The organism is Paenibacillus sp. 7541, from assembly GCF_002276395.1.
Lineage (GTDB): Bacteria > Bacillota > Bacilli > Paenibacillales > Paenibacillaceae > Paenibacillus_AQ > Paenibacillus_AQ campinasensis.
This window is the reverse complement of the sequence record NZ_NQLZ01000020.1, coordinates 1-49,479: the sequence shown is the minus strand read 5'-3', so window position 1 is coordinate 49,479 and position 49,479 is coordinate 1. Positions and strand designations below refer to the sequence as shown.

Annotated in this window: 44 protein-coding genes; 13 read left to right on the top strand and 31 right to left on the bottom strand. The window is 54.7% G+C overall.

Annotated elements, in window-relative coordinates; genetic code table 11:
* Positions 1 to 540: 540 nt before the first annotated feature.
* The 6 genes from CHH75_RS12890 to cls all read right to left on the bottom strand — a co-directional run bounded on the left by CHH75_RS12890 (position 541) and on the right by cls (position 8,544).
* Positions 541 to 1,740: an FtsW/RodA/SpoVE family cell cycle protein gene (locus CHH75_RS12890; protein WP_095398364.1), complete on the bottom strand. Its 1,200-nt coding sequence runs from the start codon at positions 1,738 to 1,740 to the stop codon at positions 541 to 543.
* A 403-nt stretch (positions 1,741 to 2,143) separates the two neighbouring features.
* Positions 2,144 to 3,013, bottom strand: a complete 870-nt coding sequence (prmC, locus tag CHH75_RS12885) for a peptide chain release factor N(5)-glutamine methyltransferase (RefSeq protein WP_176475556.1) — start codon at positions 3,011 to 3,013, stop codon at positions 2,144 to 2,146.
* 25 nt (positions 3,014 to 3,038) lie between these two features.
* A complete protein-coding gene (gene prfA, locus CHH75_RS12880) occupies positions 3,039 to 4,106 on the bottom strand; it encodes a peptide chain release factor 1 (protein ID WP_095264950.1) in 1,068 nt (355 codons plus the stop codon).
* A 267-nt stretch (positions 4,107 to 4,373) separates the two neighbouring features.
* The gene (gene ychF, locus CHH75_RS12875) at positions 4,374 to 5,474 is read right to left on the bottom strand and encodes a redox-regulated ATPase YchF (protein ID WP_095264951.1); all 1,101 of its coding nucleotides are present in this window, start codon (positions 5,472 to 5,474) and stop codon (positions 4,374 to 4,376) included.
* Positions 5,475 to 5,766: 292 nt separating this feature from the next.
* Positions 5,767 to 6,888 (bottom strand): type 2 isopentenyl-diphosphate Delta-isomerase, encoded by a 1,122-nt coding sequence (gene fni / locus CHH75_RS12870; RefSeq protein WP_095398362.1) that lies wholly within the window; start codon positions 6,886 to 6,888, stop codon positions 5,767 to 5,769.
* Between the two features lie 153 nt (positions 6,889 to 7,041).
* Entirely contained in the window at positions 7,042 to 8,544 is a 1,503-nt protein-coding gene (cls, locus tag CHH75_RS12865) for a cardiolipin synthase (protein WP_095398361.1), read from the bottom strand.
* A 383-nt stretch (positions 8,545 to 8,927) separates the two neighbouring features.
* Between cls and CHH75_RS12860 the strand changes: the two genes are divergently transcribed.
* The 5 genes from CHH75_RS12860 (at position 8,928) to CHH75_RS12840 (ending at position 14,525) form a co-directional block, all read left to right on the top strand.
* Positions 8,928 to 9,509, top strand: a complete 582-nt coding sequence (locus CHH75_RS12860; RefSeq protein WP_095264954.1) for a TetR/AcrR family transcriptional regulator — start codon at positions 8,928 to 8,930, stop codon at positions 9,507 to 9,509.
* A gap of 25 nt (positions 9,510 to 9,534) precedes the next feature.
* Positions 9,535 to 9,882 carry a DMT family transporter gene (locus tag CHH75_RS12855; RefSeq protein WP_095264955.1) on the top strand — a complete coding sequence of 116 codons (348 nt, stop codon included), beginning with the start codon at positions 9,535 to 9,537 and terminating at the stop codon, positions 9,880 to 9,882.
* Position 9,883: 1 nt separating this feature from the next.
* Positions 9,884 to 10,198 (top strand): DMT family transporter, encoded by a 315-nt coding sequence (locus tag CHH75_RS12850; protein ID WP_095264956.1) that lies wholly within the window; start codon positions 9,884 to 9,886, stop codon positions 10,196 to 10,198.
* A gap of 166 nt (positions 10,199 to 10,364) precedes the next feature.
* Positions 10,365 to 11,300, top strand: coding sequence for a TetR/AcrR family transcriptional regulator (locus CHH75_RS12845; RefSeq protein WP_230875764.1), 936 nt, complete (start codon positions 10,365 to 10,367; stop codon positions 11,298 to 11,300).
* A gap of 42 nt (positions 11,301 to 11,342) precedes the next feature.
* Positions 11,343 to 14,525 (top strand): efflux RND transporter permease subunit, encoded by a 3,183-nt coding sequence (locus tag CHH75_RS12840; protein WP_095398360.1) that lies wholly within the window; start codon positions 11,343 to 11,345, stop codon positions 14,523 to 14,525.
* Positions 14,526 to 14,627: 102 nt separating this feature from the next.
* On the opposite strand, the gene CHH75_RS12835 is transcribed toward CHH75_RS12840, so the two are convergent.
* Positions 14,628 to 15,305, bottom strand: coding sequence for a TorD/DmsD family molecular chaperone (locus tag CHH75_RS12835; RefSeq protein WP_095264959.1), 678 nt, complete (start codon positions 15,303 to 15,305; stop codon positions 14,628 to 14,630).
* A 344-nt stretch (positions 15,306 to 15,649) separates the two neighbouring features.
* Between CHH75_RS12835 and moaA the strand changes: the two genes are divergently transcribed.
* Positions 15,650 to 16,654: a GTP 3',8-cyclase MoaA gene (gene moaA / locus CHH75_RS12825; protein WP_095264961.1), complete on the top strand. Its 1,005-nt coding sequence runs from the start codon at positions 15,650 to 15,652 to the stop codon at positions 16,652 to 16,654.
* Positions 16,655 to 16,722: 68 nt separating this feature from the next.
* Here the strand turns inward: moaA and mobA are convergent, their stop codons facing one another.
* A complete protein-coding gene (mobA, locus tag CHH75_RS12820) occupies positions 16,723 to 17,397 on the bottom strand; it encodes a molybdenum cofactor guanylyltransferase (RefSeq protein ID WP_095398358.1) in 675 nt (224 codons plus the stop codon).
* Between the two features lie 175 nt (positions 17,398 to 17,572).
* Here mobA and CHH75_RS12815 point away from each other — a divergent pair, with 175 nt between their 5' ends.
* Positions 17,573 to 18,817, top strand: a complete 1,245-nt coding sequence (locus CHH75_RS12815) for an MFS transporter (RefSeq protein ID WP_095398357.1) — start codon at positions 17,573 to 17,575, stop codon at positions 18,815 to 18,817.
* 90 nt (positions 18,818 to 18,907) lie between these two features.
* Here CHH75_RS12815 and CHH75_RS12810 read toward each other — a convergent pair whose 3' ends face one another.
* Positions 18,908 to 20,647 carry a glutamine--tRNA ligase/YqeY domain fusion protein gene (locus tag CHH75_RS12810; protein ID WP_095398356.1) on the bottom strand — a complete coding sequence of 580 codons (1,740 nt, stop codon included), beginning with the start codon at positions 20,645 to 20,647 and terminating at the stop codon, positions 18,908 to 18,910.
* A gap of 95 nt (positions 20,648 to 20,742) precedes the next feature.
* Between CHH75_RS12810 and CHH75_RS24875 the strand changes: the two genes are divergently transcribed.
* The 3 genes from CHH75_RS24875 to CHH75_RS12800 are packed head-to-tail and all read left to right on the top strand — an operon-like array spanning position 20,743 to position 21,756.
* Complete coding sequence (locus CHH75_RS24875; RefSeq protein ID WP_176475554.1) at positions 20,743 to 20,880, top strand: hypothetical protein; 138 nt, start codon at positions 20,743 to 20,745, stop codon at positions 20,878 to 20,880.
* Between the two features lie 34 nt (positions 20,881 to 20,914).
* Entirely contained in the window at positions 20,915 to 21,169 is a 255-nt protein-coding gene (locus CHH75_RS12805) for a DUF2164 domain-containing protein (protein WP_095264965.1), read from the top strand.
* A 41-nt stretch (positions 21,170 to 21,210) separates the two neighbouring features.
* Positions 21,211 to 21,756, top strand: a complete 546-nt coding sequence (locus tag CHH75_RS12800) for a GNAT family N-acetyltransferase (protein WP_095264966.1) — start codon at positions 21,211 to 21,213, stop codon at positions 21,754 to 21,756.
* 18 nt (positions 21,757 to 21,774) lie between these two features.
* Here CHH75_RS12800 and CHH75_RS12795 read toward each other — a convergent pair whose 3' ends face one another.
* Positions 21,775 to 22,434: an MOSC domain-containing protein gene (locus CHH75_RS12795; RefSeq protein ID WP_095398355.1), complete on the bottom strand. Its 660-nt coding sequence runs from the start codon at positions 22,432 to 22,434 to the stop codon at positions 21,775 to 21,777.
* A 161-nt stretch (positions 22,435 to 22,595) separates the two neighbouring features.
* Positions 22,596 to 23,090 carry a GNAT family N-acetyltransferase gene (locus CHH75_RS12790; RefSeq protein WP_095398354.1) on the bottom strand — a complete coding sequence of 165 codons (495 nt, stop codon included), beginning with the start codon at positions 23,088 to 23,090 and terminating at the stop codon, positions 22,596 to 22,598.
* Between the two features lie 15 nt (positions 23,091 to 23,105).
* Between CHH75_RS12790 and CHH75_RS24870 the strand changes: the two genes are divergently transcribed.
* Complete coding sequence (locus tag CHH75_RS24870) at positions 23,106 to 23,273, top strand: hypothetical protein (RefSeq protein WP_176475553.1); 168 nt, start codon at positions 23,106 to 23,108, stop codon at positions 23,271 to 23,273.
* 44 nt (positions 23,274 to 23,317) lie between these two features.
* Here the strand turns inward: CHH75_RS24870 and CHH75_RS12785 are convergent, their stop codons facing one another.
* The 7 genes from CHH75_RS12785 to CHH75_RS12755 all read right to left on the bottom strand — a co-directional run bounded on the left by CHH75_RS12785 (position 23,318) and on the right by CHH75_RS12755 (position 32,928).
* The gene (locus tag CHH75_RS12785) at positions 23,318 to 24,601 is read right to left on the bottom strand and encodes an MFS transporter (RefSeq protein WP_095264969.1); all 1,284 of its coding nucleotides are present in this window, start codon (positions 24,599 to 24,601) and stop codon (positions 23,318 to 23,320) included.
* Between the two features lie 331 nt (positions 24,602 to 24,932).
* Complete coding sequence (locus CHH75_RS12780; protein WP_095264970.1) at positions 24,933 to 26,198, bottom strand: MFS transporter; 1,266 nt, start codon at positions 26,196 to 26,198, stop codon at positions 24,933 to 24,935.
* A gap of 104 nt (positions 26,199 to 26,302) precedes the next feature.
* Positions 26,303 to 26,884 (bottom strand): TetR/AcrR family transcriptional regulator, encoded by a 582-nt coding sequence (locus CHH75_RS12775; protein WP_095398353.1) that lies wholly within the window; start codon positions 26,882 to 26,884, stop codon positions 26,303 to 26,305.
* 238 nt (positions 26,885 to 27,122) lie between these two features.
* Positions 27,123 to 29,189: a molybdopterin-containing oxidoreductase family protein gene (locus CHH75_RS12770; RefSeq protein ID WP_095398352.1), complete on the bottom strand. Its 2,067-nt coding sequence runs from the start codon at positions 29,187 to 29,189 to the stop codon at positions 27,123 to 27,125.
* A gap of 368 nt (positions 29,190 to 29,557) precedes the next feature.
* A complete protein-coding gene (locus CHH75_RS12765) occupies positions 29,558 to 30,385 on the bottom strand; it encodes a formate/nitrite transporter family protein (protein ID WP_095398351.1) in 828 nt (275 codons plus the stop codon).
* Between the two features lie 218 nt (positions 30,386 to 30,603).
* Complete coding sequence (locus tag CHH75_RS12760) at positions 30,604 to 31,965, bottom strand: FAD-dependent oxidoreductase (protein ID WP_095398350.1); 1,362 nt, start codon at positions 31,963 to 31,965, stop codon at positions 30,604 to 30,606.
* 483 nt (positions 31,966 to 32,448) lie between these two features.
* Positions 32,449 to 32,928 (bottom strand): glutathione peroxidase, encoded by a 480-nt coding sequence (locus CHH75_RS12755; protein WP_095264975.1) that lies wholly within the window; start codon positions 32,926 to 32,928, stop codon positions 32,449 to 32,451.
* 182 nt (positions 32,929 to 33,110) lie between these two features.
* Between CHH75_RS12755 and CHH75_RS12750 the strand changes: the two genes are divergently transcribed.
* On the top strand, positions 33,111 to 33,644 hold the full coding sequence (locus CHH75_RS12750; protein ID WP_095264976.1) for a hypothetical protein: 534 nt from the start codon (positions 33,111 to 33,113) through the stop codon (positions 33,642 to 33,644).
* A 71-nt stretch (positions 33,645 to 33,715) separates the two neighbouring features.
* On the opposite strand, the gene CHH75_RS12745 is transcribed toward CHH75_RS12750, so the two are convergent.
* The 3 genes from CHH75_RS12745 to CHH75_RS12735 all read right to left on the bottom strand — a co-directional run bounded on the left by CHH75_RS12745 (position 33,716) and on the right by CHH75_RS12735 (position 37,136).
* Positions 33,716 to 34,894, bottom strand: coding sequence for a cell envelope integrity TolA family protein (locus CHH75_RS12745; protein WP_095398349.1), 1,179 nt, complete (start codon positions 34,892 to 34,894; stop codon positions 33,716 to 33,718).
* A gap of 158 nt (positions 34,895 to 35,052) precedes the next feature.
* Positions 35,053 to 35,403, bottom strand: coding sequence for a DUF3243 domain-containing protein (locus CHH75_RS12740; RefSeq protein WP_095264978.1), 351 nt, complete (start codon positions 35,401 to 35,403; stop codon positions 35,053 to 35,055).
* Positions 35,404 to 35,591: 188 nt separating this feature from the next.
* Entirely contained in the window at positions 35,592 to 37,136 is a 1,545-nt protein-coding gene (locus CHH75_RS12735) for a DEAD/DEAH box helicase (protein ID WP_095264979.1), read from the bottom strand.
* 103 nt (positions 37,137 to 37,239) lie between these two features.
* Here CHH75_RS12735 and CHH75_RS12730 point away from each other — a divergent pair, with 103 nt between their 5' ends.
* On the top strand, positions 37,240 to 37,794 hold the full coding sequence (locus CHH75_RS12730) for a hypothetical protein (protein ID WP_095264980.1): 555 nt from the start codon (positions 37,240 to 37,242) through the stop codon (positions 37,792 to 37,794).
* Between the two features lie 10 nt (positions 37,795 to 37,804).
* On the opposite strand, the gene CHH75_RS12725 is transcribed toward CHH75_RS12730, so the two are convergent.
* The 10 genes from CHH75_RS12725 to CHH75_RS12680 all read right to left on the bottom strand — a co-directional run bounded on the left by CHH75_RS12725 (position 37,805) and on the right by CHH75_RS12680 (position 49,298).
* Positions 37,805 to 39,475, bottom strand: coding sequence for an ABC1 kinase family protein (locus CHH75_RS12725; RefSeq protein ID WP_095264981.1), 1,671 nt, complete (start codon positions 39,473 to 39,475; stop codon positions 37,805 to 37,807).
* Between the two features lies 1 nt (position 39,476).
* Positions 39,477 to 39,794, bottom strand: a complete 318-nt coding sequence (locus CHH75_RS12720) for a phasin family protein (RefSeq protein WP_095264982.1) — start codon at positions 39,792 to 39,794, stop codon at positions 39,477 to 39,479.
* A 184-nt stretch (positions 39,795 to 39,978) separates the two neighbouring features.
* Positions 39,979 to 40,677 (bottom strand): PepSY domain-containing protein, encoded by a 699-nt coding sequence (locus tag CHH75_RS12715; protein WP_095398348.1) that lies wholly within the window; start codon positions 40,675 to 40,677, stop codon positions 39,979 to 39,981.
* Between the two features lie 117 nt (positions 40,678 to 40,794).
* On the bottom strand, positions 40,795 to 41,481 hold the full coding sequence (locus CHH75_RS12710; RefSeq protein ID WP_095264984.1) for a PepSY domain-containing protein: 687 nt from the start codon (positions 41,479 to 41,481) through the stop codon (positions 40,795 to 40,797).
* Positions 41,482 to 41,556: 75 nt separating this feature from the next.
* Positions 41,557 to 42,909 (bottom strand): sensor histidine kinase, encoded by a 1,353-nt coding sequence (locus CHH75_RS12705; protein WP_095264985.1) that lies wholly within the window; start codon positions 42,907 to 42,909, stop codon positions 41,557 to 41,559.
* A complete protein-coding gene (locus tag CHH75_RS12700) occupies positions 42,906 to 43,604 on the bottom strand; it encodes a response regulator transcription factor (protein WP_095264986.1) in 699 nt (232 codons plus the stop codon). Before CHH75_RS12700 ends, CHH75_RS12705 begins: the two co-directional genes overlap by 4 nt.
* Positions 43,605 to 43,629: 25 nt before the next feature.
* Positions 43,630 to 44,268: a ThuA domain-containing protein gene (locus tag CHH75_RS12695; protein ID WP_095398347.1), complete on the bottom strand. Its 639-nt coding sequence runs from the start codon at positions 44,266 to 44,268 to the stop codon at positions 43,630 to 43,632.
* Positions 44,269 to 44,405: 137 nt separating this feature from the next.
* Positions 44,406 to 45,236 carry a uroporphyrinogen-III synthase gene (locus CHH75_RS12690; RefSeq protein WP_095398346.1) on the bottom strand — a complete coding sequence of 277 codons (831 nt, stop codon included), beginning with the start codon at positions 45,234 to 45,236 and terminating at the stop codon, positions 44,406 to 44,408.
* A 371-nt stretch (positions 45,237 to 45,607) separates the two neighbouring features.
* Entirely contained in the window at positions 45,608 to 47,599 is a 1,992-nt protein-coding gene (locus tag CHH75_RS12685) for a methyl-accepting chemotaxis protein (protein ID WP_095398345.1), read from the bottom strand.
* A gap of 244 nt (positions 47,600 to 47,843) precedes the next feature.
* Positions 47,844 to 49,298 (bottom strand): catalase, encoded by a 1,455-nt coding sequence (locus tag CHH75_RS12680; protein WP_095265111.1) that lies wholly within the window; start codon positions 49,296 to 49,298, stop codon positions 47,844 to 47,846.
* Between the last annotated feature and the right edge of the window lie 181 nt (positions 49,299 to 49,479).

Below are 49,479 nucleotides of genomic sequence, written 5' to 3'. Positions count from 1 at the left end.
TCTGTATCTGATTCGTCTACTGTATTTGATTGGTATACGATTTCATTTTTTGTATATTTTATCTATTCTGTAAGCTTTGTCTGTTTTGCAAGCTATTTTATCTATTTATCTAACCTTAGCTTTCTTCTACTCTGCTTGCTTTGTCCACTCTACTTGCTTTGTTTACTCCGCTCCTTTGTCTGATCTACTTGCTCTCTGCTCTGCTTCTTTGTCTGATCTACTTGCTCTGCTGATCTACTTGCTCTGCTACTCTGCTTCCTTGTCTAATTGCTTAGTCTGTTTTGTTTGTTTCTTCCCTGCTGCCTGATCGAACGGGATAATCATGCAAAGCCAACGGAACACGAATATGGATCTGCCGCCCCGTGTTGAAAGTACAGGCCATGCTGTGGACGTCACCTGCTCGATTCGAGACAAAAAAAGAATCGCCCAAGGGATCTACCTTGGACGACTCTGAATAACCGCACACGCCCTCCGGCGTTTCACAACTCTCCGCCGAACCGACGCGGTGGCCATGCACAAAGCTGTTTGATCGATGCTATGCTATGCCTCTCTCGTCCGGGTAGCGGCGGGCCGCACCGCATGCGGGTCCGGCATATCCTCTTCCACCTCTTGGCCGTGGAGCTTCACGCTCATCGCCACGCCAATACTCGCCATATTAATCAACAACGACGTACCGCCATAGCTGATGAACGGGAGGGTAATCCCGGTCAGCGGCATCAGACCGATAAACATGCCGATGTTCTCGAAGATTTGGTATATGAACATGGCAATGATCCCGACAATAAGGTAGGGGCCAGCTCTGTTCTTGCATTCGAGCGCAATCAGAATCATGCGATGAATCAGAATGAAATAGAGCAGGAGCAGCACAGAGGAGCCGATAAATCCGTACTCCTCGGCGATCTGAACAAAGATCGAATCCGAATACGCATACGGTATGAAATTCCTCTGTACATAACCGCCTTCCATATAGCCCGCTCCACTCAGCCCGCCGGATGAAATCGCCAGCTTGGCATTGCGGGTATGGTAGACGGTATCCGACGGCGCTTCCTCAGGGAGCAGCCAGGAATCCAGCCGAGCCATCCAGTGCGATTTCAACAGTTTAGATTCCACCAGCTCATCATGGAAGTGGATATACGCCTGCGTACCGCCGAAGGCGCCGCCGAGCAGCACCACGGCCCCGATGAGAGCGTGGGTGTATTTAATATTGCCAATCCACAACAGCCCTACCAGGATTACAAAATAACTCAGCGCATTCCCGAGGTCATTCTGAACCATCACCAGCGCAAACGGTAAGAAGGCAATCATGCCGATCGGGACGACATCGCTCCAGAACTTGAGATGCGGCTTCTTTCTTTTGTGATAAAGCACAAAGGACAAGAAAATAATGAGCACCAGCTTAAACAACTCCGCAGGCTGCACACTTAATGTCCCGATGTAGATCCAGCCCTGGGCACCGTTAAGGTCCTTCCCGATAAAAATAACTAATACGAGCGTAATCAGCCCGCCGATATAGATATACCATGCATATTTAATAAGCAGCCGGAAATCGATCAGACTCATGCCAAAAAAAGCAATGAAGCCGATAATATAAAATTGAATCATCGAGATGTGAGATCCATCAAATCTCGTGTCTTTGGTGACACTGTAGATTGATGTAATACTGACAACCATCAGGATGAGCAGCACAAACACGATTAAATAATCGATTTTCTTTATTTTTTCCCAAAAGTAATTCAACATGACCTCGGTCCTCCCGTACCGGAGCTGTGCCCCCGCTGTGCCTTACAGTTCATAAACTATGCGCACGGCCAAAAAGTTTGCCCTCTGCGATTGCGCCCATCACAAACAGGAGCTTGTATCGCCCAATCTAAAGCTCGCAAGAAACACGGCGACTGTTCAGGCGGGCGATTATCTGCAGAAACTGCGCATTTCATCCATCTCAAAAAGGCTGTACCCGAAGTCTTCGCTTCCCGAGTTCATCACTTGCAGTTATATGAACAGATCAGATATCACGCCAGACCTATGCGTATTGCGCACCTCTGAGGCTGCGGCCGGGATTCGTTCTTCCCGCCCATCGCTCCGCGCATGTCTGCACGTGAAACCCACCGTCATTTATTTTAAAAGAAAAACCCCCTGAATACAATTAACGGGCGATTCCCAGAACATGCCTGTCGATCCCGGCCAAGTCCGGTACGGTCACAATTTCATCCCAATGACCGGCGCGGCGCAGCAGCTTAGCTACATCGGCGGCCTGGCCCATGCCAAGCTCGAACGCAATCAGCCGCGGCGGCGCTGCCAGCAGCGGAAGCTGCGCCATCATAATCCGATACGGCGCCAGGCCGTCCGGGCCGCCATCGAGGGCCGTTCGCGGTTCGAAGTCCCGCACCTCCGGCTGAAGCCCATGTATATCCTCTGCCGGAATATACGGCGGGTTGGACACGACGATATCCGGCGCCATGCCCGTAAATGGCTCCAGCAGGTTACCCTGCCGAAATTCCACGGCCGCGTTAAGCTGTTGGGCATTCCGGGCCGCCACCCGGAGCGCCTCAGGCGATATATCGCTGGCCAGCACCTGCCATTCCGGTGCCTCAAGCGTCAGCGTCACCGCAATCGCCCCGCTGCCTGTGCCGATGTCCGCCGCGAGAAGGCGCTCGCCATCGCGGGGAGCAAGGCTCGCCCCGTGCTGCAGCACCGCTTCGACCAGCAGCTCCGTCTCCGGCCTCGGAATGAGCACGGCCGGCGTCACTTGAAACGCCCGCCCGTAGAACTCCTGCTCCCCCATAATATATTGGGCGGGCTCTCCGCTGCCCTTGCGGGAGACCACTTCCTCCCACAGCTCGCGGCGCTCAGCCGGAAATGGCTCTGTCAGCGCCATATAGTAGCTTGAACCGGAGAGGCCAAGCACATATTCCAGGAGCAGCTGGGCATTGCGCTGGGGCTCCTGCACACCGCAGCTGTCTAAAAAAGAAGAAGCCTCCACAAAGGCTTCCCTTATGCTGCGCTCCGGCGTCATAACAAATGATATCCGCTCCAAAGCGTTATACTCCTTTTTCCATCGATTCCGCCTGTTCCGCAAGCGTCAGGGCCGAAACGATTTCTTCGATTTCGCCGTTCATCACTTGATCCAGCTTGTGCAGCGTGAGTCCAATCCGGTGGTCCGTGACCCGGCTTTGCGGGAAATTGTAGGTACGAATGCGCTCGCTTCGGTCCCCGGTACCCACCTTGCTCTTGCGCTCGCCGGCATACTTCGCTTCTTCCTCCTGGCGCATCATGTCGTAGATGCGGGCGCGCAATACCTGAAGCGCCTTCTCCTTGTTGGAGTTCTGCGACTTGCCATCCTGGCACGTCGCCACGATGCCTGTCGGAATATGTGTAACGCGCACCGCCGACTTGGTAGTGTTGACGGACTGTCCGCCCGCTCCGCTGGAGCAGAACGTATCCACGCGAATATCTTTATCCAGAATTTCGATGTCCACTTCCTCCGCTTCCGGCATGACAGCTACCGTGGAGGTGGAGGTATGAATACGGCCGCCCGATTCCGTTGTAGGAATGCGCTGCACGCGATGGGCACCGCTCTCGAATTTCATTTTGCTATAGGCGCCGCGGCCATTAATCATGAAGATGACTTCCTTGAACCCGCCGAGGTCGTTCATGCTGGCATCTAGCACTTCAACCTTCCAGCCCTGCGAATCCGCATAGCGTGTGTACATCCGGTATAGGTCGGAAGCGAACAGAGCCGCTTCATCACCGCCAGCGGCACCGCGAATCTCCACAATGACGTTTTTATCATCGTTTGGATCCTTCGGCAGCAGCAGAACCCGGATTTTCTCTTCCAGAGACTGCTGGCGGGAGGTGAGTTCCTCAATTTCCATCTTGACCATGTCACGCATTTCATCGTCCAGCTTCTCGCCAAGCATCATCTTGGCGGCATCCAGCTCTTCGATAACATTCTTATATTCAACATAAGCCTCATAAGCAGGCTGCAGATCAGATTGTTCTTTGGAATAGTCCCTCAGCTTCTTTGCATCGCTTGCAACATCAGGGTCACACAGCAGCTCGCTCAGCTTCTCGTAACGATCCGCCAGGGATTGCAATCGGTCCAGCACAGGAATTCACCTCACTACGTAATATTCCTCAATTATTAGTAAACTTCCACACTTGTAAACAACATGCCGCCACTTTATCTCCTTTACAGGTTGGTACAGTGGCAGACGACTTTTTATTATAACAAGGAAACAGCGCTTTGACTAGATAGGTCTGCCCACTTATAAGACGCAGGCCACACTAGGAGAAGGCAGATAATGAGCATAGAAGAAGACCACGGCTCATGCACACGAAGGTACAGAGAGCTGTGGCCTGCGGCTTTACATGATCTACACATTAAAGCGGAAGTGCATGACATCTCCATCATTTACTACATATTCCTTACCCTCGAGACGAAGCTGGCCGCGTTCCTTCGCAGCGTTCATCGAACCGGCGGCAACCAGGTCCTCATAGGATACAACTTCGGCCCGGATAAATCCGCGCTCAAAGTCACTGTGAATGACGCCCGCTGCCTGCGGCGCTTTCGTGCCTTTGCGGATCGTCCACGCGCGAACCTCCTGCACCCCAGCTGTAAAGTAGGTGTACAGGCCAAGCAGGCTGTACGCTGCCTTGATCAGGCGGTTCAGGCCGGATTCTTCAAGCCCCAGCTCCTCGAGGAACATCGCTTTGTCTTCGCCTTCGAGCTCGGCGATCTCGGCTTCAACCTTGGCGCTGATCGGGACGACAGCCGCGTTCTCAGCTGCTGCGAATTCCCTCACCTGCTGCACATATGGGTTGTTGTCGGCATCATTAACGCCGTCCTCACTTAAGTTTGCCGCATACAGCACCGGCTTCAGCGTCAGCAAATGAAGATCGCGCACCACCAGCTTCTCCTCATCGGTCAGCTCCACGCTGCGAGCCGGCTGGTCGTTGTACAAGGCTTCCTTCAGCCGCTCAAGCAGCTCCAGCTCCTGGGCAAACTGCTTGTTGCCGCCCTTCATGTTCTTCTTCGTCCGGTCAATCCGTTTCTCGACACTGTCCAGATCTGCGAGAATCAGTTCCAGATTGATCGTCTGGATGTCACTGACCGGGTTCACCTTGCCGTCAACATGCGTAATGTTCTCGTCCTCGAAACATCTTACAACATGGACGATCGCATCCACTTCACGAATGTGGGCAAGAAATTTGTTCCCGAGCCCTTCGCCTTTGCTTGCGCCGCGGACGAGGCCGGCAATATCGACAAATTCAAAAGCGGTCGGTACGGTTTTGTTCGGTTGAACAAGCTCTGTCAGCTTATCCAGACGCTCATCCGGAACCTCAACCACCCCAACGTTCGGGTCAATGGTACAGAACGGATAGTTCGCCGACTCGGCACCCGCTTGCGTAATAGCGTTAAACAATGTGGATTTGCCGACGTTCGGCAAACCAACGATCCCAGCTTTCAAAGCCATTTATGTGACAACTCCTTATCGGTTATACTCTGAACCATCCGATCCCATGGCCATAATGATCGGGGCGGCGGAATCAGATGCTACGGTATTTCGAATCTCTAATCCTGCGCTATTCACGCCGAATGGATTAACGTTCACTCATAATCTCACTCATTATAGCAGATCGTTCATAGAGTTCAAACCATAATATCCCCGCACCCGCAGGGTTGCTTCAAGTCCGTTCTGCCCTAGGGCAGATCCCGTTCCATCTCGGGAAGACCTCCGTTCTATCTTAGGCGGATCTCTGTTCCATCTATATCCTAATCAGGCGCGTCGTCGCCTGGAGCTCAGCAATGGAAGCTGCCCCGATGCCAAACATGGCCGTTCGCAGCTCCAGCTCGACCTGGGCGAGCCGCTCATCCAGCGCCGCCTCGGACGATACCGCGGCTCCCAGCAGCCCGCGGCCAAAGCCCGCCAGATCGGCGCCAAGCGCGATGGCTTTGGCCGCGTCCACGCCGCTGCCAACCCCGCCGCTGCCGATAAGAGGGCAGTCCGGTGCTGCGACCTTCACTTCCCGGATGCATTCGGCGGTCGGGTTGCCCCAATCCGCGAAGGCCTCGGCCGCTGCGCGCCGGACCGGATCATGGCTGCGGAACTTCTCGACCTGGCTCCAGGAAGTTCCGCCTGCTCCGGCTACGTCGATGAACGCCGCGCCCGCATCCAGCAGCAGCCGGGCCGTCTCGCCATCGATCCCCCAGCCGACTTCCTTGAAGCCGACCGGGACGTCCAGCTTCCGGCACAGCTCCTCGATCCGAACCAGCAAATTGCCAAAGCGGGTGTTGCCTTCCGGCTGGAACACCTCCTGCAGCCCGTTCAGATGGAGCACCAGCAAGTCGGCGCCCGCAATGTCCACCGCGCGGCGGCAGTCCTCCACACCGAAGCCGTAATTGAGCTGCACAGCACCCAGGTTGGCGAAGACAGGCACGCTCGGCGCGCGATCCCTGACGCGGAAGGTAGCAGCGAGCTCCTTCTTCTCCACCGCGGCGCGCACCGAGCCGACGCCGAGCGCCCATCCCCGACGCTCGGCTGCTTCGGCCAGCCGCATATTGATCTCCCCTGTGGCTGCGCTGCCTCCGGTCATGGAACTGATCAAGAACGGAACGCGAACGGCATATCCAAGAAACCAGGTGCCGAGATCGATATCGTCAAAATCCACTTCAGGCAAGGCGGCATGGCGGAAGCGGTACCGTTCAAAGCCGGGCGTAACGCCCCGGGAGCCGACCTCTTCTTCCAGGCACAAGCGCACGTGCTCGATCTTTCGTTCACCGGTCGGGACCTCCGGCAGCAAAGGGCCGGTTCTTTTCTCAGGTACAGCTGTCGAGTCATGATGATTCAGGCTATCGCCTGCCTCGTTCCTTTTCCGTTCCAATTCCATTCCGTACCTCCTAATAAGTTAAAAATGTATCGTATCAAGCCGAAAGCTTGTCTCCTCGCAAAATTCCAGCGCCATCATTATACATTGTCAACCGGACGCCCTTCATTGATGCAGATTTGGATTTGAACCTCCCGTCCTCCCTCGAAGGCGAATCTACAGCAGCGGTGACATCAGCCGGGCAGCAGATTCGAGAAGGCGGGTCACGATCCGTTTTTGCTTGGACTTGGTCCGGTCAATCAGGCTGGCATGCTCCAGGTCCTCAATATAGTCATCCACGATCTTCTGCACACTGTCCGTTTGAACGAGCAGCGCATTGACTTCAAAGTTCAAATGAAAACTGCGCATGTCCATATTGGCCGTGCCGATGGTGGCCACTTCGCCGTCTACGATCAGGAGCTTGGAATGCATAAAGCCTCGCTCATAGGCATATACGCGCACGCCCGCGCTGAGCAGTGACGGAAAGTAGGAATGGGATGCCAGATACGGCAGCCATTTATCCGGTTTGGACGGAAACAGAATGCGCACATCCAGTCCGGACAACGCAGCTACCCGTAGCGCGGTTAGAATGTCATCGTCCGGTATAAAATACGGTGTAGCCAGCCACACCGATTTGCGTGCAGATACGATCATGGAGAAAAATATGTTCTTCAGCGCCCGGCGCTCGTTGTCCGGCCCGCTGGCGATAATCTGGACGGCCCCTCGGCCGTTCTCCGTCAGTTCGGGGGAGAAATAAGCCTGGTCTGACAGCTGCTCGCCCGTCTCGTAATGCCAGTCCTGCAAAAATACGACCTGCAGCGTCCGCACCGCCTCGCCGCGTACGAGCAGATGGGTATCGCGCCAGAAACCAAACGTTTTGCTGCGGCTCAAATATTCATCGCCAACGTTAAGTCCGCCGATAAAGCCGACACTGCCGTCAATCACGACGATTTTGCGGTGATTTCGGTAATTCACCCTGCTGGTGAAAAAGATCCATTTCGGGCTTCCGAAGACAGCGACTTGTACGCCGGCCTCCTTGAGCTCATTCAGGAAAGAGGGCGGCAGCTGCAAGCTGCCGACGGCATCAACCATGAAGCGGACAGCCACGCCAGCTCGTGCCTTGCGGATTAACAGCTGCTGAATCTGGGTGCCGATGGCGTCGGAACGATAAATGTAATATTCCATATGAATGTGATGCTTTGCTTGTTCAAGCTCCCGTAACAGCGTATTAAACGTTTCTTCGCCGTTGGTCAGAACTCGGGTATCACTAGCGAAAGACACCGGCGTGCGGGCAAGCCTTCTGGACAGCTGAAGGAGCTGATGATATTTCGGTTTAAAGGCAGGATGGTCAGGGGCCTGTCTGCGGGAAGCCTGACTTTCGTAAGCCAGGATGTCTCGTTGTGCTTTTTTATCATACTTTCTCCGTTTGAAGTAGTTTTGGCCAAACAGAAAATAGAACACGAGTCCGACAAGCGGCATGAGCGCCAGCAGCAGGATCCAAGCCATCGTGCTGGTCGGATGCCGATTCTCCATGAAGATCATGAAACCGATCGACACAACCGTCAGCGTGGAGAATATCCCGATCACGGTCCCGGTTGTTTTACCAAAAGCGTTGACCCCGAAATAATAGAACGCAAACAAAATGACGGATATTAAAACGGCCAGTATTCCCTTTCTCATCGTAAGATCCCCTTGTTTTTTTCTTTATCAGGATGATGTGTTCTTCATTCATTGCCTCAGTGGTTGAAATCCGGGACAAAGGCGAACGCTTGGCTTCGCCAGTCTCTCCCTTCCCCTTCGCTTCTGACCGTTATGATGTCTAGCACGGAGAATTGGGTTAAGCCAACTTTCTTATATCAAATATCGTCAAATCGAAATCCGCATGACAAATCATTATGATGCTTGTCACCCATATTCTACATGATCAGGTGCAGGAACTAAAGGACAGGCCGCTCGGCCTCGCTGTCAAATATGAAGAACAGAAACGTTCTCGTCCTTCATTGACAAATCTAACATACCCTGTTATAACTTGAACTAACGACCGTTAGTTAGGGGGCTTCGCCATGAGTGCAGACAATATTAAACAAGCAGCGCTTGTCCATTTTGCCCGGGACGGGTATGAAGGTGCATCGCTGAAATCGATTGCCGATGATTGCGGGATCAAGAAACCGTCGATCTATGCGCATTTCTCCAGTAAAGAGCACCTGTTTCTGCAGGTGCTGCAAGACGTATTCGAGCAGCAGGAGCGGAAGATCGACGCGTTCTTCGCCTCTTGCGCCGACCAGCCGCTGGAGGAGCAGCTGCGGGGATTTCTCGACAGCCGCCAGGCCGCGTATGAGCTGGATGATGAGACCCGATTTTTTTTGCGGATGTCCTTTTTTCCGCCAAGCTCCCTGTACGTGGAAGTAATGGAGGAGATGGTGTACCCCTTCATCGGGCGGCAGGAAGACATGGTGACCCGATTATTGGACAAAGGCTGTCCTGCTCATGGCGATATCATCCACCACTCGCGCCAGGCGGCTATCGCGTACATTACACTGCTGGACGGCATTTATGTCGAGATTCTATATGGAGGCAAAGACCGTACGGCCCGGCGGATCGCGGCGGTATGGCCGGTCTATTGGTCAGGGGTCACGAAGGAATAGGCTTGCATTAAAGGAGAGAACCGATATGAACAGGAACTGGATTTATGTATTGCTTGCCGGCTTGATTGAAATCTTATGGGTTATCGGTTTGAAGCATGCCCAGCAGCTATGGGAGTGGGCCGCCGTGCTCGTTACGATTGTGCTCAGCTTTTATCTTATTATGAAGGCGGCTCAGCGGCTTCCGGTGGGTACCGTATACGCTGTCTTTACCGGCATCGGAACGGCGGGGACGGTGACGACGGAGATGCTGGCCTTTGGCGAGCCTTTTCGGCTATCGAAAATTATACTGATTGCAATCCTGCTGGCCGGTGTCATCGGCCTGAAGCTTGTGACGGATGAACAGCCGCAGCCTGCGAAAGGAGTGAGAAGCTGATATGGCATGGTTTGCGCTTATACTGGCCGGCGCCTGCGAAATTACAGGCGTGATCGGAATTCAGGGGGCCTCCCGCCGCAAGGGCTGGCCCTACGTGCTGCTGCTCTGCGTATCGTTCGCGGCCAGCTTCTCGCTGCTGTCTTATGCGATGAAAACCCTGCCTATGGGCACGGCGTATGCGATCTGGACAGGCATTGGAACGGTCGGCAGCGCCGCCGTGGGCATGCTGCTGTTCGGTGAGCCGAGAGAGTGGCGACGCCTGCTGTTTATCGCCATGATTCTGTGTGCTGCGGTAGGGCTCAAAATCATCACATAACTTGAGAAAACCAGGCCGCAGACCTAGAAGGCAGGCCTGTCTGCAGGGGCGCCCATGCGACATTTGTATTGGGCGTTCCTTTTTTGTATACTTATTTTGACCCGGCGGTCATTATAAAAACCAAGTAGTTTTGTATTGTGAGGTGAGCGTCTGATTGGTGGACAAAATGACAGAAAAAAGACAGCAGATTCTCATCACGGCCATGCAGCTGTTTTCTGCAAAAGGCTCCTCGATGACATCCATGCAGGAGATCGCGGAAGTATGCGGGATGTCAAAAGGAAGCCTGTACCTGCATTTTAAGTCCAAAGAGGAACTTGAGCGAAGCATTTACGACTATATTGCCAACCGGATCAAAGACGAGATATTAAGCATTGAGCAGGACCCGCTGCTGAGCCTGAAGGAGCAGCTGATCAAGCAGGTGGAAGTGCTGCTGATTCATTTTCTGGAGATTCGCGAGTTTCTCCTCAAGCAGTTCCATGATCAGTTGCCGCCTGGCAACACTCCATTTGATAAAGATCATTTTCATGATCAGCTCCAGAAGACGCTCGTGTGGTTCAACAATAAACTCAAGACGCTGTACGGGGCCGAAGCCGAGCCGTACACCATGGAGATTGCCATGTTCGTGTTGGGGATGCTGGGCTCTTATATCCGCTTTCTGTTCCTGCCGGGTTTTCACCTGAATGTGGGCAAGGCTGCCAACCATCTGATTCAGCTGATGGACGATATCGTTCACAGCATGCTGAACAGACGGCCTGAGCCGCTTGTGCCGCCGGATGTGCTCGTACAGTTTGACCGGATTTGCCTGGAAGACGAAGTGCAAGGGCCACGACATCCGCTGATCATTATCAGAGCGATGAAGCAGGAGCTCAAAGGACTGCCCGTTGACCCTCTGGTCAAAGAAGACGCAATGGAATCGCTTGGCATTATGGAGAAGGAACTGATCTCGATCCGACCAAGCCGGGCTGTTGTGAAAGGAATGCTTGCTAACTTGGACGGCATTGAAGGATTAGCCGATCTGCAGCGAGAGCTGAAGGAAACGATGAATACAATGCTGGATATCTATCTTGCACCAGGCTTTACGAAGCAAGCCAGCGATGTCTAACAAAGAAAAATAGAGCAGATTGAGAGGAGAGAACACCGACGAATGAAAGGAATCATTAACTTTTCGCTTCGTAATAAGTTTGCCATCTGGCTGTTGACGATAATCGTCAGCTTCGGCGGCTTATACAGCGGTCTCACCATGAAGCAGGAGACCATCCCGGACATTAACGTTCCCTTCCTGAGTGTTACGGCCATCTATCCCGGAGCAGCGCCTGAAGGTGTCGTCGAAGAAATATCGAAGCCGCTGGAAACCAGACTTCGGGGAATTGATGGCGTAAAAACCATCACCTCCACCTCGATGGAGAACGCAGCCAACCTGATTGTGGAGTTTGATTACGGCGCAAATCTGGACAACGCTACCGCTGCTGTTCGCGAAGCGCTTAGCGACATTCAGCTGCCGGAGGGGGCACAGCGCCCGACCATCTCCAGATTCAGCATGAGCTCGATGCCAGTCGTCTCGCTCAGCATTGCCAACAATGAAAGCATGAGCCTGGATGAATTAACCCGGATTACGGAGAATGAGATCGCGCCGCAGCTCGAAGATCTCGATGGCGTTGCCACGATTCAGGTAGCTGGCCAATACGTCAATGAAGTGCGGCTCAAATTCAAACAGGACGAAATGAATGAACTCGGACTTACGGAGGATACTGTCAGAGGCATTGTACAGGGGTCCTCGATCTATGCCCCGCTAGGTCTGTTTCAGATGGAAGGTTCCCAGAAAGCCGTTGCGGTTGACGGAGGCATCGTGGATCTGGATGATCTGAAGAACGTTGCCATCCCGGTAATTCCGAGCGGAGCTCCAGCTGCCCCTGGCGGCATGGCGCCTGATGCCGGAATGGGTGGCGCTCCAGGTGCAGGCGTTCCGGATGAGCTAGCCCTGGAAGAGCCGGGCACGGCCGATATGGATGCGGGTATTCCTGCCGGCATTCCTACCGTCAAGCTAAGCGATGTTGCCGACATTGAGGTGATCGGCACTTCCGAGTCCATCTCCCGGACGAACGGCAAGGAGTCGATCGGCATCCAGATCGTGAAAGCCAATGACGCCAACACCGTGGATGTCGTCAACCTCGTGAAAGATAAAGTCGAAGATTTGAAACAGGTCTATCCGGACATGGATCTGACCATCATGCTGGACCAGGGCAAGCCGATTGAGGATTCCGTCAAAACAATGCTGTCCAAAGCACTGTACGGAGCTCTGTTCGCTGTCCTGATCATTATGGTGTTCCTGCGGAATATCAGATCCACGATCATATCGATCATCTCCATCCCGCTGTCCCTGCTGATTGCTGTGCTGTGCCTGTGGCAGATGGATATTACCCTGAACATGATGTCCCTGGGCGCAATGACCGTTGCCATCGGGCGCGTCGTGGACGACTCGATCGTCGTTATCGAGAATATATACCGGCGAATGTCCCTGTCGACCGAGAAATTAAAAGGGCGGCAGCTCATTCTTGAAGCAACGCGTGAAATGTTTGTACCGATCATGTCCTCGACCATCGTCACCATCGCGGTGTTCCTGCCGCTCACCCTGGTCAGCGGCATGGTAGGCGAGCTGTTCATTCCGTTTGCTCTGACGATTGTATTCGCCCTGCTCGCTTCCCTCGTGGTTGCGATTACGCTGGTGCCAGCTATGGCTCACAGCCTCTTCCGCAAGGGGCTTAAGAATACGCATGATCATGAAGAGAAGCCGGGCGCCATGGCCCGCGGCTATCGCTCGATTCTGAAATGGTCCCTGAATCATAAAATCATTACGTTCGCCATGGCCGTTATTCTGCTGGTAGGCAGCGTATTGTTGACGCCGTTCCTGGGTGTCAGCTTCCTGCCGGAGCAGGAAGACAAGTATGTGATGGTTACGTATTCCCCGGAACCAGGCGTTCTGCTTGAAGATGTAGAAGAGCGTGCGCTGCAAGCGGAGAAATTCATTCTGGAGCAGCCACATATCGAGAAGATGCAATACTCAATCGGCGGCGGCGGTCCGCTTGGCATGGGCAGCTCCTCTGGCAATTCGGGCTTGTTCTATATTATGTATGAACCAGATACCCCGAATTTTGAAGACGTGAAGACCGGTCTGATCGAAGGCCTGGCCGAAATCGTACCGGAAGGCACCTGGGCTAATATGGATATGACCGGGGGCTTCGGCGGATCCCAGCTGACGGTGAACGTATTCGGCGACTCGCTGCAGCAGATCCGACCAGTCGCTGATCAGATTCTGGAGATTGCCAGCCAGGATACCGAAAACTTCGACAATGCGGAGACGAGCCTGTCGGATTCTTATCAGCAATACACCATCGTTGCGGATCAGGAGAAACTGAGCTCTCTCGGTCTTACCGCAGGCCAGCTGGCCATGAAGCTCAGCCCTCAGCGCGAACGTCCCGTGCTGACGGAGATTCAGATTGAGGACAAGAGCTATAAAGTGTATATCGAGGCCGATAGCCAAACCTACACGAGCCTTGAGGAAATTGAGAATGAAACCGTAACGTCGCCGCTTGGCATGGACATTCCGATCAAGGAATTGGCCAAGGTTGAAGAAGGAACGACACCGGATACGATCACCCGGATGGATGGCAGAATGACGGTTACCGTGACGGCTGACATTCTGACCAGCGACATTGGTGCGGCTTCCTCGAAGCTGCAAGCTGAAGTTGACAAGCTGGATCTGCCGGACGGCGTCTCCGTACAGTTCGGCGGTGTAACCGAGCAGATTAACGAAACGTTCGGACAGCTAGGTCTGGCCATGCTGGCGGCCATCGCCATCGTCTACTTCGTTCTGGTTGTAACATTCGGAGGCGGACTCGCACCATTCGCCATTCTGTTCTCCCTGCCGTTCATTGTGATCGGTGCGATTGTCGGCCTGCTCGTTGCGGGTGAGACTCTGAACGTATCCGCTCTGATGGGGGTTCTCATGCTGATCGGTATCGTTGTCACCAATGCCATCGTACTGATCGACCGCGTTATTCATAAAGAGCGCGAGGGACTCAGCACGCGCGAGGCGCTGCTGGAAGCAGGAACGACGCGTCTGCGTCCAATTCTGATGACAGCCTTAGCCACGATCGGTGCGCTGCTGCCGCTGGTGTTCGGATGGGAAAACAGTGCCGGCATCATCTCGCGCGGACTCGGAATTACCGTTATCGGTGGTCTGATCAGCTCGACGCTGCTGACGCTTGTCATCGTTCCGATCGTATACGAATTCCTGATGAAATATCGCAGAAAACAAGTACAAGAGTGATCGCAATTAACAGAAAAGCCGCGGCTCCGATATGGAGACCGCGGCTTTATATTATCTAACCTCATCATTCAAAGGTTGCACGTCTATATTGTAAACGACAGATCAAGAGATTCGACTAACATCCCGGTGCTGTCTCCAGGTTCTCAGCATATGGAGATCCTGAACAAGGAATTCCTCCAATAATCGCGACAGCGATTGATAGAGCGGGCTATCGGTAGCAGTCCTTAAATCCTGGCAAAACGACGGAATCCACGTCAACAGATGATCCTGTAAAAACTTCTCCTGAATTTCCATCAGTTTAATCATGCTGTCCTCGCAATACGTGTTGTTCATCATGCGGTCATGGAGCAATGTCATAAACTCCAGCTCAATCGCGATGTAATCGTCCGCTTCCCCTTCCAGCTTCTTGAACGCAACCCCTACGGAAGCGTAAAACTCCGCCAGATCCTGAGCGTTACCGCGCTTGGTATACTTCGTTTCGGTCAGCGGCCGCTGCTTGGAGTAAGCCAGCAACCGGCGGTACTCCGCCTCTTCATACTCGCTGATGCGCACCAGTTCCTCCGGTGAACGATTGCTTAAATAATTGCGCAGCTCCTGTCCTCCCTGGGACAATTCCGCCGCTTTTCCAATTCCGCTTCCCCGGCTCCATTCTGCAACGAGAGACAACGTTGGCCATTGTCCAAGAAAATCAATAAGCAGCTCATAAATCGCGCCGCGGTTCTCAAGCCACCTGTGGCAGACGTCGGGTACCTCTAAAGTTTGATCAGGTGATATCGTCATATTGAACCTCCTACCTGAAACCGATCTTGTTGGATGTGATATCATTCACAGTATATCTTAGATGCAGGTCTAATGAAAGGGAATTGCATTTTTTCCGAAAATTTCGGAAATACTTGGGAAGTTTCGCATTCCGGAAGCGCGATAACTTCATTATCCACGGAGCCCCTCGTTTCTTGACAAATTCAGTATACGCCAAACCGAAAGCGCTTACCGTGATAAACCTCACTACACGGCGTCCATATGCCACAGGCCTGTCCGGTTTCCGGACGTGCACTGCGGCATTGACTCTTATCCGGGGAATAGCTACAATGTGACCATGCGAAGCTAGCGAAAGGGGGATGCTCATGATCGAACCGTTAAAAGACTCCTTCGGCCGGGTCCATGATTATATCAGGATATCGGTAACGGACCGATGCAACCTTCGTTGTGTCTATTGTATGCCCGCAGAAGGAATGGAATTCCAACCCCACGACCAAATTATGAGTTTCGAGGAGATAGCTTCCGTACTCCGAGTCCTTGCCCCGATGGGCGTTTCCAAAGTGCGTCTGACCGGCGGCGAGCCGCTTGTACGCAAGGACCTGGAATCGCTGGTAGGCATGATCTCTGCCATTGATGGCATCGAGGATATTTCACTAACCACCAACGGGATGTTTCTGGCATCGAAGGCCAGATTACTGAAGGAAGCGGGATTGACCCGCATCAACATCAGTCTTGATTCCCTCCAGCCGGATCGGTATGAGCGCATCACCCGCGGAGGAAATGTCGAGCGTGTGCTCAGCGGGATCGAGGCTGCCTACGAGGCCGGGCTTGATCCGATCAAGCTGAATATGGTCCTTATGAAGGGCTTCAATGATGATGAGATTCGCGATTTTATCGCGCTTACGCTGGATCGTCCTCTTCACGTCCGATTTATTGAATATATGCCGATTGGCCAGGCTTCCGAGGATTGGCGGAATTCGTATCTGCCGCTGAGCCGGGTTCAGGAAGTATGTCAGGAGGCCGGCTGGGAAGTTGTCGATGAGAAAGGCCCTTCCGGCAACGGTCCTTCCCGCAATATGAAAGTGGCCGGGGCCACTGGCTCGTTCGGCCTGATCCATCCGGTCAGCGAACACTTCTGTGATTCCTGCAATCGGCTCAGACTGACAGCGGACGGCAACATTAAGGCCTGCCTGTACTGGTCGGATGAATTCAACGTTCGCCGGGTCGTCGATGATCCGCAAGCCGTCGCCGATATGTTCCGCAAGGCGCTCGGAGCAAAGCCGCAAAATCATGAAATGGCGCTCGCACTGGAAAGAAAAGCGCAAAGCCATACACCGACCGTGCGTCGGATGTCCCAGATCGGGGGATAACATCAGGTCAGGCCAGATCGCGCTCCATTGCGGTCAGCCTGACCTTTGTTTTTCGGGGGTGTCAGCAGTCATCCGTCTCCAAGCTGCCGATCGGAGGGACCGATCCAGCGGCAGGCTTCCGAATAATCCTCCGGCCTGTTCATATTAAAGAGCAGCCGTTCCGGCTGGTGGCCAGTCAGCTCCGCCAGCCGCGCCTCATCGACGATTTCCTTGCGGAGCCCCAGGATCCAATCTGTTAAACGGAGCTCCCTCTTCTGCAGTCTGCGTTCCAGACCATGCCTGACGTCCCGCCGATAGACAGCCAGCAGCGGCTGCTCACGTCCGGCAGCCACAGGAATGACCGCCTCCAGCCCCGGCTCCCTGCGCTCGGCAGCTTCCGCTATTTGTACCAGCGCGGCAATGACGGCGGCATCAAGGAACGGCATATCACATGCGGCCACCACGTTCCACCGGCTCTCGGATGCCGACAGCCCTGCATGAATGCCGGACATCGGCCCCAACTGCGGATATCGGTCCGGCACAATGTCAAGACCAAGGAAGGCATAGGCATCTTCATCGTTCGAAGAGATGATGACCCGGCTGCAGATCGGCTTCAAACCGGCAACCGCATGCTCAATGGAGCGCTTATCCCCTACCGGCAGGAGCGCCTTATTGGTGCCCATCCGGCGGGAGGCGCCCCCAGCCAGCACAATGCCGGTTACGACCGTATTTTTCTCCTCTTCACTTGCGTGATTTCCGTTCATGTTTAGACAATCCTTTCATCGTTTATCGCTGCATTCCGGACCCATTATCAGTATCCTTGTTGAAAAATACGATAAAAAGATCATTTGTATCCCATATGAATGCGTGTTACATTGAGAAGGACAGGCAGCTACTGAGACACTGTCGCATTATGGACTGCATTCGGTTCTGAAAGGAATGACCTTCTTGCGGAATAAGAACAATGACTCAGCATCCTTGCACTCCCTGAAGCTGTTCAACTTCTTCATGTATGGAACCATGGTCATCTTCACCGGTTTCTTCCAGCTGTACTTACAGGATATCGGCATGAGCAAAATCGAGATCGGCAGCCTGATGGCCATCGCTCCATTCGTGTCGGTATTTGCCAATCCTTTCTGGGGCTTCTGGAGCGACCGGGCTGGAGATATCAAACGCGTGCTTCTGATTATGATGGCCGGCACTCTGCTGTTGGTACAGTGGGTATTTCAGGCCAACACGTATACGATGATTTATATGGCCATGATTCTGTTTTATTTTTTCCAGACACCGATGTTCTCTCAGACCAACACATTAATTCTGACCTATATTGAAGGAACCCGGCATAAATTCGGCGCCTTCCGGCTGTGGGGCTCCCTCGGCTGGGCTTTGACCGCAATTGCGGCCGGACCTGTAATAGACAGGCTCGGCTCCGGGCGGATTTCGATCGTATTCTCGGTTATGCTTGTGCTGGCAGCGGTGCTGATCTTCCTGCTTCCCGGGGTCCAGCGGACCAGCCATACGGCCAGCGTCAGCCTGAAAGGATTCGGGCGGCTGTTCTCCAACATGTACTTTATTGCATTCATTCTGCTTGGCATCATTGTATCGGTTCCGAACACGGCAAACAATACGTTTATGTCCATTTACATACTGGAGCTCGGCGGCTCCAAACAGATGGTCGGACTGGCGATATTTTTTGCCTCTATCTTCGAAATCGCTGTCTTTCTGCTGTTTGACCGATTCCTCAAGCGGAACATCCATGTGCTTGTCGGATGTCTGGCCGTCGTCAGTCTGCTGTTTGCCCTCCGCTGGTATCTGATGGCGGACGCCTCCAGCCCGATCGAGGTCGCCTTCATCCAGCTGCTTCACTGCGTCACCTTCGGCGGTTACTTCTATGTCGGGGTCCAGCTGACGATGCTGTTCGTTCCACGGGCGTTCCAGGCGACGGGCCAAGCGCTGTATACGCTGAGCTGGAGCGGCATCTCCGGTGTCATCGGCGGCATTGCCGGCGGCTGGATGTTCCAGAACTTCGGGGCCCAGATGATGTACCAGTCGGGCATGCTGCTGGCCATCATGGGGGCGATCGGCTTTGGCAGCATGTGGTATACCCTGCGCAGACAAGGCTATCATCCGCTAAACCTGGATGAGAACGGTCAAGAGATCGAAGAGGTTTCGGCAACCGAATAGCGTTGAGCAACTAAAAAAGACTCGAACATCGACCAAGATGTTCGAGTCTTTTGCAATGTAAAGTCCCTGTTGCCGCTTCGATGCTAAAGCTTATTTCTTCGGCAGCTGGAAAGAGCTCTTGAGCGAAACGACACGGTTGAATACCGGACGCCCCGGCTCCGAATATTTGGAATCGACATTGAAGTAGCCATGACGGAAAAATTGGAACTTATCCTGCGGTTTGGCCTCCTTCATATTCGGTTCCACAAAGCCGTGCACGATTTGCAGCGAGTTTGGATTCAGATCGTCCAGGAACGACTTCTCCACTGGCGTCTCGGTCTCCGTAGCCTCGCCTTCGGCTTCTCCGGCAATTTCCTGTTCCGGCTCTTCCTCGGCAGCCGTCTCGTCCTTGAATAGCGGCTCGTACAGTCTGAACTCCGCCGGCACCGCCTGGGAAGCCTCCACCCAGTGGATCGTTCCCTTCACCTTGCGGCCGGTAAAGCCGGTGCCGCTCTTCGTCTCGGGATCGTATGTGCAGTGAAGCTCAACGACTTCACCGTTCTCGTCCTTGATCACTTCATTGCACTTGATGAAGTAGGCATGCTTCAAGCGAACCTCATTGCCCGGGAACAGCCGGAAATACTTGCTCGGCGGATCCTCCATGAAGTCTTCCCGCTCGATGTAAATTTCACGGGAGAACGGAATTTGGCGCGACCCCATCTCCGGATTCTCCGAATTGTTCTCCGCCTCAAGCCATTCCGTCTCCCCTTCCGGGTAGTTGGTAATGACCACCTTGAGCGGATCGATCACCGCCATCGTCCGAGGCGCCTTCAGCTTCAGATCCTCGCGAATGAAGTGCTCCATCACCTGGCGGTCCACCGTGCCATAGGCTTTGGAAATGCCGGTCTCATACACAAAGTTTCGAATGGCCTCCGGCGTGTAGCCCAGACGGCGCATCCCGGAAATGGTCGGCATCCGCGGGTCATCCCAGCCATCCACAACCTGCTCATCTACCAGCTGCTTGAGCTTCCGCTTGCTCGTAACGGTCTGAGCGACATTCAGTCTGCCGAACTCATACTGGCGAGGGACGCTCTCCATCTCGCACTCCGCGATGACCCAGTCGTAGAACGGGCGCTGATCTTCGAACTCAAGCGAGCACAGCGAGTGCGTAACTCCTTCGATCGCATCCTCCAGAGGATGAGCGTAAGCATACATCGGATAAATGCACCACTTATCTCCGGTATTATGATGATGCGCATGGGAAATCCGGTAGATAACCGGATCGCGAAGGTTGATGTTCGATGAAGCCATATCGATCTTGGCGCGAAGCACGCGCTCGCCATTGGCGAATTCACCTGCACGCATACGCTCGAACAGGTCCAGGTTCTCCTCCACGCTGCGATCACGGTAAGGACTGTTCTTGCCCGGTTCTGTCAGCGTTCCGCGCGTCCGCCGAATCTCATCCGGGGACTGATCGTCCACATAGGCCTTCCCTTTCTTAATCAGCAGAACCGCGCGGTCATACATCTCTTCAAAATAGTCAGAGGCGTAGCGAAGCTCCTCCCATTCAAAACCGAGCCACTTCACATCTTCCTTGATCGAGTTCACATACTCGATGTCTTCCTTGACCGGGTTCGTGTCGTCAAACCGCAGATGTGTCCGCCCGCCAAACTCGTCAGCCAGCGTGAAATTGATCCAGATCGCCTTGGCATGTCCGATATGCAGGTAGCCGTTGGGCTCCGGCGGGAATCGGGTAACAATCTCCTTCACCTTGCCGGACTTCAAGTCATCTTCAATTATGTTTTTTATAAAATTGGAGGGGGTGCCCCGATGGTTCTCCACGTTGATCAACCTTTCGTCCTAATTTTCCGTCTATTAGCCTGTATAAACGTGTTTCTCTTAAATATACCTGTAACGCCGCAATTGTTCAAGGAATGGAGAGCTTCTTGGCAGGATGGATTTGGGCTGCTGAAGCCGATATCCGCTCTGGCATGGACATGTCCCCTGTATCCGCATCGGCGGCTAAAGGCAAGCTGCAGCAGCGGGATCAAGCAGGCTTTGACGGTGGCTTTTTATTGAGGTAGCATGAAAGAAAACAGCCGATAGGAGGGCTTCTTCATGAGACCCCTTAAAATTCCCAAGGAGCAACGCGAGCTATTGGTAGAGCAAGTGATGGAATATTTCGAAGTGGAGCGCGGTGAGCCGATCGGCCATCTGGCTGCAGAAAGTGTGCTTGATTTTTTCACGGCGACCCTCGGCCCCTATATATACAACCAGGCGCTCAGCGATTGCAGGCTTGTGGTGAATGACAGGATGGCCACCCTTGAAGAAGACATCTATGCGCTGGAGCAAAGCGTGAGAAGAACCCGATAAAGAAGTCGGGAATACCGAAGGAATGGGAGAAGAAGAACACGATGTTTGCATTTACGCTTGACGAACATGTGGAACTGCGCCCCTTGGCGATTGAGCATGCACGGGCGCTGTTCGAGCTTACAGACCGGTCGCGGGACCGCCTGCGGAAGTGGCTGCCGTGGGTTGACGCGGTGCGGGAAGTGAATGATTCATTGAATTATATAAAAGGATCGCTTAAGCAAGCGGCCGATAACGGCGGCTTCTCCGCCGGCATCTGGGTTCGTGAAGAACTCGCTGGCACGATCTCATACCACGAGATCGACTGGAACAACCGCTCCGTCGGCATCGGCTACTGGCTGGGCGAGCGTTACACCGGGCAGGGGCTGATGACCAGCGCTTGCCGCGCATTCACCGAGCACGCCTTGATGCGGATGGGGCTGAATCGGGTAGAGATTCGCTGTGCCACCGCCAATCAGCGCAGTCGTGCCATCCCCGAGCGGCTCGGTTTCGTCCTGGAAGGGGTTATTCGCGAAGCGGAGAAGCTGCCCCAAGGCTATGTCAACCATGCGGTCTATGGCATGCTGCAAAGCGAATGGAGACGGCTGTAAAATCATAGGTTCTGTACGTTAGGAGCTGGAGCTGCGCAGCGCTTCAAGCCACTTGGCGAACTGGCCTTTCACGCTCGAAGACAGCTCCTCCAGCTCCAGCATGCGGCACAGGCCGGACTCATCCTTGCGGCCGTCCTTCATCAGGAGCAGCACCTCGCGCACGGTGATCCCTTTCGGATGAGCTTCAAGACGGGTTACCGGAGAGGCGGCACTCACTTCACCTTCCTCCAGCACACGGAAATAAAAGCCGCTGTAACCGGTGTTCAGCACACGGGCCGGCATATCCTTCACCCCATGCTTCTGCGACAGCTTGAAGCACGGGTATCTCGGCTGGCTGATCTGCACCACCGCTTCTCCGACCCGGAATACATCCCCGATGCTCACCTGATCCTCAAGCAGGCCCTGGAGCGTCAGGTTCTCCCCAAATGAAGCGGGCGGCATCTCCTTGCCAAGGGAGCTGGCCCAATACTTATAATGCTCGAGCGGATAGGCGCATACCGCCTTGTCCGCTCCCCCATGATGGACGAGATCGGCCTGGCCGTCGCCTGCAAAATTTTCTTTCCCCAGAAATACCGCACCCTCTACCGGCTGCTTGTAAATGCCCGTACTCAAAGGCTTGCCTAGATAATCTACCGTGATCGGCTTCCCTACGTTCAGGGATACAATCCGCATACTCATCTTCTGCCAGCTCCCTCTTATCTATTTGATCGTTATCTAAACTATATGCACATGCGCAGCCCTTGTCTAGCCGCAGACAGGACCCACGCCCCTCATACAATACAAGCGGCCCGGCATCCTGCCGAACCGCTCCTGTATACGATCAATAGCATCTTATCTTATCAGACAAAAAGGCACATCCATATCTCGTCCACAAACCGGCCGTCCACCTCGAATTCCCTTGACAGCCGCCCTTCCTCCTGAAACCCGCAGGCTTGGTAGAAAGCAAGCACCCCGGGATTGCAGGACAGCACCCGCAGCCTCAGCTTCGCGACCCCTTCCCTCCGGGCCATATGCCAAGCCGCTTCGATCAGCTGCCGACCAATGCCCTGACGCCGATACGAAGGATGAACGGCGATGTTCAGCTCCTTCACGTGGCGTTGACTCGCCAGACCGCTCGGGGATCGAAAGCCGACATACCCGCACAGCACATCCCCTGTAAAGGCAACCAGCTGGCTTCCGGGGGGACAGTGCAGCAAGTATTGCTCCCGCGATGTCCACACAAGCGGCTCCGGCGCCGTATTCCGGTCCCAGACCAGATGATCCAGCTCCATCAGGCAGCCGGCATCCTTCATCTCGGACAAGCGGATCAGCAGAACTTCCTGGCTGGCTTTCATGGCATCCCCCCCTCTATGAACCGTAGCTACTCTCATTATAACAGCTGGCTGGGATCCATGCAGGGACGGTCATCGCCTGAGCCGGCCAGCCTGGGGCAGAAGTCGGGCACCTCCATGCAGGGGCGCTGCCGAGGGACTACACAGGAGCGTGAAGCCGTGCATGCCACAGGCCGGCAGCCTTAGCGTCATCCTTTCGCGTGAAGACATAATACCTTCCAGCGCAACCATCAAGATTCAGACGGCTTATCCAGCAGTGGCTTCTGCAGCACCGTGCCCCCGAGAGGCGGGGCACCGCCCGCATCCTCCGGAAGTGTAAAATGACGGCTCATTCGCGCATGCACAACAAAGGCGATACATGAGAGCACCGCTGTTGCGGCGGCCAGCCATGCGACCGGTGTCAGTCCGCCGCTGTCAAACATCGTTCCCATAAAGTACGGCCCGAGCACCCGTCCAGCTGCGCCCATGCCGCCGGCGACGCCGATATAGAACGGAGCCGAACGGCCCGCCCGCTCCGAGATGAAGGCCGGAATTGCCGGCGAGATCAGCATCTCGCCTAAGGTGGCCAGCACCATCGCCAGCACCAACCCCGGGTAACTCTGCATCAAGGCAATCACCACATAAGCCGCCAGGTAGAATAGCGCACTTGCCGTCATCTGGCTGGACTCCGTGCGGGCCAGCCAGCGTCTGATCAAACCGACAAGCGGCTGGGCGGCAAAGATGAGAATGCCGTTCAGCGTCCACAGATACCCGTATGCGGCCTTCGACATCCCCTCGGAGATGATGAACGGCGATACGCCTGTATTCCAGATGGAATTGCCGAACCAGAGAAACAATGAGCCGAGTCCCATATACAGATAAATCCGTGTATGGGAAAGCAGCGCCCACGCACCCGGCCCGGCCGACAGCGGCGTTTTGCGAAGGGCTGGGCCTGCTGCCTCCTTCGGCGCATCCAGCTTGGTCAGATAGATCAGGAAAAACACCGCAAAACCAAATGATGTTACCCCGTTCAGCACAAAGCTGAGATGGTACGAGATTTCCGCCAGAAAGCCGCTCATTGCGGTTCCGAGCGCAACTCCGATATTGTTCGCCACATAGACGACGTTGAACAGCTCTCCCCGCCGATCGGCAAAGCGAAAGCCGATAAAGGCCTGTATCGCCGGCATCGAGACGGCGTTAAAGAGCCCGACGAGCCCCATCGTCACAATGAGAAGGCTCCAATATCCGTTGATCAGCGGAAGCGAGAACAGGCCAAGCGCATTCAGCAGCAAGGAGCCGACGATCAATCTTTTTACGCCGACCTTATGATACAGCGCTCCACCGAGGAGCTGGCCGATAATGCCCCCAAGCGACTGTATAAGGATCACCAGTCCTGCATCCTGCATGCTGCGGTTCAGTTCATCAAACACATACATCGTCGTCAGTGGCCACATCAAGGAACCGCCGGCGGATGCAACCAGGCTGGCTACGAGAAATGCTTTTACTTCCTTGGGATACTGCGATAATAACTTCATCGTGAAAAGTCTCCAAAAGCGCGACAGGCAAGCCAAAGTTCCGCTGCCTGTAAGCGTCCATATCCATAATAGAATAGCTGGCGGCATGTTCATCTGTCTGCATGCCAGCGCAGTGGGAATCGATGAAACGCACAGAAAAAAAAGCCCTTCCGGGCTCTTTTTACGTGAACAGCGACTCGCTGATATCTCTCGTGAATCGCCTCTATGATCAAGTGACACCTATGGTGGTCTTGTCGATCGCCCACCATTTAGTATCGCCTCAAGCGGCGTTTTCGGCAAGCACATTCATTGACGCTTTAACTCAGCAATAACAGGCGGCTGACAACCGCCCTTATTGCGAAGAACAGGCGGGCGCTGAGGATGATGCAGTCACTTGGGGCGTTTGGGCTCCGGAAGACAGCGCCGAGGAGGCTGCCGGCAGCCGGAGGCTGATCAGGGAGGCCAGCAGGAACAATCCGCCGGCGGTAAAATAAACGACGAAAATGGACGTCAGCGACATGTACACCCCGGTTATCCCTGATCCGATCAGCAGCATGGCGGTAAATGCCGGACTCAGCAGACCGCTCATCCTTCCCACATAAGCCTCCTCCACGCCCCGGATGACCATGGCCATCAGTGCAGTCTGTCCCAGCGCCAGCAACAGCCCGGTCAGAAAACGAAGCGATCCGGTCAAGAGCGGCCATAGGGACAGCACCTCCACACAAGTGGAGATCCCGAGAAATGCCAAGCCGATGAAGAGCAGCAGCCTCCCGTTCAGCTTTCCGGCAAGAATCGCTGCCATAATTCCGCCGGCGAGCATGCCGACTCCTTCCAGTGCAGTGAACCACTGAACAGCGGTCATGTCCAGCTGCAGTCGATTCGTGATCACGAAGATGTCGAGCGGCTGGACGAGACCCGCGCCCAGGGCAAGCACTGCATAGATCAGAAGCATGATCCGGAGCATTCGGCTTCCCGTGATGTAACGGATTCCCTCGCCCAGCTCCCTGCGGAAGGAGGACGGCCCGCTTCGTACCGTCCCGCCCTCATCCACCGAAGAAGGAATACAGACGATAAGAACAGCCGACAGTCCGAAGACGCCGAGCAGACTGAACAAGGAAGCCTCCAGGCCAAGGTGCTGGTAGATCGCCGTGCCTATAATGGGACCGGCGATAATGAACAGCGACATCATCGATTGCGATAAGGCGGTCGCCTGGGCAACCAGTTCATCCGGGAGACTGCGCTTAATAATCTTCACAGATGCTGGCTGAGAGAATTGCGAGGCGATCGCTGAGACCAGCGTGACCGCAAATACGGCTTGCCACATTCCCGACATGACGGTGAACAGAATGATCACAATCGATATGAAGCTGAGGATGTCGCCCCACAGCATCGTTCTCCGGGGACGCCAACGATCCGCGAGCACCCCGCCAATGGCCGAGAAGATAAAGATCGGCGCATACTCAATAACCGTAAGCAGGGAGACCGCAACCGGATTTCCCCCGCTCTTCTCCATAATGAAGAACAGCAAAGCCATATTGCGAATCCAGATCCCTACATTTTGCAGAAGATCAGATAACATCAGTAGAACAAAAGCGCGGCTCGACAGTAGACCTTTCATTAAACACATCCCCTTTTCTATAAAACCGACTAGTCAGTTTATTAAATGGTGAAGACAAACCGTATCCTATGGAGATAGGAGCACGGTTCCATGATGTCATGCTGCTATAAGATCCCGCGAAGGAAAATATCCACCCCGCGATGGTACAGCTTCCTCAAATCCTCGCTGGAGCGCTCGTAAAACGAGGTCGACATGCCATCCAGCATGGAAGCAAAGATGATCACCATTTCATCCACATCGTCTGCAGCCATCTTCCCTTCCCGAACGCCATCGGCAAAAATATCGCGGTAAAGCTGTCTCGGTGCTTGAACAATCTCGAGCAACTGTTCCATAAGGTTGCTGTCTTCCGCGCCGCCTAGATGAAATTCCTCGGCTACTTTGACGAGCGGATTCAGGTAGAAATCGTCCACCAGGTGGTCGGCCACTCCGTACAGCTTGGCTTCAAACCCGCTATACTGACTGCTTTTTTCCTCCCATGCCCGCATCCATTCATCATTTTGCCGCAGAAGAATCTGGACAAACAGCTGTTCCTTGCTCTCGAAGTGATAATAGATGCTGCCCTTGCTGATCCCGCTGTACCGAACCAGATCATCCATGGATGTTGCGGCATATCCGTGCTGGATAAACAGCTCCTTCGCTTTGTCCAGAATGAGGTCCCGTTTTCGGAGTGCTTTCTCTGTCGCCATTGCCGCGCCTCCTTCACCACAACTCCTTAAAAACCGACTGTACGGTTTAATTCTAACGAACAGACCCCCACTTGTAAAGAAAAGAATATTGCGGATACAAAAATCCCCCGGCAAAAGACATCCGTTCCTGGATCATCTTGGCTTGCCGGAGGACTCCAATTTCTTATCGCTTCGAACGTGATAATGCCGCTCACCGCGGCCTGCTTGCCAGCAGCGTCTACTCCATCGATCAGCTGCCTTACGGCTGCCGTTGTACCTCAACCACGGTGGAGAAGAAGGTGGCCCCTTCTCCCATATCCGACAGGCGATCCGGCGTCAGCGCATTCGCGCGCTGCTTCCGACTCTCCCCTTCCCACCACAGGCCTTGGCTGACCACGGTGCCCGGCAGCATTTTGTCCGTTACCTTCGCCGTTACCTCATACGTGCCGCGATCGTTGTACACCACAACCTGATCGCCGTCCTCAATCCCCCGCTCATGTGCATCCTCAGGGTGAATCTGGAGCACCGGCTGTTTCTCCAGCTGCTGATGCTTCGGCACATTGGCAAAGGTGGAGTTCAGGAAATTATGGTTTGGCGGCGAGATGAACATGAGCGGATATTGGCGTCCCCGCCCGCGCCGCACGCCGTCATATCCCTCCTTCACCGGGACGTAGCTCGGCAGCGGCGGCAGTCCGGCCGCTTCCAGCTCGGCCGAATACAGCTCGATCTTCCCTGACGGTGTCGGAAGTCTGTCCAGATAGGTCGCCAGCGGCGACATATCCAGCTTCACGAACCGCTCCTTCTTCAATCGCTCCAGTGTCACTCCGTTCAAGTACGGATTGTCCGGATAATCGAGCGCCTGGACAATCATATCTTCCTCTCGCTCGCCGAACGCTTCCTCGTCCAATCCCATCGCTCTGCCGAGCAGGGAGAACAGCTCCACATTGCTTTTGCTCTCGCCGAGGGCAGGAATAACGGGCTCCTGAAGCTGAACGTACTGATGCCAATACGATGCGTACAGATCCGTATTCTCAAATGAGGAGGTCGCCGGAAGCACGATATCCGCATACTTCGCCGTATCGGTCATGAACAGGTCATGGACGACGGTGAACAGATCCTCCCGGGCAAAACCCGCCTGCACTCGCTCTGCATCCGGTGCCACGACCAGCGGGTTGCTGCAATAGACAAACAACGCTTTGATCGGATGCTCCGTCATCGCCAGCGCTTCACCGATCCGGTTCATATTGATGGTTCGCGCCTCTGGGTTCGGCCGCAGGTCCGGCCGCTCCAGCGCTTCGCTGTTCATGCTGTTATAGCCGCCGTTCGATTTCGCCGCACCGCCGCCGCGCTTCAGCCATTGACCGGTCAGCGCAGGCAGACAGGTGATGCTGCGAACGGTCAAGCCGCCATTGTCATGATGCTGAAGACCGTTGCCAATGTGGATGTAGGATACCGCCGCACGCCCGTATAGGTCAGCCAGCTTCTCGATATCCGCCACCGGAATGCCGGTAATGCTCGACACGTATTCCGGTGTATAAGAGGCTGCATGCTCCCGGAGCTGTTCATGCCCCAGCGTATAGCGCTGAAGGAACTCCTCATCCACCAGACCGTCGCGGAACATAATATGCATGATGCCGACAGCCAGCGCAGCATCGGTGCCCGGGTACAGCGGGATAAACCAGTCGGCCCACTGTCCCGTCTGATTTTTGTGGACGTCGATCACAATGACTTTAGTTCCGCGCTTGCGGGCCTTCTCAGCCAGCACAACCTGGTGCATGTTGGTGCTCACAATATTGCCGCCCCATACGATGATGACGTCGGCATGCTCCGTATCCTCCGGCACCGTCCCGCCGTTAAAGCCCATGACCGACTTGAAGCCCGCATTGCCTGCGGAATTACAGATCGTCTGCTTCAATTGACTCGCGCCAAGCGCGTTGAAAAAACGCCGGTCCATGCCGTCCACACTCAGAATGCCCATGTTCCCATAGAAGCTGTATGGCAGGATGCTTTCCGGACCATACTGCGCGATCAAAGCCTTGAACCGCTCTGTAATTTCCCGAATCGCCTCGTCCCAGCTGATTCGCTCAAAGGCGCCTTCGCCTTTCGCGCCTGTCCGCCGGAGCGGATACAGGACGCGCTCGGGATGGTATATGCGGTGTGTCATATGGCGGACTTTGTTACAGATGGCCCCCTTGGTAATCGGATGCTCCGGATTGCCTGTAATCTTCACGATTTTCCCGTTCTCTTTATGCAGCAGAAGGCCGCATGTATCCGGACAATCCAGCGGGCAAACCGCCGGAAACACGCCGTTTTCCTGTTGAATCATTTCGTCCTCTCCCTTCGGCACGTCTGCATGTGATCTTTCTTAATCTTAAAGGGAGCCGATGTATTCGTAAAGTTCCGGCTTCTGATAACTTTTCGATTGGCGATGTTTCACCTCTCCAATCCGCGGGTATATTCATAACAAGAGCAAGGATGAGGAACCCAGACCCTCCCTGTCCTTGCCATATCATGGACCACTCCCAAAAAATTCGCCATGCTGTGTCTCCTCCCCCGAGACCTGCATGGCGAATTTGTTGTTTGCGTTTCCAATCTGTGGCTATGTGTGGAACGATATCTCGTGTGTGTATTGCCAGCCTCAAGGAAAGCCTCACGGATAACCCCGTAACGCTCCGGCTGCCTTGGCACTTTCGTTCACCCGGCCTTGTTGCTGTAACTCTCCTGCTGCTGGCTGGTACGGGCCACCGGGGAACGCCCAGCCCGCAAATATACGCTGGCGTAGGCTGCACCTACAAATACAGCTCCACCGACCAGATTTCCGAGCCATACCGGAATAAAGTTGAGAATATATTCACCCCAGCTGTAGTAGCCCTCGAATATGGCAGCTGGAATGAGAAACATGTTGGCGACAACGTGCTGAAAGCCGATCGCTACAAACGCCATCGTCGGAAACCAGATGCCGAGGATTTTGCCGCTGATCTGGGATGAGCCGTAGCACAGCCACACCGCCAGTGCGACAAGCCAGTTGCAGCCGACGCCAGACCAGAACGCCTGCAAGAAGCTGTCCTCCAGCTTATGCCCCGCCAGATCGACGACTTTATCCAAATAAATCCCGCTGCCGGTAAGACCGGTGACATGACCGAAGAAATAAGCGACAAACACAGCCCCGACAAAATTGCTGACGGTGACCAGCAGCAGGTTCCGAAGCCACTCCGTGGTTGAAATCCGTCCGACCAGCCGCGCCAGCGATACGGCCATCATATTGCCGGTCAGCAGTTCTCCGCCAGCCAGCAGCACCAGAATAAGACCAACCGGGAACACGGCCGCCCCGATCAGTCCCGTTATCGTCCCCCAATGCTCAGGCGCTCCCGCCATGACACGAATCGCCAGCAGGTAGCCGAGTGCGATAAACGCGCCGGCTAAGAAGCCCAGCACCACCACCGCTCCTGCTGAATTTCGCGCTTTGGCCGTTCCATTATCTGCGGTAATGCCTGCGATCTCCTGAGGCTTATAATAGGACATGCACGCTCTCTCCCTTCGCTCCCTGCCTGCAAGCAGGAAGCCCTCCTAATACAGCTATTGTATCGCAGGAGCCCTTGACCCGAACGTAACCTAGATCACGCTGCATGTGGAGAGCAGCCGTGTGCACGAGCGCTGATCGCCATCGAAGCCTCCGTTCATATGAAAAAGGCCACCGGCGCCCAGTTGGACTGGCGACGGTGACCTCCCTTGTGCATCGGTCAGACATGCATCGGCGTATTCACTTCGATCGGCGGGAGCGCCTGAAGTCCAGCGCTGTTCAAGTAGTTCCACGGTTTGTTGTAATGCGGCTGGAAGAAGAAATCAACAAATGCGAGCTGGTCTATCGTCATCCGGTTTTGGATGCACACCGACAGCGTGTTGATCGATTGGGTCAAGTCCGCTCTCGAAATGACCTGTGCCCCCAGCAGCCGCCGAGTGTCCCGGTCATACACTACCTTCAGCGTCACCTCTTCAGCCGTCGGCATAAACTCCGGACGGTAATGATCATGGATGGTCACAGCCTCTATAGCGATCTCCTCATCCTTGGCCGCCCCTTCGGTCAGCCCGGTCGAGGCAATATTATGCTCGTAAATTTTAAGACCCGAGGTGCCCTGGGTGCCCATATACGGCGTCGTGCGCTTGACCAGATTGCGCGCCACCAGCGTTCCCATCCGCACCGCGTTGGTGGCAAGCGGAATGTACATCATTTTTCCGGTAGGATTGTACAGAACCGAGCAGCAGTCCCCGGCAGCGAACACATCCTCCTTGCTCGTCTGCATGTACGAATCGACGACGATGGCGCCATTCGGAAGCATATCCACTTGGCCTTTAAGCAGCTCGGTGTTCGGCCGGAAGCCGATGCACAGAATCACCAGGTCGGTAACAATCTCACCTTGATCCGTAATCACCTTACTCACTTTGCCGTCAGTTCCCTCGAAGGCTTTTACCGTTTGTCCGAGGGCCATTTCGATTCCTTTTTCACGGAAGGATTCTTCGATTTTGCCGCTGAATTCCGGGTCGAGATATTTGTTCAGGATCCTGTCGGCGCTGTCGATCAGCGTCACCTGCTTGCCATTCATCTCAAAGGCTTCCACAAGCTCAACCCCGATATATCCAGCACCTACGACCGTGATATGCTTCGCGTCTTTGGCCTTTTCGATGATGGTGTTGGAATGATTATAGTTTTTGCAGAGCAAAATATTGTCTAAATCGATACCGTCAAGCTTCGGCACAATCGGCCAGGAGCCGGTCGTTACAATCAGCTTGTCATACGTATCCTCAAACGTCTCGCCGGTGTCCAAGTTTTTCACTTGCAGCTTTTTCCGGTCCGTATCGACCGCCAGGATGTCATGACGCATTCTCGTGGTGACGCCCAATTCATCCAGCTTCTGCGGCGAAGAATAGAACAAGCCGTGAGGGTCCTTTACGACACCGCCGACATACAATGCAATCCCGCAGGACAGAAAGGAAATATTATCATTACGCTCGTAGACGACAATTTCAGCATCCGGATACAAGTGGGCCGTGTTGACAATAGCGGACGTTCCTGCGTGGGTACAGCCAATAACAGCGATTTTCATTGTTGTTCCTCCTCGTGGTAATGCTTCGTATTAGTTTAAGATGAACGGTTTTGCTGCGAATCATGCTGGACAGTGACAAGTGTTCTCTGGAAAAGTGACTGTTCGTATTGTGAATTGTTTCACTTGAATTTATGCTTTTATTATAATGTGATCAATTTCACAAATCAAGCTGTTTTTATGTTTGGTCACATATTGTTCATTTTTTCACAATGAAAAAGAGAGCGATCGCGTTGACAATCCTACAACGAGTGGCAATACCGCTTTGTATATCACTCCTCCCTCCCGTTCCAGCTGTTATCGGGTAATTAATCCGTTTCCCCGGCAGATCCAGCTATAAATCCAGGCCGTCCAGGGCATATTAGAAACTGCTGTGACAGCAGAAAGAGGGATCTCCTGCAAAATTAAAAAAGGTCTGCCCGGGCCGGGCTTCCCCGGACCGCAACAGACCTGCTCTATCTTAGTATTAATTACCTTTCGCCAGCCTTATCCCAGCAACGATTCCACCGTGCTTCGCATCGACTCCGGCGTCTCTCTTGGCTCAAAGCGTGCAGCCACCCTTCCTTCACGATCCACCAAAAATTTGGTGAAGTTCCAGGCGATTTCATCGCTCTCCTGCGGCCCCGGCTGCTCAGCCTTCAAATATTGAAATAGCGGGTGCGCATGGCTGCCGTTGACATCGATTTTAGCGAAAATCGGAAATGTTACGCCATAGTTCAGCTGGCAGAACGACGCGGCTTGCTCGCTTGTTCCCGGCTCCTGACCCCCAAATTGGTTGCATGGGAAGCCCAAAACGACAAGGCCGCGATCCCCGTATTCCTCATACAGCTTCTGCAGGTCGCCATATTGCGGCGTAAGGCCGCATTCGCTGGCCGTATTGGCGATCACCAGCACTTTGCCTTTATAATCGGCAAGCGAAATCGCATTACCCTTCGTATCCTCAGCGGTGTAATCGTAAACAGACATTTTTGTTTCCTCCTTTTCTTAACCTTACTTCTCCTAGTCAGAACCCTTCCTTACCTATCCTTCATCATACCGGAACCGTTGCCGGAATCCAAATGCGCCAACACGCCCGATATGGATATATTCCTACGCTTGTACTATGATATTATTGCTGTAATTCTATCTCGCAAGCGGAGGAATCGATTGTGAAATTATACCCCGAATTATTCCTTACTCCCTGGCATGCCGGTGTGCTCCTGGTGACGGTGCTTGCCTTACTCGCCTTGATCATCGGAAAGTATGACAGCAAGACTATCGTGAAACACACGCTTGTTTCATCGCTCATCGCTTATGCTTTTCTTACCTTCGTGCTCATGCTTGTCATGCAGGAACCGATGTACAAAAAAGAAACGATGGTCTCTGCACTTGACAATGAATATGCAAAACAAGAGGCCAAGTGGAATCCGAATACGGGCGATCAAGTCGCGCTTTACGTGGGCGCCTTCGTTAATGAAGGAAATGTTGAGCTTCTGGTGTATGCCGGCAACTATGACAGCAGCCAGCCGTTCCAAGGTGACATCACCGTATCGCTGCAGGACCATGACAACCAGGAAGTATTTACGAAAACGTACGAGAATATCACCCTTCAACCGGGAGAGAAGAAACAGATCGAGCGAACCCGGACGGAACAGCCGATGGACACATACCGGTTCGGGTACGAGACACGCCCCTACAAGTAACAAGGAGGCCAGGCGATCCGGAGGACCGCTGAAGCGGTGCATCCGGACGTCTGGCCTCTTCCCCATCCGTATTATGAAGGAACGCCGGAATCATCGGCATGCTTCCTGCCCTCTCTCAAGCTTCTGATCGAACGGACGATCACATAAATAACGCTCAGCAGAAGTGGGGAAAAGACCGATATGCCCAGCAACATAGAGCTGGCGACATACGACGGGTCTGTTTCCACTTCGGAGGTGTCTACGAACAAAAAACTGATCAGCGATACAACCGCATAAATCAGGATTTGCGGCCATTTCATCCATTTGACAAGCAAGAAAAACAACAGTCCGCAAACCCCGATCAACAGCAAGGGAAGTGCCAGCCCTTCCGGATTGATCTTTCCTTCTGCGGCCAGCCTCACCACCAACAAGCCTCCTGCATACTGCAGGGGAAAGACCAGCCAGGCAAGCCGGCCGATGCCTGGAAAGGCCCGCCGCTTCTTCTGTTCCTCCTTCAGACGCTGCCGCTGCTCCTCAGGCGGACGCTGCTTCGCAGCCTCTTCTGCCTGCTGCTGGGTAATCTTCGCCATGTACGGACGATACGCCACGTCAATGTTGCCGTCAAACCTGGCTCGCTCCAGATGAATATCCCCTGATAGCTCCTCCGGGACATCGCCAACATAATAATCGTGCAGCGACGTTACACTCGTTAGCCATAGCGGCTTCTCTTCCTTGGCGACAATCTCCAGCCAGCGGTTGGCCTCCACCACATTCGTAAACGGAATGGCCAGCATCTGCCGCTGAAATTGATGATTATGTACAAGATACAGCATGGGCAGAAGCTCCAGCTGCTGCAGCGGTTCATTCAGCTTCGTGGGCCTGTAGGTGTAATTGTAGTGAAACACATGCATGCCATAATACAGCTCGGTGACCGCTGATAGCGGGACAACCCCTTCCTTCTTCTCCCTGACTTTGGGGTCCCAAACGGTGTACTCCACTCTGTCATCGTACAACAGGTATTCACTGAGATGCGTATTCACCCATATTCGGCCCTGCAAGGCACTTAACACTTTTCTGAAAATATAAACGCCGAGCGGAATGGCCAGCAATGTTAAATAGATGCCGATTGACGGAAACATCACGACCAGAAACAGCGGGCCAATCATGAGTCCGGCACCGATCAACAGCCCGATAACGTATACGCTAAAGGTCAGTACCCACCATTGGGGCCTCATTTTCCGTTCCTTTTGTTCCAGTAGAATCTCGGACATTCAGGCAACTCCTTTTGATCTAAAATATAGATTTCCATACATCCGCTTTACACTATAAGTGATTATATAATGGAACTCATAAAAAATGGATACTTTGAAGCGATGAAACGAAAAAACCCCTTTCCCGGATCCATCCCGGAAAGGGGTCATACAGCGTCTTAATGGGATTGGCGACGCTCGGCCAGCTTCACCAGCATATGAGCCAGCTTGTGCCGCTCCTCCTGGGAGCCGACCTTCCACAGTTCCTGCAGCAGCTTCTCCTCCGCATTGCGCGGTTCCTCGTTCTCGGCCAGGTAGCCTGCCACCTTCTCAGCAGCCTGTGCCAGCTGTTCCTCGCCAAGCCCGATGTTCTGGGCCAGCTGAATTCGCTTGCTCAAATACGATTGAAACGAATCAAAGTTGGCCAGAATCCGTTCCTTCTCCCCTTCATCAATGCGATCGATGGCATCATCGACCTTATTGACATCCAGTTCACCATTCTTGTTGACGACATGATTATGCTCGGACATGATAACGCCTCCTTTGTTCGACTAGGTTCAATCTTTACTTAACCTTGTCCACCCGAAGCTAATCAACGACCCAGCAAGGAACGCCGCAGCCGAACCCATCGTGCTCGCCAATGGAAAAGCAGAAGCCGTGCTGCCCTGCTGTATCAGCCCGAGTTAACCGGATGCACAGGCAGCGCAAGCCCGGAGGCCTATGACCGCCCCCGGCCGCGGCGACCGCCGCTCCGGCCCTGACTGCGGGCATTGCCTTCCGCACGGCTTCCCTGGCCGCCATCGGAGCCACGGCGGCTCCCTTGGGCGCTCGTCCGCCCTGCGCTGCCGCTCCGGCGGCCGCTGCTGACGCCGCCTGCACGCTCGCTGCCGGCGCGTCCTTGACCGCCCGCCCCCGAGCGCCCGCCTGGGCCAGACCGCTCCGCCTGGTGCCCGCGGCCGCCACTGGTGCCGCGGGCACCTCTAGCGGCGCCGGACCCGCCGCTGCGTCCGGAAGCCTCCTCTCTCCGGCTTCCTCCACGGCCGCGCTGCTGATCCTTAGGCCCGGAGGAGGAGACGCTTCTAGCTTTTCTCGGGCCGGAGGCGTCTATACTTCCGCCCGTCCCTTCGCGAATCGCGTCCTCTCGCGATGCATAATGCAGCCGCTTCAATCGAAGGGAGATCCCCTCTTCAATCCGCAGCAGATCTTGAGCATCCTTCCCTGCGGCAAAGGTGACGGCCATGCCGCTTCCACCCGCCCGGCCTGTTCTGCCGATACGATGGATGTAACTTTCAACATCATGAGGCATATCGTAGTTGAAGACGTGGGTTACCCCCTCTACGTCCAGGCCGCGTGCGGCGACATCTGTAGCGACCAGCAGCTGCAGCTTGGCTTCTCTGAAGCGCTTCATGACGGCCTCTCGCTTCGCCTGGGAGAGATCGCCGTGGAGCTCGTCCGATGCGTAGCCATGTGCCAGCAACGCTTCGTTCAGGGTGGAGGCCCGCCGTTTCGTCCGGCAGAAAATAATCGCCAGGAAAGGGCGGTACAGCTCAATCGCCGCCCGCAGCGCATCCTGCTTCGTCCGGTCGGTGCATTCCACAACCGCCTGCTTGATCTGCTCGATCGGGACCGGAGAGGCTCCCTTGATGACGATATCGACCGGCTCATTCATATAGTTTCCGGCAAGCTGCTTCACCCCGCCCGGCATCGTCGCTGAGAACAGCATCGTCTGCCGGCGGTACGGCACCGCATGAATAATGGCTTCGACCTCGTCGAGGAAGCCCATATGCAGCATCTGGTCGGCTTCATCCAGCACGAGCATCTTCACACCGCCCAGCTCAAGCGTGCCCCGGCGCAGATGATCGAGCAGCCGGCCCGGCGTCCCGATGATGACATGGCGGCCGCCCTCCAGCTTGCGCAGCTGCTTCTCCACATCTTGACCGCCATAGACGGCCAGAATTTTGGCGCCGTCTTGCTCCCCGGACGTCAGCTTGCGCGCCTCCTCCGTAATCTGGAGCGCTAGCTCCCGCGTCGGCGCAATGATCAGGGCCTGCGGATACGCCTTAGAAGTATCGATCCGCTGCAGAATCGGGAGCAGAAACGCCAGCGTTTTGCCGGTCCCGGTCCGCGCGCGGGCAATGACATCCTTGCCGTCCAGAAGCAGCGGGATCGTCTCCTGCTGTACCGGCGTCGGTTCTGCGATGCCCTGCTCCTTCAGTTTTTGTACTCGTTGTTCGTCGATGCCCAGTTGTTGAAAGTTCGGCAAACATTCCACCTCATTTATATTTTTTCAGGAAATAGACTGACATTCATTCCTGTCTTTGGTAATGTCAGATCAGATGCTATCAACCGGTCAGGAGGTGCAAGGCATGAACCTACTCCACATGCTGCTCGGCTTCATCGTTCTGTTGATTCTGCTTGGAATGATGAATATGATGCTTAATTATATCGCAACCCGGGACGGAGCGCAGATTCCCTTCCGTCAGAAACTATGGCTCATCCCGCTCCTGTCGGCGTCGATCATCGTACCGCTTGAGCTGTGCTCGCTTCTGTATGTGCGGCTGTTTGGCATCACCGGCAGCGCCGGAGAGACCCTTGCCCCAGGCAGCGCCGAAGTGCTGCTAAGCTTCCCGCTGTTTGCACTGATCGGGTTTCTGCTGCTGGAGTGCCTCGTTCATCCGCTCGTCATCGCCACGCTGCGGCTAACGCTCAAGCGGGACAGCGTGCTCATGGCCAAATTGGCGGCCACGCTGGCTGTCGATACGCTGCTGCTGTATTTTATCGCCCTGCTGTTTCCGGCATTGCCGATCCGCAGCCTGCTGCAGGCGCTGTTCATCGCCTTGTTCTATCATGGGATCGAATGGCTGCTGATCGGTGTTCAGACCTGGTTGCTCCATCGTAAGCATGCGAGGCTCCAGGCCTGACACCAGGCTGCTAGAACCTCCCGGATTTAAAAATCGAATACAATAGCCAGGCCACCATCAGAATAGCGACAATGAAACCCAGTTCAATGACAGGGAAATGCCACAGCATAATCGGCTCGTGACTCAGGGAAGAACCGATAATCAGCCCCACCATAATAATGCTGAATGCCAGCAGCACAATGCTGAACGAAAGGCGGTTGCTGATCCGGTCCAGCTTGTGCATGAGCGATTGCAGCTCGGGCACACTGATCTCCACCCGCAGCTTGCCCTTGCTGATCATCGCTGACAGCTGCCGGGCCTGCCCCGGCAAATCGAGCAGGCTCTGCGCCAGTTCACTTACCCCGTCCAGCACCTTTCTGCCAATACGCCGTGAGTTGTACCGCTCCTTCAGCAGCTTCCGTCCGAACGGCTCCGCCATATCAATGATGCTGAGCTCCGGGTCCAGCATCTCAATAACGCCCTCCAGCGTCAGCAGCGACTTGCCGAGCAAGGTCAAATCGGGCGGCAGCATGATCTGATGCCGCTGGGCGACCGCGAACAGATCGCTTAGCGCCTTGCCGATCCGCACCTTCGAGAAAGGAACATCCACATATTCTCCCCGCAGCCGATCCATATCGGCCCTGAGCCGGTCCATGTCGCAGTCATCCGGAATCAGCCCCATGCGCGATATCGCCCGCACCATACTGTCCGTGTTGCGCCTCATCAGCGCGATAATCAGCCCCGACAGATGATCCTTCATCTCCTCGCTGAGCTGCCCTACCAAACCGAAATCCAGGAACACCAGCTTCCCGTCGGCCCGGACCAGCAGGTTCCCGGGATGCGGATCGGCATGGAAGAAGCCATGGATGAAAATTTGCTGCAGCATCCCTTCAATCAGCCGCTCCGCCACCGTCTTCAGATGATGCCCCTTGTCCGCCAGCTCCCGGTAGCGGCTCAGCGTGATACCGTCCGCATATTCCATCGTAAGCACCTTGGAGGAAGTGAACTCCCAGTAAATGCTGGGAATGTGGATGTACTCATGATCTGTCAAGTAAGCTGCCACTTTCTCTGCATTGCGCGCCTCATGGCTGTAATCGAGCTCGGCCATCATCGCCCGCGCAAACTCATCTACGATCTGATCCACCCGATATTGCTTTACCCAATCCCACCGCTTCTCGGCCAATGAGATCAAGTCCCGGAGAATTTCAAGATCCCGCCCGATCATTCTGGCAACGCCGGGACGCTGCACCTTGATCGCTACCATCTCGCCCGTCTTTAACCGGCCGGCATGAACCTGGCCAATCGAGGCTGCGGCAAGCGGCTTGTCTTCGAAGGAGGAAAGCACCTCGTCGATCGGCACGCCCCATTCTTGCTCGATCAGCTGACGTGCGCTTTCCGAGGAGAACGGCGGAACCCGCTCCTGCAGCTTGACCAGCTCCTGGATCAAAGGGTCAGGCAGCAGATCCGACCTTGTGCTCGCCAGCTGACCCAGCTTCACAAATGCCGGACCGAGGTCCTCCAGCACTTTACGCACCCGTTCTCCCAAAGTAACTGTCTCCGGCTCCTCCCGGGATATCCAGCGCACCGGAAGCGACAGCACGTGAAACAGCCCCATCTCCTCCACCATATAGCCAAAGCCATGACGCATTAGCGCCATGGCGATTTCCCGGTAACGTCCGGCATGTCGAATTCGGACCGCCATATTATTCCTGCCGCGATCCTTCCAGCTCGACGATTTTGTGCTCAAGGGCAGCGATTCGCTGTTCCAGGCTCGCGATATCGCTTTCTGTCGGCACGTCCAGCTCCTTCAGCACCTTTTGCACCTGTTCATAAATATAGCTTTTGATCTGGGACTGCTCCGCCTCTCCCCGCTCGACCAACCGCTCGACCAGCGCTTTCGATTCTGCCGGAGCCAGCTCCCCGCGTTTGACCAGATCGTCCACAATTTTCTCTACTTTTTCCTTGCTGACCACGGTAAGGCCTAATCCTAACGAGATTGCTTTCTTGAAAAGATCACTCACGTTTCATCCCTCCTGGTCTTCATCTGCTTCCATTATACCCTTATTTTCTGGTAAAAATCATCTATCCGAGAATGAAAGTCCTCAGGCTGCAAGTTATACCGGACACCTCGCCTTCTGGACATAAAGAAACAGCCCCAAGATCCTCAGATCTTCGGAGCTGTTTCTCGTAATCTATGCACAGGGCTTAGTCGTCGTCCCCGTCATCGTCTCTGTCATCGCGGTCATCCCGGTCGTCTCGATCATCCCAATCATCATCGTCATCGTCAAAATCGGTGTCGATAACCTTGCCCGTGATGGCGTGAACCTCTACCTCGGCTGAGCCTCTGGACGTTCTCAGTTCCACTTCATACACCCATCTGCCATCGTCCTTGTCCAGGTCCGATTCCACTGCCACTGCGCCTTGCACATGCTTCTCGGCAATGGTTGCCGCTTTGCCTGCGCCGATCACATTGGCCGGCACACGATCATCCCAATCATCGTTGTCGTCATCTTCACGGACGCTGAGCACCTTGCCGCTGTATGCATCAATTCGAACCTCCATCTCGCGCTTCTCTTGGTCAATCTCCACTTCATAGATTTGAGACCCTTTCCAGCGCTTGAGCTCGATGCTGTCGACCACGCCCTTCACTTCGGCCTTTGCTTTCTTCTCAGCCTGTTCCATGCCAATCAGCTTCTTCCCGGTCGTAGCCGTGCTGGTGCTCTGCACGGACGCGCTCACCTCGGATGCGCTTGAACCGCTCGACGGGCTCGGGCTGCTTACGCTTGCGCGGCCAGATGCGCTTGACGCCCCCGATCCGTCTGCCTGAACGGCGCTGATTCCGTAAATTCCGCCTGCCGCGATAACCGCGGCGAGTGCGCCTGTCATCCATGTACGTTTTTTCATGTTAGAATGCCTCCTCATGTTCTGGGTTGCCTTTGCATAGTTCTATCCTATTGGCTGAACATGAGAGGACTCCGAGAGAAAGATTAGAAATTGATGAGAATCAGATGACAGCCTTCCTCATCCATCATCATCATCGTCATCGTCCGAATCATCGTCCACCGTAACTGACAGAATGCGGCCTGTGATGGCATCCACCTGCACCGTCACTTCCCGCCCGTCCTTGGTGTCAATCTCAACCAGGTAGTATCGGCCATCCCTGCCTTCCCGGTAATCGACATCATCCACGGTGCCGGGGAATTCGGCGAGCGACAGGCGGATCGCCTCCTTTTCCGTGATCGGACGATTGGCGGTTGATCCCTGGTTCCCCGAAGGCTCACGGCCTTCCTGCCCGTTCTGTGGCGGCGCTTCTCCATTCGGATCTGTGGAAGCATCCGTTTCATCTGGAGGAGGCTGTTCGCCTCGGGCATCTTCCGCCCCAGGATCGGCTTCACCCGGATTCTGTACCGGAGGTTCTGGCAGCATCCCCGCCCCCTGATCATTCAGACGTTCAATTGCAATAATGTCCCCCTGATATGCATCTACCCTGAGCTCATACACCCCGGTTACAGCTTGGATCCGAATCCGGTACATGTCGTCTTCCAGCACCGTATCCAGCACATCGCCAGGATACTGCTCTGTGACTCCGGCAGCCGCTTCCGCTTGCGTCAGCAGCCGCGGTGCATCTCCCCAAGGACGAATGATGACAAGTGCCAAGAGCAATATCACCGCCAGCGAACCGCTCCACATCAGTATCCTTTTTCGCATTCCATCACCTCATGCCTGTTTCTTTACCGCAAGTATACGCGCTCCAGGTTAGAATACGCTGAGAGAACCCGTCGGTCATTCTGCCAATTTCAACCTGATGACAGCGGTCGTCCCGACCCCGGGCAGGCTGTCCAGCTCAAGCTCTGCTTCAATCGCTTCCGCAATATCCTTGGCGAGCGACAGCCCTAGACCCGCTCCACCTTTGCGGCTCCGGGCCTCATCCACCCTGTAGAACCGGTCGAACACATACGGTAGCTCTTCCTTGGGAATTCCGATGCCGCGATCGGTGATGCGTATTGAAGCTTGCCCGCCGGCGGTCTGAATATCGACCGTCACGGCCTCCTCACTGTACTTCCGTGCATTATCCAAAAAAATAAACAGCAGCTGTCTCAGCCGCTGCCGATCCGTCCAGCCATACACGGCCCCCTGATCGGAGCGAACTTGGACCTCGCGGTGATAGGCGCTGCGAAAAGCGCCGGCGGACGCCTCGCACAGTTCCACCAGATCGACATCCTCCATCTTGACTTGCCATTCGTCACGGTTACGCGCGAGCAGCAGCAGCTGCTCGGTCAGTTCCTTCATGCGCACGGCCTCGGAGTGAATCGCCTCCACAGACTCATGGAACAGTTCAGGTCGATCCAGTCCTCTTCGCTTTAACAGACTGGCGTAGCTCTCTATGATCGTAATCGGCGTTTTCAATTCATGGGATGCATTGGATACGAACTGCTCCTGCTTCTCGTAATTGCGCTCGAGCAAGGTGATCATATCGTTGAAGGCAGCCCCCATCTCCACCAGCTCATCCTTCGACTTCGGGTCCAGCTCGATTCGCCTGAACCGGCCGCTGCTGCGAATCTCCCGCATCGTCCGGGTCAATGCAGAAATCGGCTGCATGATGACCCGTGCCAACACCCGTGTGGAGGCGATAACAGGGAGCAGAACAGCTGCCGACACCACAATCAGGACAATTCGGAGCACCTGCAGATTGTCCATCGTCGCCTGCAGGCTGCGGACAACCTGCACATTCATCACCGCCCCGTCAGGCCAGATAACAGGCAGGGACACCGCTGAGTATGTGCCGCCTGCATAGGATATAATCTCGGCCCGCTTGTCCGGCGCATAAGACAGCTCAAGCTCGGCCAGAACCAGCTGGGAGCTGGAGATCACCGGCGCCGGACCGTTCTGATCCGGGCCGATGACCCGCAGCAGTCCATCAACAGGGACGTAACCCCGGAGCAGATCCGCCGTCGGTATGGCTCCTGCGGCCGCAATAAGCCCTTGGGCAATCCGGTTGGCTTCCGCATCGGCCTGCTTCAGCTGACTGTCCAGTGTCATCCGGCTGAACACGAAGTATATCGACAGGTTCATCACCAACAGGAGAACCGCCATCAGAACCGACGAATACAAATGGACTTTGCTGCTGAGCTTCATACGTCGTCCTTCAGCACATATCCGACGCCGCGAATCGTCTGGATGAGCTCAGGCGCCTGCGGCGCTGCGATTTTTTTTCGTACATACCGAATATAGACATCGACGACATTCGTATCGCCGTAATAATCATATCCCCAGACTGCAGTGAGAATCTGCTCCCGGTTCAGCACCTGGCGCTTGTTCTTGAGCAGATACACGAGCAGATCGAACTCCCTTGGCGTCAGCTCAATTCGCTGCTCCCCACGCATCACTTCCCGCGTCTGTTCATTCAACCTCAGATCCGCCGCGACCAGCCACGCTCCAGGCTCTTCATGCCGGGCTGGAGCCGCTGCCCGCAGACGCAAGGCGGCCCGGATTCGGGCAAGCAGCTCTTCAATCTGAAAGGGCTTCGTAATATAGTCATTTGCGCCCAGATCAAGACCGGACACCTTGTCTTCGACCGAGCTTTTGGCGGTCAGCAGCAGTACGGCTGTGCCTGGATCCGCCGCCCGGATTCTTCTGAGGACCTCGATGCCGCTCATGCCGGGAAGCATCACATCGAGCAAAATCAAATCGAACCCGCCGCTGCGGTAAGCTTCCAGCCCATCGGGACCGTTGTAGACACTAGTCACCTGATAGCCTTCGCTCTCCAGCTCAATCTGAAGCAGGCGCGCGATTTTCTCCTCGTCCTCCACAATCAGTATATTCTCGCTCAAGCCTCCATCCCTCCTTGCCCCGGGCTTAACCGGGAACCCTGGCAGCCCATTTCGCCGCCTGCGCAATGATGGTGCGCAGCTGCGGCTGAAGGAAGGTAGGCTCATGATGGCCTGGCATCAGGAATACCACCCTGCCGATTCCGTACGTATGGCACCAGCCAGCCGGGTACAGCTCGCCATCCGCCTCATACTGCAGCAGAACCGTTCGCTCCGCAAACGGATCAAACTCAAACTGATAGGGCTCCTCCTCAAGCTCAAACGGCTCAATCCCTTCGATAATATCATGCTGCGTCTCTGCCGGCTTGAAAGACAGGGATCGCATCGGCGGATGGCCGTCGAACCGGGCACCGATCAGTTGAGCCAGCTCATACCGATTGGCCAGAGAAATGCCGTTATGCAGAACCAGCAGGCCTCCGCCACCGCTTACGTACGAGAGCAAGCCGGCCGTCTGCCGGGGAGATACCTTCTCGTCCCAAAGGTCACTGTAGGCAATGCACAGCTCATAGGGGTACAGATTGCTTTCATGCAGCATTTTCAGGTTCTCCGTGCATTGAACGGTAAACATATCATTCAGCACATGGGTTATCTGTTTATCAACGCCTTGGAGCGGGTGAAACTTCGGGTGTGTGTAGCTGCCGAGCAGCAAAGCCTTTCTTTTATCCATATCTCTTGTCCTCCCATAAATCGCGGATCTTGTCTATATCATTCACAGGACATCCTGTTCCATGCACGTGGAGAGTTCACGTCAGGGCAACATCCTCGATGCGTGTTCCTTATATTCCTTCGCAGCCGCTCAGAGCATCAAGCCTGGCGCTGTCGATCCGGTTCCCCGGCAAAATAACGTCCCAGCGTCACCATCATAGCGCCCATTCGCTCTTCCTCCGGCACTACAATCCGCTCGATCCCGGCCTCGCGCAGCGCCTGTGCAGTTACCTTGCCGACCGCAGAGGCAACCACCGGACCGGCAAACGCATCCAGCAGCGCAGCCAGCTGCCCCTTGGACTCGGCATAATCGGTCAGAAAACGGAACTGCGGAGCACTGGTGAAAGCAACGGCATCCACGCTCCCGGCTACAATGTTCGAAACCAACCGCTCAAGGTCTTCTTCCTGCGGCGGAATATGTTTATAAGGGAGGATCGTCCGGACGGCAGCGCCCTTGCTTTCCAGCCAGCTCACCAGCTGTGGTGCCGATTCCCCGTGAAGCTGAAGAATGACGCGCTTGTGATCCAGCTCGCAGTCCGCCATCGCACGGATTAAGCCGGCTGTGCTGCCGTCATCATCTCTGGCCACAGGAACGAGGCCCCGTTTCTTCATGGCATTGACTGTTTTGTATCCCCGGGCAGCGATCTGGGTGCTCTCCAGAACCCCCAGCATCGCCTCAAGCAGTTCCATCTGTTCAGCCATATCAAAGATCGCCTCTAGTCCAATTCCGGTCGTGAAAATGGCCCATTCCGGCGGATCGGCCACCCATGCGGCAATGGCCGCCCGCAGCTCCTCATCATCGAGAAAAACAGTCCCCTGGGCGGGACAGATCAGCGGAGTTCCTCCCATCTTCTCAACCAGCTTGGACATCTCGGCTGATTTGCGCGGGCCTGCCAGGGCGATCACCCGATCCTTCATATGTTGTGCCATATTGTCCTTCCTCCCCTCATATGTACAGCTTTCTCATTTCTATACAGTATACTGGTCTGGCCATTGAATATAAAGTCAGCCAGCGCCTCGGGCTTCACGCCATGCGCCTTAAATCTCACAGAACGGATGGAACCTGTAAGAAGTGATACGCCACGATTAAATCTACTCGGGTATTCGCCCCGCTATGTCCGAATTCCTCTGCCGGGCCGCACGATGCCTCGGGAATCATTCTCCGGCCGCATATATTCCCGAAGCATATGAGGGGCGCTTTAGCCCTTTCGCCTGCCTTGCATAGAGAAAGAAACAGGCCTCGTGGCCTGTTCCTTCCCGATGTCCGATAGGACTTATTATGAATCGTTCCTGTGGAGATCCTAGAGCTTGAACCGCTCAACCAGCTGCTGCAGCTCTTCGGACAACCGGCTCAGATCGGATGCCGATGCAGCGACCTCTTCCATGGAGGCCAGCTGCTCCTCGGAGGCGGCCGAGATCGATTGGGTGTTGCTCAGCGCCTGCTCCGATATTTCCCGTATCGACTCCACCGCCTGTTTGGTAACCGCGGCGTGGGAAGCAAGCGCATGGGCGATCTCTGTCGTTCCGGCCACACTCGCGGTCACGCTCTCCACCGACTTTTTGATCCGGGAGAAGGATCGTCCGGTAACATCAACAGCGCCAACGCCTTCAGATACCTTCTCCTCGGCACTTCTCATCGCCTCGTTCGTCCGCTTCACTTCCTCGAGCACGCTTCCGATCAGACTAGTAATCTGCTGCGCCGAGCCCTCCGATTTCTTAGCCAGCTTCTGTACCTCAGCTGCGACCACCGCAAAGCCTCTGCCCTGCTCTCCGGCCCTTGCCGCCTCAATCGAGGCGTTGAGCGCCAGCAGACTGGTCTGCTGGGAGATGTCCACGATATCTCCGATGATGCCGCTTATCTCTTCCGTTCTTAGCGTAAGCTGCTCAATGACGCCCCCAAGATCCTTCACAACAGTATCGATGCCCTGCATCGTGTCCGCTGTAGTGATGACCGCCTGATTCCCCTGCTCGGCCAGCTTGGCCGTACTTTGCATATTGTAATGGACTTCCTCCAGCGTGCTGGCAATTGTATCTGCCTGTCCGTTCACCTCGTTCATACGCTGAAGCCCGTCTGCAACCGCTTGAACCTGACGCTCGCTGCCCACGGCAACCTCCTGAACAGAAGATGTCACAAGCTCGATAGCTCTGGTATTCTCTTCAGCACTGGCCGACAGCTGCTCCGAGGAAGCCGATACATTCTCGGTCATATCCTTGACCCCGTGGATCATATCCCGCAAATTATCAACCATCTGCTGGAAGTTATCCGCGAGCTCGCCGATCTCATTGCGTTTGAATCCGGTCAGACGATAAGCCAGGTTGCCGCCGCTAATAATTTCTGTCGCTTCTCTTAGCTTGCGAACCGGCTCAATTACGGAGCGGATATTCCACGCTGCCAGAGCGAGGCCGATGATGAGAGAACCTGCCAGCAGCCAGATCATCGTGCTTCGAATATCGGCTACGGCGCCAGTGACCTCATCGTTGGACATGACGCCAACGATTTTCCAGCCTGTCCATTCATTCGTGATGTAATTGATCTGCCAATGCCCGCTGTCCGGATGCTGGAATGAGAATTGTCCGTCCGCTTGCTCAAACAGCCGGGCCACCCACTCGGTATCCCCGTTGCTCTCGGCATCGGTGCCTGCCGGATATTCCGGATGAAACAGAAATTTATGAGTCTGATCCACAACCGTGGTATATCCCTCGCGCCCCACCTGCACTTGAACGAGATCGCGAATCTGGTCCATATTCAAATTGATCCCCATGACCCCTTCACCGTCTTCCAGTGTTTGCGCTACCGTCACCACGGTCTCCGAGCTGGAAGCGGAAGTATAAGGAGCCGTTACAATCGGCTGTCCCGGACTGTTCATCGCTTGCTGGTACCAATCCCGCTCCCGCGGATCATAATCGTCAGCTACCTGATTATTTGAACCCGAAATGAAGCTTCCCGTCGCTGTACCTACATAGATATTCGACGTCTCAGGATGAAGGTTATGATACTGCCTTAATCTATCGCGAATCTGTGTCCCCCCGTTCGCCTGCTCTTGATTCGCGCTCGCAGAATTCATCTCGCCAATGAAATAGCCCAGGTCATGCAGCTTGGCTCCAATCGTCTGGTCGATAATTTTGTCCGCCGTAATTACACTAGATGCTGCATCCTCCATAATTTGACGCTCAATGGTTGCTGCCGCATCACGGTAAGTGAAATAACCGATGGTGATGCTCGGCACCAGCAGGACAAGCAAGTAGGCAACCATCATATTCCTGCGAATTCGCTGGGCATTTCTTTTTTTCATGGCACGATCCCCTTTTGTCTATAATGTAATCCAACATCCCTTTATATCGACAATTTATCGGAAGAAAGTGCCTTTAATTTAAGTGGAAATTTATCACATGCCGTCACATTATTTTTCCCTTGAGAATCCGTTAAAAAAAAGAGCCCTGATTCAGGACTCTTTCTGTTCGTGCTGAGCATCAACACCATTTATATAAAAGCCATGCGCCCGATGCTTCATTGGATAAAGCGCCTGGCTGGTTTGGTTACTTTCCGCTCGGAATGAAGGCGCTCAGATCGATGCCGAGGCCAGCGGCCAGACGCTCACCGTACTCCGCATCCGCCCGGTAGAAATTGCAAACCGCGCGCAGCTGGATATCCGACTTGGTCTGACGAAGATCAGTCACCAGATTGCGGATCAGATTATCCTTCTGCTGCTGCGTGAACGAACGGTACAGTTCTCCGGCCTGTGTAAAGTCATCCGTCTTCTCAATCCGCTGCCGGGTGGTCGGACCATGAAGCGGCGCTTCGCTTTCGCGGTATGCAGGGTCTTCTACGGGCCCGCTGGTGTAGCTGTTTGGCTCATAGTTGATCGGCGATGGGTCCTGCTTCACATTCATCAAGCCGTCACGCTGATGGTTGCGAACGGGAGCATACGGGCAGTTCACCGGAATTTGCAGATAGTTCGGTCCAAGACGATGGCGCTGTGTATCCGGGTAAGAGAACAGTCGGCCTTGCAGCAGTTTATCCTCCGATGCTTCGATGCCCGGGACGAGTGCGCTTGGCGAGAAGGCAGCTTGCTCCACTTCCGCAAATACGTTCTGCGGGTTGCGGTTCAGCGTCATCGTACCTACCGGGATGAACGGGAACAGCTCCTCCGGCCATGTCTTGGTCGGATCAAGCGGATCGAATGCCAGATCATCCATCTGCTCTGGCGACATCAGCTGCACGAGCAGGCGCCATTTCGGGAAATTCCCTTCCTTGATATGCTCATGAAGATCGCGTGTGGCATGATTGAAATCCTTGCCCTGGACCTCTGTCACCTCATCGGCGTTCAAAGTGCGGACACCTTGGAGGGACTCCCATTTGTATTTAACATAAGTGACTTTCCCCTCCTGATTGACCCACTTGAACGAATGAACCCCGAAGCCGTCCATTTCGCGATAGTTGGCAGGCGTGCCGTGATCCGAGAATACCCAGGTCATCATATGCGTCGATTCCGGGGACAGGGTCATGAAATCCCAGTAACGTCCCGGCTCCTGAATGTTCGTCTCTGGCGATGGCTTGAGCGAATGCACCATATCCGGAAACTTGATGGCATCCCGGATGAAGAATACAGGCAGATGGTTGCCGACCAGGTCATAGTTGCCTTCTTCCGTGTAGAATTTCACTGCGAATCCGCGAGGATCCCGGGCCGTCTCCGGCGAACCGGTGCCATGAATCACGGTGGAGAAGCGTACAAAGACCGGTGTCTCCTGTCCGATCTCTTGCAGGAACGCTGCCCGAGTGTAAGGCTTCAAGTCGTTCTCTACCACGAAGACGCCATGGGCCCCGGCTCCGCGTGCATGCACGACCCGCTCAGGAATCCGTTCACGGTCAAAATGGGCAAGCTTCTCGATCAGATGGTAATCCTCCAGCAGCGTCGGTCCGCGCCGGCCGGCTGTCTTCGAATTCTGGTTATCTCCTACAGGGGTTCCCTGGTTGGTGGTCAAACGATCCATCATATCTATTCCTCCTAGAACTATAATTGATATTAGACTGAATCTAAATTTATGAATTGATTGTAGCATCTGCGGAGGGAGAAGGTCATGATGGTCAAATGAGCCTTATATGAAGTTCATATGAAAGAACAATGATAAAACTTGGCAAAAAAAAGAGCGGATTAATCCGCCACAGATTGTC

Excerpts from the sequence above, each read along its gene's own strand:
- CHH75_RS12890 (WP_095398364.1), bottom strand. The coding sequence starts at position 1,740 with ATGTTGAATTACTTTTGGGAAAAAATAAAGAAAATCGATTATTTAATC.
- prmC (WP_176475556.1), bottom strand. The coding sequence starts at position 3,013 with ATGACGCCGGAGCGCAGCATAAGGGAAGCCTTTGTGGAGGCTTCTTCT.
- ychF (WP_095264951.1), bottom strand. The coding sequence starts at position 5,474 with ATGGCTTTGAAAGCTGGGATCGTTGGTTTGCCGAACGTCGGCAAATCC.
- fni (WP_095398362.1), bottom strand. The coding sequence starts at position 6,888 with ATGGAATTGGAACGGAAAAGGAACGAGGCAGGCGATAGCCTGAATCAT.
- cls (WP_095398361.1), bottom strand. The coding sequence starts at position 8,544 with ATGAGAAAGGGAATACTGGCCGTTTTAATATCCGTCATTTTGTTTGCG.
- CHH75_RS12860 (WP_095264954.1), top strand. The coding sequence starts at position 8,928 with ATGAGTGCAGACAATATTAAACAAGCAGCGCTTGTCCATTTTGCCCGG.
- CHH75_RS12855 (WP_095264955.1), top strand. The coding sequence starts at position 9,535 with ATGAACAGGAACTGGATTTATGTATTGCTTGCCGGCTTGATTGAAATC.
- CHH75_RS12850 (WP_095264956.1), top strand. The coding sequence starts at position 9,884 with ATGGCATGGTTTGCGCTTATACTGGCCGGCGCCTGCGAAATTACAGGC.
- CHH75_RS12845 (WP_230875764.1), top strand. The coding sequence starts at position 10,365 with ATGACAGAAAAAAGACAGCAGATTCTCATCACGGCCATGCAGCTGTTT.
- CHH75_RS12840 (WP_095398360.1), top strand. The coding sequence starts at position 11,343 with ATGAAAGGAATCATTAACTTTTCGCTTCGTAATAAGTTTGCCATCTGG.
- CHH75_RS12835 (WP_095264959.1), bottom strand. The coding sequence starts at position 15,305 with ATGACGATATCACCTGATCAAACTTTAGAGGTACCCGACGTCTGCCAC.
- moaA (WP_095264961.1), top strand. The coding sequence starts at position 15,650 with ATGATCGAACCGTTAAAAGACTCCTTCGGCCGGGTCCATGATTATATC.
- mobA (WP_095398358.1), bottom strand. The coding sequence starts at position 17,397 with ATGAACGGAAATCACGCAAGTGAAGAGGAGAAAAATACGGTCGTAACC.
- CHH75_RS12815 (WP_095398357.1), top strand. The coding sequence starts at position 17,573 with ATGACCTTCTTGCGGAATAAGAACAATGACTCAGCATCCTTGCACTCC.
- CHH75_RS12805 (WP_095264965.1), top strand. The coding sequence starts at position 20,915 with ATGAGACCCCTTAAAATTCCCAAGGAGCAACGCGAGCTATTGGTAGAG.
- CHH75_RS12800 (WP_095264966.1), top strand. The coding sequence starts at position 21,211 with ATGTTTGCATTTACGCTTGACGAACATGTGGAACTGCGCCCCTTGGCG.
- CHH75_RS12795 (WP_095398355.1), bottom strand. The coding sequence starts at position 22,434 with ATGAGTATGCGGATTGTATCCCTGAACGTAGGGAAGCCGATCACGGTA.
- CHH75_RS12790 (WP_095398354.1), bottom strand. The coding sequence starts at position 23,090 with ATGAAAGCCAGCCAGGAAGTTCTGCTGATCCGCTTGTCCGAGATGAAG.
- CHH75_RS24870 (WP_176475553.1), top strand. The coding sequence starts at position 23,106 with ATGAACCGTAGCTACTCTCATTATAACAGCTGGCTGGGATCCATGCAG.
- CHH75_RS12785 (WP_095264969.1), bottom strand. The coding sequence starts at position 24,601 with ATGAAGTTATTATCGCAGTATCCCAAGGAAGTAAAAGCATTTCTCGTA.
- CHH75_RS12780 (WP_095264970.1), bottom strand. The coding sequence starts at position 26,198 with ATGAAAGGTCTACTGTCGAGCCGCGCTTTTGTTCTACTGATGTTATCT.
- CHH75_RS12775 (WP_095398353.1), bottom strand. The coding sequence starts at position 26,884 with ATGGCGACAGAGAAAGCACTCCGAAAACGGGACCTCATTCTGGACAAA.
- CHH75_RS12770 (WP_095398352.1), bottom strand. The coding sequence starts at position 29,189 with ATGATTCAACAGGAAAACGGCGTGTTTCCGGCGGTTTGCCCGCTGGAT.
- CHH75_RS12765 (WP_095398351.1), bottom strand. The coding sequence starts at position 30,385 with ATGTCCTATTATAAGCCTCAGGAGATCGCAGGCATTACCGCAGATAAT.
- CHH75_RS12760 (WP_095398350.1), bottom strand. The coding sequence starts at position 31,965 with ATGAAAATCGCTGTTATTGGCTGTACCCACGCAGGAACGTCCGCTATT.
- CHH75_RS12755 (WP_095264975.1), bottom strand. The coding sequence starts at position 32,928 with ATGTCTGTTTACGATTACACCGCTGAGGATACGAAGGGTAATGCGATT.
- CHH75_RS12745 (WP_095398349.1), bottom strand. The coding sequence starts at position 34,894 with ATGTCCGAGATTCTACTGGAACAAAAGGAACGGAAAATGAGGCCCCAA.
- CHH75_RS12740 (WP_095264978.1), bottom strand. The coding sequence starts at position 35,403 with ATGTCCGAGCATAATCATGTCGTCAACAAGAATGGTGAACTGGATGTC.
- CHH75_RS12730 (WP_095264980.1), top strand. The coding sequence starts at position 37,240 with ATGAACCTACTCCACATGCTGCTCGGCTTCATCGTTCTGTTGATTCTG.
- CHH75_RS12725 (WP_095264981.1), bottom strand. The coding sequence starts at position 39,475 with ATGGCGGTCCGAATTCGACATGCCGGACGTTACCGGGAAATCGCCATG.
- CHH75_RS12715 (WP_095398348.1), bottom strand. The coding sequence starts at position 40,677 with ATGAAAAAACGTACATGGATGACAGGCGCACTCGCCGCGGTTATCGCG.
- CHH75_RS12710 (WP_095264984.1), bottom strand. The coding sequence starts at position 41,481 with ATGCGAAAAAGGATACTGATGTGGAGCGGTTCGCTGGCGGTGATATTG.
- CHH75_RS12705 (WP_095264985.1), bottom strand. The coding sequence starts at position 42,909 with ATGAAGCTCAGCAGCAAAGTCCATTTGTATTCGTCGGTTCTGATGGCG.
- CHH75_RS12695 (WP_095398347.1), bottom strand. The coding sequence starts at position 44,268 with ATGGATAAAAGAAAGGCTTTGCTGCTCGGCAGCTACACACACCCGAAG.
- CHH75_RS12690 (WP_095398346.1), bottom strand. The coding sequence starts at position 45,236 with ATGGCACAACATATGAAGGATCGGGTGATCGCCCTGGCAGGCCCGCGC.
- CHH75_RS12685 (WP_095398345.1), bottom strand. The coding sequence starts at position 47,599 with ATGAAAAAAAGAAATGCCCAGCGAATTCGCAGGAATATGATGGTTGCC.
- CHH75_RS12680 (WP_095265111.1), bottom strand. The coding sequence starts at position 49,298 with ATGGATCGTTTGACCACCAACCAGGGAACCCCTGTAGGAGATAACCAG.